Genomic DNA, 55,768 nt, shown 5'->3' with positions numbered 1-55,768 from the left:
CCGTGCCGCCGCGGCACGCCCGCGCCGAGAAGTCCGCAACCGCCGCGGAGCCCGCCACCACGGACGCGGAGCCGGCCACGGAGGCGGAGCCCGCCCCCGCCGCCGCGGAGCCGGCCACCGTCGTCCCGGAACCCGCCGGCGACGCACCGGCACCGGTCGACCCGCGCGGCTGGCGAGACTATCCGGCCGGGCCGGCGCTGCTGCGCGCGCTCGCCGACGGTCGCGCGCCGCGCGCGGTGTGGTCCGCGCTGCCGGGGGAGGACTGGGCCGACCGGTACGCCGACGCGGTGGCCGCGACCGTGGCCGGTGGCCGGGGCGCGGTGGTGGTGGTGGCCGACGGTCGGGACCTGGACCGCCTCGACGCCGCCCTGACCGCGGTGCTCGGCCCGGGGCGGCACGCCTGCCTGGCCGCCGCCGCCGGGCCGGCCCGGCGCTACCGGGCGTTCCTGGCCGCCAGGCGCGGCGAGGTGCCGGTGGTGATCGGCACCCGGGCGGCCATGTTCGCCCCGGTCGAGCGGCTCGGCTTGGTGGCGGTCTGGGACGACGGGGACGACCTGCACGCCGAACCCCGCGCGCCCTACCCGCACGCCCGTGACGTGCTGCTCACCCGGGCGCAGCTCACCGGCGCGGCCGCCCTGGTCGGCGGCTACGCCCGGACCGCCGAGGCGCAACTGCTGGTGGAGACCGGCTGGGCGCGGGAGGTGGTCGCCGACCGGGCCACGGTGCGGGAGCGGATGCCGGCGATGGCGCCCACCGGCGACGACCCGCAGTTGGCCCGGGACCCGGGCGCGGCCTCGGCCCGGCTGCCCAGCCTGGCCTGGACCACCGCCCGCGACGCGCTCCGCGCCGACCTGCCGGTGCTGGTGCAGGTGCCCCGCCGCGGCTACCTGCCCTCGGTCGCCTGCGCCGACTGCCGGACCCCGGCCCGCTGCCCGCACTGCGCCGGCCCGCTCGGCCTGCCGTCGGCCCAGGGGACGCCCGCCTGCCGCTGGTGCGGCCGGGTCGCCGCCGCGTACGCCTGCCCGCAGTGCGGTGGGCGGCGGCTGCGCGCCTCGGTCACCGGCGCCCGGCGTACCGCCGAGGAGCTGGGCCGGGCCTTCCCGGGGGTGCCGGTGCGGACGTCCGGGCGCGAGGAGGTGCTGGCCGGCGTGCCCGGCGGCGCCGGCCTGGTGATCGCCACCCCGGGGGCCGAGCCGGTCGCCGAGGGCGGCTACGGCGCGGTGCTGCTGCTCGACTCGTGGGCGCTGCTCACCCGGGCCGACCTGCGGGCCGGGGAGGAGGCGTTGCGGCGCTGGCTGGCCGGGGCCGCGCTGGCCCGACCCGGCGCGGCCGGCGGCCGGGTGGTGGTGGTCGCCGACGGCGCGCTGGCCCCGGTGCAGGCGCTGCTGCGCTGGGACGCGGCCTGGTTCGCGGCCCGGGAGCTGGCCGAGCGCCGCGAGCTGGGCTTCCCGCCGGCGGTACGGATGGCGAGCGTCACCGGCGTGGCCGAGGCGGTGGCCGACCTGCTGGCCGGCGCCCGGCTGCCCGACGACGCGGAGGTGCTCGGCCCGGTGCCGGCCGACGAGGGCCGGGAGCGGATGCTGGTCCGGGTGCCGCGCGCCCGGGCCGCCGCGCTCGCGGACGCGTTGCACGCCGCGGCCGGGCAGCGCAGCGCCCGTAAGGCCGTCGATCCGGTCCGGCTCCAGGTGGATCCGCTCAGCCTGTTCTGATCGGGTCCGGAGATCGTGACCCAGCGCACCCGGGCCCTCGCGCACGGTCGTGACCTGGGGTTTGACGCACACCTGGTCCGGCAATTGGGTAGCGCGCGGTGATAGCATCGCCCGTCATGCCCAGGCGTGCGGGAATTCCGCGCGGGATGCGGCGCGACGGGTGCTCCGGGCACGTCGGGCCACACGGATTCGATGTCGTCAGTCAGCCGGTGAGCAGGGGTGGACCAGTCGTGACCGTTCGTCAGTCGATCGTCTTCAACGGTGACCTCGGCAGCGGCAAGAGCACCGTTTCCGTCGAGATCGCCAAGCGGCTCGGGCTGCGCCGGGTCAGCGTCGGCGACCTCTATCGCCAGATGGCCCAGGAGCGGCAGATGACCGCGCTCCAGCTCAACCTGCACGCCGAGCTGGACCAGGCCGTCGACGGCTACGTCGACCAGCTCCAGCGGGACATCGCCGCCTCCGGCGAGTCGCTGGTGATGGACTCCCGCCTGGCCTGGCACTTCTTCACCGACGCGCTCAAGGTGCACATGATCACCGAGCCGACCGAGGCGGCCCGGCGGGTGCTCGCCCGCCCGTCCGGCCCGGCCGAGAGCTACACCTCGCTGGAGGAGGCCCGCGCCAAGCTGCGCGAGCGCAGCGAGAGCGAGCGCAGCCGCTTCATCGTCCGCTACGGCGTCGACAAGGCCCGGCTGCGCAACTACGACCTGATCTGCGACACCACCCGGGCCACCCCCCAGCAGGTGATCGAGCACGTGGTCGACGTCTACGAGGGCCGCCTCGGCGCCGACGTGCTGCGCGCCGGCCAGCCGCTGCTGCTGCTCGACCCGACCCGGGTCTACCCGACCGAGGACGTCGCCACGCTGCGCGGGTCCTGGGACGCGGAGCCCGCCGGCGACGAGGCGGCGGAGCCGCTGAGCATCGGCTACACCGGCGAGTACTTCTTCGTGGTGGACGGGCACCGGCGACTCAGCGCGGCGGTGCGCCGCGGGGTCCCGATGGTCGCCGCCCGGCTGGTCGCCGAGGTCGACGAGCCGGTGGTCGGCGGCATGAGCGCGGTGGACCTCTTCGCCGCCCAGGCCCGGCCCGGCCTGATCCACGACTGGGAGGACGCCCACGGGATCGCGCTGCCGCTGCCCGAGCACGCCCTGCTCGGCGGCGGCGCGGTGCTCGCCGGGGAGCCCGGCGCCGGCGCCTGAGCGACATCCGCACGCGGGGACGGGATCGCCCGATCCGGCACGGCGGCGCATGATGGGGGTCTCCGATGCCTGGGGAGGCCGACCGTGGATCCTGCCGACGCCCTCGCGCTGCTGATGTCCCCGGCGGGTCGGGTCGATCCCTACCCGACCTACGAGCGGCTGCGGGCGCACGGCCCGGTGGTCCAGGCCGGTCCGGTCTTCTACGCGGTGACCGGCCACGCGGAGGCCGACGCCATCCTGCGTGACGCCCGGTTCGGGGTGATGGACGACGGGCTGCGCGACCAGTTCATGCCCGGCTGGCGGGAGAGCCCGGCGGTGCTGTCGATCTCCCGGTCGATGCTGCGCACCAACCCGCCCGACCACAGCCGGATGCGTCGGCTGGCCGCCGGCGCGTTCACCCCGCGCCGGATCGCCGCCATGCGGGGCGTGGTCGAGGCGCAGGCCGACGAGCTGGTCGACGCGATGCTGGCCGCCGGCCGGGGCGGGTCGCCGGTCGACTTCATGGCCGCGTTCGCCTATCCGCTGCCGGTCGGGGTGATCTGCGCGCTGCTCGGCGTGCCGGCGGCCGACCGGCCGCTGTTCCGGCGCTGGGCCACCGACCTGACCGGCGTGCTGGAGCCGGAGATCACCATGGACGAGCTGGCCGTGGCCGACCGGGGCGCGGGCGAGCTGCGGGCCTACTTCACCGAGCTGGTGGCGGCCCGCCGCCGCGCGCCGGCCGACGACCTGACCACCGCGCTGGTGCAGGCCCACGACTCCGACGGCGGGCGGCTGTCCGGCGACGAGCTGCTGGCCAACCTGATCGTGCTGCTGGTGGCCGGCTTCGAGACCACCACCAACCTGCTCGGCAACGGCCTGGTGGCGCTGCTCGACCACCCCCGGGCGGCGGCGACGCTGCGCGAGCACCCGGAGTTCGCCCCCGGCTACACCGACGAGCTGCTGCGCTACGACTCGCCGGTGCAGCTCACCTCGCGGATGAGCACCGCGCCGTCGACGTACGGCGGTGTCGACCTGCCGGCGGAGAGCTGGATCATCGTGATGCTCGGCGCGGCCAACCGGGATCCCCGCCGCTACCCGAAGCCGGCCCGCCTCGATCCCTGGCGTCCGCAGATCCACCCGCTGTCCTTCGGCGCCGGGCCGCACTACTGCCTCGGCGCGGCGCTGGCCCGGCTGGAGGCCCAGGTGGCGTTCCCGCTCCTGCTGCGCCGGCTGCCCGAGCTGGCGGTGGCCGGCACGCCCGAGCGACGGGTCCGGCTCACCCTGCGTGGTTACGCCACGCTGCCGGTCACGCCCGGGCGCGAGGCGGCCCCGGTCACCGTTGCGGGCACGCCACCGGGAGCGGCCGGCGGCACTCCGTAGACTGGGGGCGCACCACTCGTCCCAGACAAGGAGCCACGCCGCGTGACCGTCCAGCCCATCCGTCTGTTCGGCGATCCGGTGCTGCGCACGCCGGCCGACCCGGTGGTCGACTTCGACGCCGAGCTGCGCAAGCTGATCGCCGACCTGACCGACACGATGCGTGAGCAGAACGGCGCCGGCCTGGCCGCGCCGCAGCTCGGAGTGGGCCTGCGGGTGTTCACCTTCGACGTCGACGACATGCTCGGCCACCTGGTCAACCCGGTGCTGGAGTTCCCCGACGAGGAGGAACAGGACGGCCCGGAGGGCTGCCTGTCCATCCCCGGGCTCTACTTCGACACCAAGCGCCGGCAGAACGTGATCGCCAAGGGCTTCAGTGCCCACGGCGACCCGATGCAGATCGTCGGCACCGGCCTGATGGCCCGCTGCGTGCAGCACGAGACCGACCACCTCGACGGGGTGCTCTTCGTCGACCGGCTCGACCCGGCCGGCCGCAAGGCGGCGATGAAGGCGATCCGTCAGGCCGACTGGTACGACCAGGGCGCCCCGCCCACGGTCAAGCTGAGCCCGCACCCGGTCAGCAACCCGTTCGGCCTGGGGCGGTGACCCGGATGCGCCTGGTCTTCGCCGGCACGCCGGCGGTCGCCGTACCGGCCCTGGACGCGATCGCCGCCTCCGGCCACGAGCTGCTCGCCGTGGTCACCCGTCCCGACGCGCCGGCCGGTCGCGGTCGGGGGCTGGCCCGCTCGCCGGTCGGGGCGTGGGCCGACGCGCACGGCGTCGAGGTGCTCACCCCGGCCCGGCCGCGCGAGCCGGAGTTCCTCGACCGGCTGCGCGCGCTCGCGCCGGACTGCGTGCCGGTGGTCGCCTACGGCGCGCTGGTGCCGCCGGTGGCGCTGGAGATCCCCCGGCACGGCTGGATCAACCTGCACTTCTCGCTGCTGCCCGCCTGGCGGGGCGCGGCGCCGGTGCAGCACGCCGTGCTGCACGGCGACGAGCTGACCGGCGCCAGCATCTTCCACCTGGAGGAGGGGCTGGACACCGGCCCGGTCTTCGGCACGGTCACCGACGAGATCCGACCCGCCGACACCTCCGGCGACCTGCTGGAGCGGCTGGCCCACTCGGGCGCCGGGCTGCTGGTCGCGGTGCTCGACGCGATCGGCGACGGCTCCGCCCGGGCCGAGCCGCAGCCGGCCGACGGGGTCTCCCTGGCGCCGAAGCTGACCGTGGAGGACGCCCGGGTGCGCTGGGGTGATCCGGCGTTCGCGGTGGACCGGCGGATCCGGGCCTGCACGCCCGCGCCCGGCCCGTGGACCACGTTCCGCGACGACCGGGTCAAGCTCGGCCCGGTCAGCCCGCTGGCCAACGGCCCCGAGCTGAAGCCGGGCGAGCTGCTGGTGGAGAAGTCGCAGGTGCTGGTGGGCACGGCCACCGGGCCGGTGCGGCTCGGCGAGGTGCGCGCGGCCGGCAAGAAGGCCATGTCGGCGGGCGACTGGGCGCGCGGCGCCCGGGTCGCCGCCGGGGAGAACTTCTCATGACGGGCCCGGAGCGGCCCGTCGAGGGCGAGCGTTCCCGGGGGTACGCGCGTGAGCACGGCGACCGCCAGCGGTCCGACCGGCGCGGCGGCGACCGCTTCGGCGGGGACCGTCAGCGTGGCGACCGGCCCGGCGCGGACCGGCGCGGTGGCGACCGGTTCGGCGGCGACCGGCGGGGCGGGCCGCGTCCGGCGCGCCCGGCGGTGGACCTGCCCCGGCACGTCGCCTACGAGGCGCTCGCGGCGGTGCACCGCGACGACGCGTACGCCAACCTGGTGCTGCCGGCGATGCTGCGCGAGGCGGGGCTGAGCGGCCGGGACGCCGCGTTCGCCACCGAGCTGACCTACGGCACGCTGCGGCACACCGGCACCCTGGACGCGATCGTCACCGACGCGGCGGGCCGGGACGTGCAGCGGATCGACCCGCCGGTGCGCGACGCGCTGCGGCTGGGCGCCTACCAGTTGCTGCACACCCGGGTGCCGGCGCACGCCGCGGTGTCGTCCACGGTGGATCTGGTCCGCTCGGTGGGCCCGGGCGCGACCGGGTTCGCCAACGCGGTGCTGCGGGAGATCGCCGGCCGGGACCTGGACGCCTGGGTGGCGAAGCTCGCCCCGGCCGAGGAGACCGACCCGATCGGCCGGCTCGCGTTGGCGTTCAGCCATCCGCAGTGGATCGTGCGGGCGTTCGCCGAGGCGCTCGGCGGCGACCTGGGGGAGACCACCCGGCTGCTCATCGAGGACAACGAGCGCCCGCCGGTGCACCTGTGCGCCCGTCCCGGCCTGGCCGACGCGGTGGCGCTGGCCGACGAGGTGGGTGGCGCGCCCGGCGCGTTCTCGCCGTACGCGGTCTACCTGCCCGGGGGCGCGCCGGGTGAGCTGGCGGCGGTGGCCGACGGCCGGGCGCACGTGCAGGACGAGGGTTCGCAACTGGTGGCGGACGCGCTGGCGGGCGCGCCGCTGGACGGTCAGGACGGCCGGTGGCTGGACCTGTGCGCCGGTCCGGGCGGCAAGGCCGGCCTGCTCGGCGCGCTGGCCGCGACGCGGGGGGCGCGGCTGACCGCGGTCGAGGTGGCCGAGCATCGGGCCCGGCTGGTCGCGCAGGCCACCCGTGGCCTGCCGGTGACGGTGGTGAACGCGGACGGGCGCGGCGTCGGCGACGAGCCGAAGCTGCCGGAGGGGCACTTCGACCGGGTGCTCGTCGACGCGCCGTGCACCGGTCTGGGTTCGCTGCGCCGGCGGCCGGAGTCGCGTTGGCGGCGCCAGCCGTCGGATCTGCCGCCGCTGACCCGGTTGCAGCGGGAGCTGTTGACCGCCGGGTTGCGGGCGGCCCGCCCGGGTGGCCTGGTCGCGTACGTGACCTGCTCGCCGCACGTGGTGGAGACGCACGTGACGGTGACCGAGGCGTCCCGGCGGTGTGGCTTCCCGGTGGACTTCGTGGACGCCCGCCCGCTGCTGCCGGCCGGCATGCCGGGTCTGGGCGACGGCCCGACGGTGCAGCTCTGGCCGCACCGGCACGGCACCGACGCGATGTTCCTGGCGGTGCTGCGCCGGGGCTGATTCGGCCGGTTGGGTGCATCCCTCGCGGGGGAGGGGGTTCGCGGGATGTGACACCCCGTTGACTGCGCGATCGATACATGTAACTGTTCCGATCACCGGTCCCACGGTACGTCACCCCCGCGTTCCCCCGAGGAGTCTCCATGAGACGCAGCACGCCGACCACGGGCCTCGCGCTCGCCCTCGTCGCCACCCTGACGACGGCGAGCCTGGCCGGCACCGCCTCCGCCGCTCCCGCCCCCGCGCCGGCCGCCCCCGCCCCGGCCGCCGCGCTCGCCGCCCCGGACGTCTCCCTGACCAACGTCCAGGCCCACCTCACCCAGCTCAACTCCATCGCCAGCAGCAACGGCGGCAACCGGCGGGCCGGCTCGGCCGGCTACGCCGCGTCGGTCAGCTACGTGAAGGGCAAGCTCCAGGCCGCCGGCTACACGGTCACCGAGCAGAACTGCACCACCTGCACCTACCCGGGCAGCAACCTGATCGCCGAGTGGCCGCAGGGCCCCGCCGACCAGGTGGTCATGTTCGGCGCCCACCTGGACAGCGTCTCCGCCGGTCCGGGCATCAACGACAACGGCTCCGGCTCGGCCACCCTGCTGGAGAACGCGCTGGTGCTGGCCGGGCAGAACCCGACCATGACCAAGCGGGTCCGGTTCGCCTGGTGGAACGGCGAGGAGCAGGGCCTGCAGGGCTCCAAGCACTACGTCAACCAGCTCAGCGCCACCCAGCGGGGCTACATCAAGGGCTACTACAACTTCGACATGGTGGGCTCGCCCAACGGCGGCTACTTCATCAACCGGATCACCTCGGCGACCGCCGCGCCGCTCAAGGCGTACTGGGACACGTTCGGCATCCAGCCGGAGGAGAACACCGAGGGCCAGGGCCGCTCCGACGACTACTCGTTCGCCAACGCCGGCATCCAGACCTCCGGCTACGCCGCCGGCGCCAGCTACACCAAGACCGCGGCGCAGGCCGCCAAGTGGGGCGGCACCTCGGGCGCGGCGTACGACGGCTGCTACCACCGCTCCTGCGACACCACCAGCAACATCAACACGACCGTGCTCAACCGCAGCGCGGACGGCGTGGCGTACGCGATCTGGGCGCTCGCGGTCGGCGGCGGCACCCCGACCAACGACTTCTCGGTCGCGGTGAGCCCCACCTCCGGCAGCGTCGCGCGGGGCGGCTCCACCACCGCCACGGTCAGCACCGCCACCACCGCCGGCAGCGCCCAGACGGTCACGCTGTCGGCCAGCGGCGCCCCGAGCGGGGTCACGGTCGGCTTCAGCCCGTCGTCGGTCACCTCGGGCGGCTCCGCCACCATGACGGTCAGCGCGTCGTCCACGGCGACCACCGGCACGTTCACGATCACCGTCACCGGCACCGGCTCGGCCACCCGCACCGCCAGCTACACGCTGACCGTGACCGGCGGCAGCGGCGGCTGCACCGGCGGGCAGCTCGTCGCCAACGGCGGCTTCGAGTCCGGCGCCACGTCGTGGACCGCCAGCTCCGGGGTCATCACCAACGACTCCGGCCAGGCCGCCCGCACCGGCACCTACAAGGCCTGGATGGACGGCTACGGCTCGTCGCACACCGACACGCTGTCCCAGTCGGTGACCCTGCCGGCCGGCTGCACCAGCTACACGCTGTCGTTCTGGCTGCACATCGACTCGGCCGAGACCACCACCACGACCGCGTACGACAAGCTGACCGTGCAGGTCGGGTCGACCACGCTGGCGACGTACTCGAACCTGAACAAGGCCACCGGCTACACCCAGCGCACCTTCAACCTCGCCGGCTACGCCGGCCAGACGGTCACGCTCAAGTGGACCGGCGTCGAGGACGCCTCGCTGCAGACCAGCTTCGTCGTGGACGACGTGACGCTGCAGGTCGGCTGAGCACACCCGGGCGGGGCGGGCGTCGACCCGCCCCGCCCGGGCTCAGGTGATCGGCAGCGCCCTGCCGCCCGCGCCGCGGACCGAGCGGGTGAGCGTCCGCTCGGACACCCAGAGGAAGCACTGCACACCCCGGTCGCCGTCGCGCCACTGCTGCTCGAACGGGTGGTAGATGATCGTCCCGGCGCGGTACTGCATGTTGCCGTCGTTCGGCACCTTGGCGTACGTCGCGATCAGGCCCCGGCACGCCTTGTGCGCGCGCAGCGAGGTGCGCTGGAACTCGGCGTAGCTGATGTCGGGCGCCTGGTAGATCCCGACGAACTCGGCGTGGTGCTTCGCGGAGCAGGCGACCGGCCGCATCGCCTGCACCTCGTCCTTGCTCAGCTTCGGGTTGAAGCAGGCCAACGCCAGCGGCGAGCCCGGCTTGAGGGCGCCGCGCAGGCTGCCGGTGCGGGCGGTGACGTTCCCCTCGTCCAGGCCGTTGACCTCGGCGACGTCGCAGCGGTACCAGCGGGCGCCGCCGGACCAGGCCAGCGCCGAGGGGAAGACCACGGAGAGCTGCAACCGCCCGGAGCGCCAGTCCGCGCCGACCGCGCGGGTCACCTGGCGGGCGCACTCGGCGTGCGCGCTGCGGATGCCGGCCGAGCCGGCCCGCGGCGGCGCCGAGCGCCCCGCGTCCGGGCCGGTCAGCGTGCCCACGTGCAGCGTCTCGACCCGGTGCGACGTGGCGCAGTCGACCGGCTGGTAGCCGCTGAGATAGCCCACGTCGGCGACGGTCGGGTGGCAGACGTCGGCCTCGGGCACGAAGCCCGCCGGGGCGGCGAGGGCCGGCCACTCGTCGGTCAGGTCGCGGTCGACCCCGGCCGGCGCGCTGCAAGCGCCGAGCGCCAGCACCGTCACCGCGCCCGCGGCGACCGCCGCCCACCATCGCCGCATCGCGACCGACCTCCTGCCGTCCGGAGCCGCCCGGCCGACCGGTACGCCTCGGCGACGCAGCATACGGCACCGGGGGCGGGACGCGGTCCCACGTCGGCGGGCGGCCGGGTCAGATGACGGGCAGCCCCTCAGGGCCGGCGCCGCGCATCGAGCGGGTCAGTTTGCGGTCGTCGCTCCACAGGAAACACCGCACCCCCCGGTCGCCCTCCTCCCACTCCCGCTGCGACGGTGGATAGAAGATGGACCCGGCCCGGTAGGGCAGCTCGGCGTTGTCCGGCACGCCGGCGAACGCGGCGATCAGCGTCATGCACCGCCGGTGCGCGGCCGGCGCGGCCCGGGCGAACGCCGCCCAGCTCATGTCGCGTTCGGCGTAGACGCCGACGAACTCGGCCCGGTGCGGCTCGGTGCACAGCACCGGGGCCATGTAGTTGAGGTTCGCGCCGATCAGTTTCGGGTCGAAGCAGCGGTGCACCAGCGGGTTGTCGCCGACCAGCGCGCCGCGCAGGCTGCCCACCCGGTTGACCGGCCGGGTGTTGTCGATGCTGCCGGTCTCGGCCAGGTCGCACCGGAACCAGCGGGCGCCGGACAGCCAGGCGGTCGCCGGCGGCAGCGCGATGTTCAGGGTGAGCCGGGCGGCGTGCCAGTCCCCGCCGATCATCTCCCGGGCCCGCTGGTCGCACTCGGCCCGGGCGGTACGCAGCTCCGGCGAGCCCGGCTCGGGGCGGGCGCCGAGCGCCGCCGGCCCGGTGAACGTGCCGACGTGCACCGCCTCGGCGAGGTGGCTGCGCGCGCAGTCCACCGTCTCGTACGTGGCCGCCTGCACCACCGCGGTCAGCCGCGGCAGGCACGCGTCGGTGGCCGGGACGAAGAGCCGGGGCGCCGGCAGCGCCGCCCAGTCGTCGACGAGGTCACCGTCGGCCCGGTGCGTCTGCACGCAGCCGGCGAGCACCGCCGTCACCGTGCCGGCCAGCGCGAGCGCGTGGAGCCACCGTCGCATCGTCCGCTCCTTCGCCGGAGAGATGGCAGCCGGTCGCCGCGAGCCCGAACGGCGTCCCCCGCGCCCGGGCGTGCAGCATATGTGACCGTCCTGGTAGGAGTTTCGTCATCTTTCAGTCGATCGGCCAGTGCCGGACGACTATTCGTGTCGATTTATTGTCCGGACGGGCCGATGCTGCACCCGGGGTGACGGCAGGGTCACCACCCGTGCCGTGTGGTGCCGCGCCGCGTCCGGGTGCGACCGCGTTCGTACACTGGCCCCGTGACCGTACCGCCGCCCGTCGTCGCGCCCAGCATCCTGGCCGCCGATTTCGCCCGCCTCGCCGACGAGGTCCGCGCCGTGGAGTCCGCCGCCGACTGGCTGCACGTGGACGTCATGGACAACCACTTCGTGCCCAACCTGACCATCGGCCTGCCGGTGGTGCAGAGCCTGCTCGCGGCCACCGAGCTGCCGTTCGACGTGCACCTGATGATCGAGGATCCGCGCCGCTGGGCCCCCGGCTACGCCGACGCGGGGGCGTACAACGTGACGTTCCACGCCGAGGCGTGCGACGACCCGGTGGCGCTGGCGAAGGACCTGCGCTCGGCCGGGGCGAAGGCCGGGCTGGCGATCGACCGGGACACCCCGATCGAGCCCTACCTGGAGCTGCTGCCCAGCTTCGACACGCTGCTGATCATGACGATCAAGGCCGGCTTCGGCGGCCAGCGGTTCCTGCCGTCGCTGCTGGACAAGGTGCGGGCCGCCCGCCGGCACGTGGACAGCGGCCACCTCGAGCTGCGCATCGAGGTCGACGGCGGCATCGCCGCCGACACCATCGAGCAGGCCGCCGCCGCCGGCGCCGACGCGTTCGTCGCCGGCACCGCCGTCTACGGCGCCCACGACCCGGCCGAGGCGGTACGCCGCCTGCGCGGCCTGGCGGAACGTGCGATGACCGGGGCCTGAGATGGACCCGGCCGGCGACCGACCCGACGTCATCCTGGTCGTCGACGACGACGAGGACATCGCCCGCTTCGTCGAGTTCAACCTGCGCCTGCACGGCTTCGAGGTGCTGCACGCCACCGACGGCCAGGAGGCCCTCGAGGTGATCGAGCGGCAACGGCCGGACCTGGCCGTGGTCGACCTGATGATGCCCCGGGTGGACGGCCTGGAGCTGACCCGCCGACTGCGCGCCGACCCGATGACCTCGGCGCTGCCGGTGATCATGCTGACCGCCAAGGGGATGACCTCCGACAAGGTCAACGGCCTCAGCGCGGGCGCCGACGACTACCTGGTCAAGCCGTTCGACACCGCCGAGCTGGTCGCCCGGGTCAGCTCCACGCTGCGCCGCAACAAGGAGTTCCGGGAGGTCTCCCCGCTGACCGGCCTGCCCGGCAACAGCCGCATCCGGCGGGAGATCAGCGACCGGGTGCGCAGCGGCGTCGACTACGCCGTCGGCTACGTCGACATCGACCGGTTCAAGAGCGTCAACGACCGCTACGGCTTCGTCCGCGGCGACGAGTTCATCTCGGCGCTGGCCCGCAGCCTGCACCGGGCGGTGGTGTCGATCGGGCTGCCGCCGGCCTTCCTCGGCCACGTCGGCGGCGACGACTTCGTCATCGTCTGCGCGCCGGTCCAGGTCCGGCCGCTGACCAGCCGCGCGGTGATCGACTTCGAGAAGGCCGCGGACGCGCTCTACGACGCCAACGACCGGGAGCGCGGCTTCGTCGAGCTGAAGGACCGGCGGGGCAACATCCGCCGCGCCGCGCTGGTCACCCTCTCCATCGGGGTGTCGCTGTCGGACAGCGGCAAGCGGTTCACCGACCCGCTGGAGGCGATCGCCGTGGCCTCCGAGATGAAGACGGTGGCCAAGAGCCAACCCGGGTCGTACGTGGCGGTCGACCGCCGCCGCGGCGTCACCTGATCCACCGCCGGTGGCTGTGAGGTAGCTCGCCTCTGTGGCGCGCGTCGCCGCGGAACGTGTAAGACTTCCGGGGTACCCACCACGCGCTGGCGGGGCTCGGTGAAATTCCGAACCGGCGGTGATCCACGGTCCGACCGTGGTAAGCCCGCGACCCGGACGGCTTCGGCCGGACGGTGGACCTGGTGAGAATCCGGGGCCGACGGTTGGGGTGCGGCTCGTCCGCCCCCAGAAAGTCCGGATGGGAGACAGCGCGCGGAACGGGGGAGGCCCCTGCCGGCCGCTGAGCACCCTCAGCCGCGCCCGTGGGCTCCCCGGGGCCGGCTGTGCCGTCCCCGGGTCTCCGCCGCCGCGTGTCCGCGGCCTCCGTGCCGCTGCTTCCCGACCCGCCCGCGCGTGACCGGCGAGCGGGAGGGCAGGGCAGGTCATGGCGAGCGTCTCCGTCGACGAGGCGATGCGTCGCGCCGTCGAACTGGCCGCCCGCGGCCTCGGCGCCACCAGCCCCAACCCGGTCGTCGGCTGCCTGCTGCTCGACGCCGACGGCGAGGTCGTCGGCGAGGGCTTCCACGCGTACGCCGGCGGGCCGCACGCCGAGATCGTCGCGCTGGCGCAGGCCGGCACGCGCGCCCGCGGCGGCACGGCGGTGGTCACGCTGGAACCCTGCGACCACACCGGCCGCACCGGCCCCTGCAGTCACGCGCTCATCGCCGCCGGGGTGGCCCACGTGGTGGTCGCCGTGCCCGACCCCAACCCGGTCGCCTCCGGTGGCGCGGCCACGCTGCGCGCCGCCGGGGTCCAGGTCACCCTCGGGGTACGCGGCGCGGAGGCCGAGGCCGGCAACATCGCCTGGCTCACCTCGATGCGCCGGGGCTGGCCGTACGTGATCTGGAAGTATGCGGCCACGCTCGACGGGCGCTCCGCCGCTGCCGACGGCACCAGCATGTGGATCACCTCGGAGGCGGCCCGGACCGACGTGCACGCGCTGCGCGGCACCGTCGACGCGGTCGTCGCCGGGGTGGGCACCGTGCTCGCCGACGACCCCCGGCTCACCGCCCGCAACCTGCGCGACGGCACGCTCGCCATCCGGCAGCCGCTGCGGGTGGTGGTGGACAGCTCGGGGCGTACCCCGGCCGACGCCCGGGTCCGCGACGGCGCGGCGCGCACCTGGGTGGCGACCGCCGCGGAGGTCGGCGCCGGCCCGGACGGCCGGGTCGACCTGGTGGCGCTGCTGGCCGAACTGCACCACCGCGGCGTGCGGGCCGCGCTGCTGGAGGGCGGCCCCACGCTGGCCGGCGCGTTCCTCGCCGCCGGCCTGGTCGACCGGATCGTCGGCTACGTCGCGCCGAGACTGCTCGGCGCCGGCCCCACCGCCCTGCTCGACGCGGGCGTGACGACCATCGCCGACGCCATCGACCTGGAGATCACCGACGTTACGCAGGTCGGCCCCGACCTGCGGATCACCGCGCTGCCCCGGAAGAGGGAGGCCTGAACATGTTCACCGGCATCGTCGAGGAGCTGGGCGAGATCGTCCGGAGCACCGAGACCGGGGACGACTCGGCGCTGGTCGCCATCCGCGGCCCGCTGGTCACCTCGGACGCCCGCCACGGCGACTCCATCGCGGTCAACGGGGTCTGCCTGACCGTGGTCGACGTCGACGGCGGCGTCTTCACCGCCGACGTGATGGGCGAGACGCTGCGCCGCACCGCGCTCGGGGCGCTGCGCCCCGGCGACCCGGTCAACCTGGAGCGGGCCGCCGCGCTGAACAGCCGCCTCGGCGGGCACCTGGTGCAGGGGCACGTCGACGGCGTCGGCGAGGTCGTCGCCCGGGAACCGGCCGCCCGGTGGGAGACGGTCCGGTTCCGGCTGCCGGCCGAGCTGGCCCGCTACGTGGTGGAGAAGGGCTCGATCACCGTCGACGGCGTGTCGCTGACCGTCGCCGAGGTGGGCGACGACTGGTTCTCGGTCGGGCTCATTCCGACCACGCTGAAGCTCACCGTGCTCGGCACGAAGCAGGTCGGCGACCCGGTCAACCTGGAGGTCGACGTGCTGGCCAAGTACGTCGAGCGGCTGATGGGCGGCGCGCGGTGACCGGCCCGCTCGGCTGGCTGCTCGACGCCCAGGTGCACGTCGCCGGCTCGCCGGTGCTGGTCCGGGAGATCGTCGGCAACGTCTTCGGGCTCGCCTCGGCGCTGCTCGGGCTGCGCCGGGTGGTCTGGGCCTGGCCGGTCGGCATGATCGGCAACGGGCTGCTGTTCACCGTGTTCCTCGGCGGCGTCTTCGCCACCCCGCAGGCGCACGACCTCTACGGCCAGGCCGGCCGGCAGGTCTTCTTCTTCGCGGTGAGCGTCTACGGCTGGTGGCGCTGGTCGCGCAACCGCCGCTCCGGCGGGGCCGGTGAGCCGGCCGTGGTGCCGCGCTGGGCCACCTGGCGGGAGCGGCTGGGCCTGCTCGTCGCCGCGGTCGCCGGCACGGCCGCGGCCTATCCCGTGCTGGCCGCGCTGGGCTCGTGGGGCCCGCTGCCGGACGCCTGGATCCTGGTCGGCAGCCTGCTCGCCACCTACGGCATGGCCCGGGGCTGGGTGGAGTTCTGGCTGGTCTGGATCGCCGTCGACGCGGTCGGCGTACCGCTGCTGCTGCGCGGCGGCTTCTACCCCTCGGCCGCCATGTACCTGGTCTACGGCGCGTTCTGCGCGGCCGGCTTCCTCACCTGGTGGCGCACCTCCCGGGCGGCGGCCGACCGCACCCGGATCCCGGCGACGTACTCGGAGGTCGTGGCATGACCAGTTTCGGTTCGATCGAGCAGGCGGTGGCGGACATCGCCGCCGGCCGGGCCGTCGTCGTGGTCGACGACGAGGACCGGGAGAACGAGGGCGACCTGATCTTCGCGGCCGAGCTGGCCACCCCGGAGCTGGTGGCGTTCATGGTCCGCTACACCTCCGGCTACATCTGCGTGCCGCTGACCGAGGACGAGTGCGACCGGCTGGACCTGCCGCCGATGCACCACACCAACCAGGACCGGCGCGGCACCGCGTACACGGTGACCGTGGACGCCCGCGAGGGGGTCGGCACCGGCATCTCGGCCGCCGACCGGTCGCACACCATCCGGCTGCTCGCCGACGCCGGCACCGACCCGACCGACCTGGCCCGCCCGGGTCACGTGGTGCCGTTGCGCGCCCGTGCCGGCGGGGTGCTGCGCCGGGCCGGGCACACCGAGGCGGCGGTGGACCTGACCCGGCTGGCCGGGTTGCGCCCGGCCGGCGTGCTCTGCGAGATGGTCAACGACGACGGCACCATGATGCGCCTGCCGGACCTGGAGAAGTTCTGCGCCGAGCACGGCCTCACGCTGATCACCATCGCCGACCTGATCGCCTACCGGCGGCGCACCGAGAAGCAGGTGGAGCTGGCCGCCGAGGCGCGGATGCCCACCCCGTACGGCGTGTTCCGGGCGTACGGCTACCGCGCCGAGCACGACTCGGCCGAGCACGTCGCGCTGGTCTTCGGCGACCTCGGCGACGGGCGGGACGTGCTGGTGCGGGTGCACTCCGAGTGCCTCACCGGGGACGTGTTCGGCTCGCTGCGCTGCGACTGCGGCCCCCAGTTGCAGGCCGCGCTGGCCCGGGTCGCCGAGGAGGGGCGCGGGGTGGTGCTCTACGTACGCGGGCACGAGGGTCGCGGCATCGGCCTGCTGCACAAGCTGCAGGCGTACCAGTTGCAGGACCAGGGGCGCGACACCGTGGACGCGAACCTCGACCTGGGCCTGCCGGCCGACGCGCGCGACTACGGCACCGGCGCGCAGATCCTGTACGACCTCGGCGTCCGCTCGATGCGGCTGCTGACCAACAACCCGGCCAAGCGGGCCGGCCTGGAGGGGTACGGCCTCACCGTGACCGGCCGGGAGGGGCTGCCCGTGCGGTCCAACCCGGAGAACGTGCGCTACCTGCGCACCAAGCGGGACCGGATGGGTCACCTCCTGGAAGGACTGGACGAGGTGACCGAGGCGCCGATGGGGCGTCCGGTCGCCGGTGACGAGATCGGAGCGTAGGACGATGGCGGGTTTCGGGGAGCCGGGCGCACCCGCGGTGGACGCGGCCGGGCTGACCGTCGGCGTGGTGGCCGCGCGCTGGCACGGCGAGCTGACCGACCACATGGCCGAGCGCGCGGTGGCCGCCGCGCAGGCGTGCGGGGCGCGGGCCGTGGTGGCCCGGGTGGCCGGCTCGGTGGAGCTCCCGGTGGTGGCGCAGGCGATGGCCCGGCGCTTCGACGTGGTGGTCGCGCTCGGCGTCGTGGTACGCGGCGCGACCGCGCACTTCGACTACGTGTGCCAGTCGGTGACCGAGGGGCTGACCCGGGTGGCGCTGGACGAGGGCAAGCCGGTGGCGCACGGCGTGCTCACCGTGGACACCATCGAGCAGGCCCGGGACCGGGCCGGGCTGCCCGGCTCGGCCGAGGACAAGGGCTGGGCGGCCACCGTGGCGGCCCTGGAGGCCGCGCTGGCGATCCGCGGCCTGGACGCCGCCAACGCCCACCGCGTCGGCTTCGCCTGACCGCCCCCGCCCCGGCCCCCGCCCGCGTCTGCCCGCGCCCGTTCGTGTCCGCCCGCACCCGCCCGCGCCCGACGGTTCTGCCCGCGCTCCACCGCGTCTGCCCGCGCTCGACCGTGTCTGCCCGCGCTCGACCGCGTCTGCCCGCCCCTGCCCGCGCCGGAATAATCGCAGACCGGCGACCGCCCACCGGCGGCACTCCTGTCCCCGCCTTTGGAGCTGACAGCGCAAACGACTCACCCCTCACCCCTCACCCGTGTCACCCCCTCCAGCTCCCAACGACTCGGCGCCCCCCGTCCAGCAGCCACCGGGTGGACACCGGCGGGTGATCAAGGAGTTCGTGCCGGAGTTGATCTCCCCGGCGACGCGAACTCCTTGATCACGCCCCCGACGCGCGGGTTCGGGCGTTGATCATGAAGTTGGCGGTGACAATTCGGACGCGGAGTGCCGCTAACTTCATGATCGACGGGGTTGGGTCGGGTGAGTCGGTGGTGATATCAGCTCCATAGGCGCGGTGAGGGACAGGAGTGCCGTCGGTGCGGGGGCGGGGTCGCCTGCCGACCTGTCCGGCGCGGGACAGGCGGGGAGCGGACGGGGTCAGGAGCGTGGGCAGGAGGGCGGCTGGTCGGCGCCGGGACGGGGGCGTCTGTGGGCGGTGGTGGGGTCCGCCTGCGCCCGTCTCGTCGGCCGGTGGAAGCCGCTCGGCGCCACGCTCGGCCTCCTGGTCGGCATGGCGGTGGTGGCGGGCGGTGGTGGGGGTGGCGGGTGGCGACGGTGGGTGGCGACGGTGGGGTGGCGGTGGCGGGTGGCGTGGTCAGGGGCTGTCGACGACCGGGTGGGCGGTGACTGCGGTGCGCACGGCGTCCTCGCCGGGGCCGATCGATGAGGACGGGTGGTGAGGTGGGCGACGGGGGCGGACCCGGTCGACGGGGTCACCCGGGGCGGCTGGAAGAATCGCCTTCCGTGAAGACGTTCGAGGAGTTGTTCGCCGAGCTGCAGGCCAAGGCCGCCGCCGGCACCCCGGGCTCGGGCACGGTCGACGCGCTCGCCAAGGGCGTGCACTTCATCGGCAAGAAGGTCGTCGAGGAGGCGGCCGAGTCGTGGATGGCCGCCGAGCACGAGGGCCCGGAGCGGGCCGCCGAGGAGATCTCCCAACTGCTCTACCAGGCGCAGGTGCTGATGCTGGCCACCGGTCTCGACCTGAAGGACGTCTACCGACATCTGTGAGTGCCCGTCCGCTGATCATCCGATCGAACGAAGGAGCACTTCCATGCTGCGCGTCGCCGTACCCAACAAGGGCGCCCTGGCCGAGTCGGCCGCCGGGATGCTGCGCGAGGCGGGCTACCGCCAGCGCACCGACCCGAAGGACCTGGTCTGCCGGGACGAGCCCAACGACATCGAGTTCTTCTACCTGCGTCCCAAGGACATCGCCACCTACGTCGGTTCCGGCGACCTGGACGTCGGCATCACCGGGCGGGACCTGCTGATCGACTCCGGCGCGCCAGCCGAGGAGATGGTGGACCTCGCCTTCGCCCGGGCCACCTTCCGCTTCGCCGCCCGCCCGCAGGACGTCGACGACGTACGGGCGCTGGGCGGACACCGGATCGCCACCGCGTACCCGGGGCTGGTCGAGCGGCACCTGGCCGAGCTGGACGTCAAGGCCGAGGTGATCCGGCTCGACGGCGCGGTCGAGAACGCCATCCGGCTCGGCGTGGCCGACGTGGTCGCCGACGTGGTGGAGACCGGCGCCACGCTGCGCCAGGCCGGCCTGGTGGTCTTCGGCGAGCCGCTGCTGCGGTCCTCGGCGGTGCTGGTGCGCCGCGCCGGCGCGCCCGGCGGGGCCCAGCAGGAGCAGCTCCAGCGCCGGCTGCACGGCGTGCTGGTGGCCCGCCGTTACGTGATGCTCGCCTACGACGTGCCGGCCGGGCTGCTCGACCGGGCCAGCGCGCTCACCCCGGGCATCGAGTCGCCCACCGTCTCGCCGCTGCACCGGGAGGGCTGGGTCGCGGTGCAGGCCATGGTGTTGCGCGACGACGTGCACCGGATCATGGACGAGCTGTACGAGCTGGGCGCCCGGGCGATCCTGGTCACCAACATCCACGCCTGCCGGCTGTGAGGCCGCTGCCGCTCCCGGCCGCGCTGACCGTCGTCGTCCTGGGTGGTGTCGCCTCGGCCGCCCAGGGCGTGGTCAACGCGGAGCTGGGGGAGCGGACCGGCGATCCGGTGCTCGGCGCGGTGGTCAACAACCTTGGCGGCTGCCTGATCGTGCTGGCCGGGCTGGCCGTGGTCCCGGCGATGCGGGCCGGGCTGGCCGGGCTGCGCCGCGCCGGCCTGCCCTGGTGGTCCTACCTCGGCGGGTTCGGCGGCGCGGTGATCGTGCTGACCGCCCCGGTGGCGGTGCCGGTGCTCGGGGTGGCGGTGTTCACCATCGCCCAGGTGGCCGGCGGCAGCCTCGGCGGCCTGGCCGTCGACCGGGCCGGGCTGGCCGCCCGCGGGCGGCTGCCGCTCACCGTGCCCCGGGTGGCCGGCGCGGCGCTCGGCGTCGGCGCGGTGGCCCTCGCGCAGCTCGGCCGGCCGGTCGGCGACCTGGCGGTCGGGCTGGTGCTGCTCTCGGTCGTGGCCGGGCTGGCGGTGTCCCTGCAGTCCGCGCTCAACGGCCGGGTCGCGGCCGGCATCGGGCCGGCCGCCGGGCTGGCGGTGAACTTCGTGGTCAGCACGACGGTGATCGGCGCGGTGGCGGTGCTGGCCGGGTCGCTGGCCGGCCAGCCGCGCTGGCCCACCGAGTGGTGGCTCTACGTCGGCGGCGTGTTCGGCGTCGGCATCGTGCTCGCCCTGCTGGTCGGCGTGCGCGCCGCCGGGGTGCTGCGGACCGGCCTGGCGCTGGTGGCCGGGCAGCTCGGTGGCGCGCTGCTGCTGGACCTGGTGCTGCCCGGCGGTGCCGGCGTCCGGCTGCCGGTGCTGGCCGGCGCCGTGCTGACGCTGCTGGCGGTGCTGGTGGCCGGCGTGCGGCGGCGGGCGCCGGCCCGTGTGGCGGTGGAACCTGGGCACGAACCGGATGGCAGACTGGTCGGGTGAGCGATTCCGTGGTGACCGTGCGGCCCCGCCGCATCCGGGTGGTCTGCTGGGCGTCGGCGATCACGCTGGTGGTCGTGTTCAGCCTGGTCGCGACGTCGCTGACCGGCGCCACCGGTGACGGCTACGGCTCGTTCCAGCGTGGCGACCAGTTCGCCATGGTCGGGCTGGGCGTCTTCGGCGCGCTCGGGTTCCTGCTGTTCACCCGCCCCCGCGTGGTCGCCGACGCTCGGGGCGTGCGGGTGCGCAACGTGATCGGCTCCTACGAGCTGCCCTGGGAGGTGATCCGCGGGGTCCGGTTCGATCGCGGCGCCCCGTGGGCGAGCCTGGAGCTGCACGACGACGACCTGCTGCCGATGGTCGCGTTGCAGGCGGCCGACAAGGAGAGCGCGGTCGAGGCGGTCCGCGCCCTGCGCCGCCTGCACCAGGCGCACCTGGCCGCGCTGGCCGCCGGCCACCCGACGTCCCGCTGACCTGCGGGCCCGGTTTGGGTCGACCTGGGCCGGGGGTGTAGTGTTGCGGAGTCGACCAGACTGCCCCCGTCCCTGACGAGCGGGCGGTCGCGAAGCGGAGCGCCCGCTCCCACCCGAGTCGCCGTCCAGGTGTCCGGGTCCGGTCCCCGGTTTCGGGCACGTCCCGAGGCCGGATGCGCGATCCTGTGATCGTGCCGACCGGTCGAGTGGGCCCTGGCATACGCCGGGGCCTTCTGCTTTCCGGGTCGGCTCCCGCCCGGGAGCCCACGGAGTCGGCACCGTAGGACACTCGACTCGAGGAGGCCACATCAGCGTCGAACCACGCGTGAACGAGCAGATCCGGGCACGTGAGGTCCGACTGGTCGGCCCTGAGGGTGAGCAGGTGGGCATCGTCCCGCTGGAGCGCGCCCTGCAGCTGGCCGCGGACGTCGACCTGGACCTGGTCGAGGTTGCGCCGATGGCGCGCCCGCCGGTGTGCAAGCTCATGGACTTCGGCAAGTTCAAGTACGAGAGCGCACTCAAGGCGCGCGAAGCGCGGCGTAACCAGCAGCAGACCGTCATCAAGGAGATGAAGCTCCGGCCGAAGATCGACCCGCACGACTACGAGACCAAGAAGGGTCACGTGGTGCGGTTCCTCAAGGCGGGCGACAAGGTCAAGGTGACGATCATGTTCCGCGGTCGCGAGCAGAGCCGCCCGGAGCTGGGTTACCGGCTCCTGCGCCGGCTCGAGTCCGAGATCACGGACCTGGGATACGTCGAGGCCGCTCCGAAGCAGGACGGTCGAAACATGATCATGGTTCTCGCTCCGCACCGGGCCGTCAAGGCCTCCGCGGTCGCCGCCACGGCGTCGCGCGGTGGTCCTCGGGACCGTGCCGCGGAGGAGCCCGGAGCCGCGGCGGGTGGCGAGGCCCCGGCGGCCGGCGAGACCGCAGCAGCCGGTGAGACCGGCCCGACCGCTGACACCAGCGGCCAGTAACAGGGAGAGACGTTCCACATGCCGAAGATGAAGAGCCACACGGGTATGGGCAAGCGGGTCAAGGTGACCGGCAAGGGCAAGATCGTTGCCCAGCAGGCCGGCCTCCGCCACAACCTGGAGAAGAAGCCCTCCACCCAGACCCGGCGGCTGACCGGCACGGTCGAGCTGGCCAAGGCCGACACCAAGCGCATCAAGAAGCTGCTCGGCCGCTGACGCGAGCCACCTGAACCGAAGAAGGAGTTGAGATGGCACGCGTCAAGCGGGCTGTTAACGCCCAGAAGAAGCGTCGTACCCTGCTGGAGACCGCGAGCGGTTACCGCGGTCAGCGCTCCCGGCTCTACCGCAAGGCCAAGGAGCAGGTGCTGCACTCGATGCAGTACGCCTACCGGGACCGTCGCGACCGCAAGGGCGACTTCCGGCAGCTCTGGATCCAGCGGATCAACGCCGGGGCCCGGGCCAACGGCATGACCTACAACCGGCTGATCCAGGGCCTGCGCCTGGCCGGCATCGAGGTCGACCGCAAGATCCTGGCCGACCTGGCCGTCAACGACGCCGCCGCGTTCGCGGCGATCGTCGAGCTGGCCCGCGCCGCCGTGGCGGCCGAGGGCACCGGTGGCGCCGCGGCCCAGGCCGCCTGACCCACCACCCGTACGGCAGATCGAGGCGTCTCCCATGCAGTCACCGTCGCAGGGGAGGCGCCTCGACGCTGTTCCCGGCCCGTTCACCCCGCGTACCCCGAGGGTGGTGGCGGCCCGCCGGCTGCACCGCCGGCGCGACCGTGAGCAGGCCGGCCGGTTCCTGGCCGAGGGTCCGCAGGCGGTCCGCGAGGCGCTCGCCCGCGACGCCACGGTGGTCGAGCTGTTCGGCACCCCGGCCGCGCTGGACCGGTACGCCGACCTCGCGGCCACCGCCGCCCGCGCCGACGTGCCGGTCTCCGAGGTCACCGACGACGCCCTGGCCGCGCTCACCGAGACGGTGGCCCCGCAGGGCCTGGTGGCGGTCTGCCGGCACCTCGACGTACCCCTGGCCGACGCCCTGGCGCGCGGGCCGCGCCTGGTCGCGGTGCTCGCCGGGATCCGCGACCCGGGCAACGCCGGGACCGTGCTGCGCACCGCCGACGCGGCCGGCGCGGGCGCGGTGGTCCTCGCCGGCGAGGCCGTCGACCCCTACAACGGCAAGTGCGTGCGCGCCTCCGCCGGCAGCCTGTTCCACGTCGACGTGGTTCGCGCCGACGACCCGCTCCGGGTGGTCGAGGCGCTGCGGGCCGCCGGGCTGTCCGTGCTGGCCACCACCGGGTACGGCGACAGCGACCTGGACGACCTCGCCGACGCCGGCCGGCTCGCCGCCCCCACCGCCTGGCTGTTCGGCTCGGAGGCGCACGGCCTGCCGGACGAGCTGACCGCCGCGGCCGACGCCCGGGTCCGGGTGCCGCTGCACGGGCGCGCCGAGAGCCTTAATCTGGCTGCGGCGGCGGCCGTCTGCCTGTATTCTTCGGCCAGAGCACTGCGTCGTTCCACGATGACGCAGCACACAGCAGGGGAGTCCGCCTCGTGATGAACGCGCCACGGCGTTCGTTTAGCCAGCCCGCCGGTGTCGGCGGGCGGCAGGCCTGACCCTTCCTCCCTGCACGACTCCCACCGGCGGGCTGCGGCGAAGCCGCGCGTCCGTAGACTCGCCTGGCCGCCCTGTGGAAGGGCCGGCGCCGCCGTGAGGGAGTGCCCGTTCACCATGAGCTACCGCAACGATCCGTACGACCCGAAGCAGGTCGCCCTGCTCGACCCGGACGCCCTGGCCGCGGCCGTGGCCGACGCCGAGAAGGCGTTCGCCGCCGCCGCCGACCCGGACGCGCTGAGCGCGCTGCGCCCGGCCCACCTGGGGGACCGGTCCCCGGTGTCGCTGGCCCGCCGGGAGATCGGCGCGTTGCCGCCGGCCGCGAAGTCCGACGCCGGCAAGCGGGTCAACGAGGCCCGCCGCGCCGTCGAGTCCGCGTACGCCGCCCGGCAGGAGATCCTGGACCGGGAGCAGGCCGAGCGGGTGCTGGTGGAGGAGCGGGTCGACGTGACCCTGCCCTTCGACCGCCGGCCGCGCGGCGCCCGCCACCCGCTGACCGTGCTGATGGAGCAGATCAGCGACCTGTTCATCGGCATGGGCTACGAGGTGGCCGAGGGGCCCGAGGTCGAGCTGGAGTGGACCAACTTCGACGCGCTCAACATCCCGGCCGACCACCCGGCGCGCGGGCTGATGGACACGTTCCACATCGCCCCCGAAGGCTCGGGCCTGGTGCTGCGGACCCACACCTCGCCGGTGCAGGCGCGCACCATGCTCAGCCGCACGCCGCCGATCTACGTGGTGGTGCCCGGCCGGGTCTACCGCACCGACGAGCTGGACGCGACCCACGCGCCGGTCTTCCACCAGGTCGAGGGCCTGGTGGTGGACAAGGGCATCACCATGGCGCACCTGCGCGGCACGCTGGACCACTTCGCCCGGGCGATGTTCGGCGAGGGCGCGAAGACTCGCTGGCGGCCGCACTACTTCCCGTTCACCGAGCCGTCGGCGGAGTTCGACGTCTGGTTCCCGGAGCACCGGGATGGGCCGCAGTGGGTCGAGTGGGGTGGCTGCGGCATGGTCAACCCGCGGGTGCTGCGCGCCTGCGGCATCGACCCGGAGGTCTACTCCGGATTCGCGTTCGGGATGGGCATCGACCGGACCGTGATGGTCCGGCACGGGGTCAGCGACATGCGGGACATGGCCGAGGGCGACGTGCGGTTCACCCGCGCGTTCGGCGCCTGAGCTACGGGAAACGGCGGTAGAACAGTCATGCGAGTTTCTGTCAGTTGGTTGCGGGAGTACGTCGACCTCCCGGCCGACCTGCCCACCGGCGACCTGGAGCAGGCGCTGGTCGACCTCGGCATCGAGGTCGAGTCGATCGTGGACCTGCGGGAGACGGTCACCGGTCCGCTGGTCGTCGGCGAGGTCCTGGACATCGAGGAGCTGACCGGCTTCAAGAAGCCGATCCGCTTCTGCCGGGTGGACGTGGGCGCCGCGAACGGCACCGGCGAGCCGCAGGAGATCGTCTGCGGGGCGCGCAACTTCGCCCCGGGCGACAAGGTCGTGGTGATCCTGCCCGGCGGCGTGCTGCCCGGTAACTTCGCCATCGGCGCGCGCAAGACGTACGGGCGCAACTCCCACGGGATGATCTGCTCGGCGCAGGAGTTGGGCCTGGGCGACGACCACTCGGGCATCATCGTGCTGCCCGCGGACGTCAAGGCCCAGCCCGGCGACGACGCGCGTCCGATCGTCGGCCTGGACGACGTGGTGGTCGAGATGGAGATCACCCCGGACCGGGGGTACGCGCTCAGTGTCCGCGGCATCGCCCGGGAGCTGTCGCACGCGCTCGGCGTGCCGTTCCGCGACCCGGCCGACGCGCCGGCCACCGGCGGCACCGCCGAGCCGGCGTACCCGGTCGAGGTGCGCGACACGGTCGGCTGCGACCGGTTCGCCGCCCGGATGGTGCGCGGCGTCGACCCGACCGTCTCCACACCCGGGTGGATGCGGCAGCGGCTCACCGCGGCCGGCGTGCGCAGCATCTCGCTGCCGGTCGACATCACCAACTACCTGATGCTCGAACTGGGCCAGCCGATGCACGCCTTCGACGCCGACCGGATCGCCGGGCCGCTGGTGGTGCGCCGCGCCGAGCCGGGGGAGAAGCTGACCACGCTCGACGGGGTGAGCCGCAGCCTGGTCGCCGAAGACATGGTCATCTGCGACGAGACGGGGCCGATCTCGCTGGCCGCGGTGATGGGTGGCGAGACGAGCGAGGTGCTCGCCTCCACCACGGACGTGCTGTTCGAGGCCGCGCACTGGGACCCGGCGATGGTCGGGCGCACCGCGCGGCGGCACAAGCTGTTCAGCGAGGCCGCGAAGCGCTGGGAGCGGGGCGTCGACCCGGCCCTGCCGCTGGTCGCGCTGGAGAAGGCGGTCCGGCTGCTCACCGACCTGGCGGGCGGCACGGCCGGCGCCGAGGTGCTCGACCTCGACCACGTCCGTCCGCTTTCGCCGGTGACGCTGCCGGCGGACCTGCCGTCGCGGCGGGTCGGCGTGTCCTACCCGGCGGACCGGGTGGTGGAGCTGCTGGAGCAGGTCGGCTGCGCGGTCACCCGCGGCGGCGACCGGCTCGGCGAGGACCCCGGCGCGGCCGGGGTGGCCGCCGAGGGCGCCGGCGAGGTGCTGACCGTGACGCCGCCGAGCTGGCGGCCCGACCTGACCGACCCGGCCGACCTGGTGGAGGAGGTGGTCCGCCTCGACGGGTACGACCGGGTGCCGTCGGTGCTGCCCACCGCGCGCCCCGGCCGGGGCCTCACCGCGGCGCAGCAGCGCCGCCGTGCGGTGGCCCGCTCGCTCGCCGAGCGCGGCTGGGTCGAGGTGCTGTCCCAGCCGTTCGTCGCGCCGGAGCTGGTCGACCAGCTCGGCCTGCCGGCCGACGACCCGCGCCGTCCCGCGGTGCGGGTGGCCAACCCGCTGTCCGAGGAGGAGCCGCTGCTGCGCACCACGCTGCTCGGCCCGCTGCTCGGCATCGTCCGGCGCAACGTCGGGCGGGGTCAGCGGGACGTGGCGATCTACGAGATCGGCGCGGTCTTCCACCCGCGTCCGGGCGCCGGCTCCCCGCCGGCCATGGGGGTGGACCGGCGTCCCACCGACGAGGAGTTCGCCGCCGCCGACGCGGTGGTGCCGGCGCAGCCGCGGCACGTCGCGGTGGCGGTGTGCGGCGAGATCGAGCCGGCCGGCTGGTGGGGCGCGGGCCGCCCGGCCGGCTGGGCGGACGCGGTCGAGGCGGGCCGGGCGGTGCTCGACGCGGCCGGCATCCCCGCCGACCGGGTCACCGTCCGGGCCGGCGAGCGCGCGCCCTGGCACCCGGGGCGGTGCGCCGAGCTGCTGGTCGACGACGTCGTCGTCGGGCACGCCGGTGAGCTGCACCCGGCGGTGGTGGCGACGCTGGAGCTGCCCCGTCGCACCAGCGTCATGGAGCTGGACCTGGACGCGCTGCCCGCCGCGCCGCTGGCGGCCGGTCCGGCGATCTCCACGTTCCCGCCGGCGCTGATCGACGTGGCGCTCGTGGTGGACGAGGCGGTGCCGGCGGCCGAGGTGCGGGCGGCCCTGGTCGAGGGCGCGGGCGAGCTGCTGGAGGACGTGCGGCTGTTCGACGTCTACGCCTCGGAGCAGCTCGGGGCCGGGCGCAGGTCGCTGGCGTACAAGCTGACGTTCCGCGCCCCGGACCGGACGCTGGCCGGCGAGGAGGCGGTGGCCGCCCGCGACGCCGCGGTGGCGCTCGCCGCCAAGCGCTTCGGCGCCACCCTCCGCGGCGCCTGAGGTGTTAAGGAGGGGCCCCCGCTTAACGCATACGGTAGAGGCGGGGCCCCCTCTTAACACCTGTTCGGCCCGGCGGGATCTCCCGCCGGGCCGTCGTCGTCTCAGCCGGCGTACGGCAGGGTGAGCTGCGACCCGTCGCCCACGCCGAGGCTGCTCGGGGCCCCGCCGATGGCGTTCCACACCTCCACCCGCACGCTGCCGTCCCGCAGGTCGCCGAGGGCGCCGGTGGCCGAGGCCAGCCCCCGGTCCCGGGTGTAGTCCTCCCAGCCGGGGAGCGGGTCCGTGGCGTAGTAGTGGTAGGTCTCCACCCGGTCCCAGGTGCCGTCGCCGGTGAGGTCGTACGAGACCCGGAGCTGGGTGCCGTTGCCGACCGCGGTGCCGGCGTCGACGAGCAGGCGGAACGAGGTGGCGCCGCCGGTCCACCGCGCGGTCAGGTGATCCGCCCGGTAGACCCGCGGCGTGTGCGGGGTGCCGACCCAGGTGCCGCCGGCCGCCGCGATGGTCGCCTGGGCGGCGCCCGTCGGGCGTTGCCGGAGCTGGTCGGGCTCCCCGAGGTAGAGCTGCGGCGAGAAGGGGCTCATGGTCGGGTCCGGCGACGGGCTGTCGGACACCGAGGGGCTGGGGTCCGGCGAGGTCGGCGTGGGGGTGGGGCTCGGCGGCGGGTCGGTCGGGCCGCCGCCCGGCCCGAACGGGCTGAGGTCGATCCCGGCGGCGCGCGGGTCGCCGTCGTGCACCAGCGACTCCTGGTTGAGCACGTCGTCGAAGGCGAACCCGTACGCCTTCCCGTCGACCATGGTGGCGTGCACGATGCGGGAGTAGTGGTTGGTGAGCGTGCCCCGGTAGAAGTCGCCCGGCCCGCCCGAGGGCTGGATGTCGCGGTCGGCCAGGGTGGAGCGGTGCAGCGCGGCGCAGAGGGTGCGGGCGATCGGCCCGACCACGAGGTCGTTGGGGGCGGCGAGCGCGCCGTCGCAGTCCCACACGTCGGAGCTGGACGGCTTGGCGAACGACGCCACCTGTCGGCCGGAGCCGTCGGTGAAGGTCATGACGTCGCCGCTGGTCCGGCCGAAGTACCTGACGTCGGGCTGCTCGACGAAGGGCGCCACGGTGAGCGTCCTGGTCGCGTACGCCTGCCAGGCCGAGGCGATGTACGGGTCGAGGTAAGTGGCGCTGAACAGGCCGGCGTCGGCGGCCTTGCCGGGGGAGAGGACGCGCAGCACGGTGCCGTCGGCGCGGGTCTGCACCGCGCCGGCCCAGCCGGGCTGGGCGCGGACCGCGTCGACGACCCGGTTCCGCCCGTCGTCGACCAGCCGGCCGGTGTGCCGGGTGGTCCCGTCCGCGCCGGTCACGCTGACCACGTGCGGGACGGCGAACATGTCGACCTGTGAGCTGTTCAGCCAGAGCCCGGCGTCGTTGTAGGTGAACTCGGACCAGTCGAACAGGACGTCGCGGTTGGGGTCGCCGGGCGCCCAGGGCGCGGGCTGGACCAGGCCGTCCGGGGTGAGCAGGAACCGCAGTTTCTCGCCGAAGGCGACGTACACCCGGCCGGAGATGTTGCGCGGCACCTTCAGCACGGTGGCGCCGCCGTTCGCCGGGCCGGGGATGGCCACGTCGGGGGCGGGGGTGGGGGCAGGCCGCCGGCCGGCCAGGGGGTGAACGAGCCGGCGGCGTCGACGTGGCCGAGCCGGCCGGAGGTCAGGTCGGTGCCGAGCACGTAGAGCCAGGTGGCGTCGGCGCGGCCGGTGTGGTTGGTGACGGTGAAGGGCAGCAGGTTCGGACCGGTGGCGTGGGCCAGGGAGGCGGCGGCCACGATCGAGGAGGCGGTGGTGACCAGGAGCGCGAGCAGGGCGCGCAGGATCTTGGTACGGGTGGGCACGGGCGACTCCGGGGTGTGGTGAGGCACGGGAACGGGGCCGTGAGAGCGCTCTCTCAGCATCGGCGCGAGATGGCCGACTGTCAATGCGTCGAAGCCCGTTGCAGTTTCATGCGCCACACTGCATGACCTTGCAGTGACCCCGCGCGACTGCTAGCCTTCTCTGCATAGTCATGCGGAGGTAGGTATGGGCATTCGGGTAGCGGTGGCCGGGGCGAGCGGCTACGCGGGCGGGGAACTGCTCCGCCTGCTCGCCGGTCACCCCGAGTTCGACCTCGTGGCCGCCACCGCGCACAGCCGGGCCGGCCAGCCCGTCGCCGGCGTACACCCGCAGCTCACCGGCCTGGACCTGGTGCTCGGGGCGACCGAACCGGCGGCCCTGGCCGACGCGGACCTGATCTTCCTGGCGCTGCCGCACGGCCAGTCGGCGGCCCTCGCCGCGGCCCTGCCCGACGATGCCATGGTGGTCGACCTCGGCGCCGACCACCGGCTGCGCGACGCCAACGCCTGGGCCCGCTACTACGGCGGCGCGCACGCCGGCGCCTGGACCTACGGGCTGCCCGAGCTGCCCGGCGGGCGGGACGAGATCGCGGCCGCCCGGCGGGTGGCCAGCACCGGCTGCTACGCGGTCGCCACCACGCTCGCGCTGGCCCCGCTGATCGCCGCCGGCGCGGTACGCCCCGACGACGTGGTGGTGGTCGCCGCCTCCGGCACCTCCGGCGCCGGCCGGGCCGCCAAGGTCCACCTGCTCGGCAGTGAGGTGATGGGCGACCTGTCCCCCTACAAGGTGGGCGCGCACCAGCACGTGCCGGAGATCAAGCAGGCCACCGGCGCGACCGGCCTGTCGTTCACGCCGGTGCTCGCCCCGATGCCGCGCGGCATCCTGGCCACCGTCACCGCCGTGCCCACCGGCGACGCCGACCCGCGGGCGGTGCTGGCCGCCGCCTACGCCGACGCGCCCTTCGTGCACCTGCTGCCCAAGGGCGCCTGGCCGCACACCGCCGCGACCGCCGGCTCGAACTCCTGTCACCTCCAGGCGACCGTGGACGTCGACTCGGGACGGGTGATCGTGGTCAGCGCGGTCGACAACCTGGGCAAGGGCGCGGCCGGCCAGGCCGTGCAGAACGCCAACCTGATGGTCGGTCTTCCCGAGACCACCGGACTGTCCGTCTACGGAGTCTCCCCATGAGTGTCACCACCCCCCGTGGCTTCCGTGCCGCCGGTGTCGCCGCCGGCCTGAAGACCTCCGGCGCCGCCGACGTGGCGCTGGTGGTCAACGACGGCCCGGACGCCGGTGTCGCCGGTGTCTTCACCGCCAACCGGGTGAAGGCCGCCCCGGTGCTCTGGACCCAGCAGGTCGTCCACGGCGGCGTGGTCCGCGCCGTGGTGCTCAACTCCGGCGGCGCGAACGCGTGCACCGGCCCGGCCGGCTTCCAGGACACCCACGCCACCGCCGAACACACCGCCGCCGCGCTCACCGGCAGCAGCGCCCGGTTGATCGTCGGCGCCGGCGAGGTCGCGGTCTGCTCGACCGGCCTGATCGGCGAGCGGTTGCCGATGCCGAAGCTGCTGCCGGGCGTGCGGGACGCGGTGCGCCGGCTGTCCCGCGACGGCGGGCAGCCGGCCGCCGAGGCGATCATGACCACCGACACCCGGCCGAAGACCACGGTGGCCCGGGGCAGCGGCTGGACGGTCGGCGGGATGGCCAAGGGCGCCGGCATGCTCGCGCCGGCCATGGCCACCATGCTCTGCGTGCTCACCACCGACGCGGTGGCCGGGCCGGGCACGTTGGACGCGGCGCTGCGCGCCGCCACCCGGGTCACCTTCGACCGGGTCGACTCCGACGGGTGCATGTCCACCAACGACACCGTGCTGCTGCTGGCCAGCGGCGCCTCCGGCATCGAGCCGACCGCCGCCGAGCTGACCGCCGCGGTGACCGCCGCCTGCGACGACCTGGCCCAGCAGCTCCTCGCCGACGCGGAGGGCGCGACCAAACAGATCGCCATCGAGGTGGTCGGCGCGGCCGGCGAGGACGACGCGGTCGAGGTGGGTCGCGCGGTGGCCCGCAACAACCTGGTCAAGACCGCGCTGTTCGGCAACGACCCGAACTGGGGTCGGATCCTCGCCGCGGTCGGCACCACCGCCGCCGCGTTCGAGCCGGACGGCGTGGACGTCGCGGTCAACGGCGTCTGGGTGTGCCGGGGCGGGGCCGCCGCCGAGGACCGCGCCAAGGTGGACCTCACCGGCCGGGCCGTCACCATCCGGATCGACCTGCACGCCGGCGCCGACGCCGCGACGATCTGGACCAACGACCTGTCGCACGCGTACGTCCACGAGAACTCGGCCTACTCCACATGAACGCTGATCTCACCCGGGCCCAGGCCAAGGCCGCCACGCTGATCGAGGCGCTGCCGTGGCTGGCCCGCTTCGCCGGCGCCACCGTCGTGGTCAAGTACGGCGGCAACGCCATGGTCGACGACGAGCTGCGGCGGGCCTTCGCCGCGGACATGGTCTTCCTCCGGTACGCCGGCCTCAAGCCGGTCGTGGTGCACGGCGGCGGCCCGCAGATCTCCGCCATGCTGGGCCGGCTCGGCATTGCCAGCGAGTTCCGCGGCGGCCTGCGGGTCACCACCCCCGAGGCGATGGACGTGGTCCGGATGGTCCTCGTGGGTCAGGTCGGCCGGGAACTGGTCGGGCTGGTCAACGCGCACGGCCCGTTCGCGGTGGGCCTCTCCGGCGAGGACGCCGGGCTGTTCACCGCGGTGCGTCGCCCGGCGTACGTGGACGGGGAACCGGTCGACGTGGGGCAGGTCGGGGACGTGGAGTCGGTGAACGCCTCGGCGGTCACCGACCTGATCGCGGCCGGCCGGATCCCGGTCGTGTCCACGGTCGCGCCGGACGCCGACGGGGTGCTGCACAACCTCAACGCGGACACCGCCGCCGCCGCGCTCGCGGTCGCCCTGGACGCGCGCAAGCTGGTGGTGCTCACCGACGTGTCGGGCCTCTACGCCGACTGGCCGGACACGTCCAGCCTGGTCAGCGAGATCACCGCGGACGACCTGGCGAAGCTGCTGCCGTCGCTGGAGTCCGGCATGGTCCCGAAGATGGAGGCCTGCCTGCGGGCGGTGCGCGGGGGAGTGCCCGCCGCGCACGTCGTCGACGGCCGGGTCGCCCACTCCACGCTGCTCGAGGTGTTCACGTCGGAAGGGTTCGGCACGATGGTCGTGAGCGCGAGGAGCGAGCTTGCGAGCCCCGCAGTCGCGAACAGGGAAGGCACGGTCGGTTCATGAGCACGCTGCTGCGGCGCTGGAGCGCCACCATGATGGACAACTACGGCACGCCGCCGCTGGCGCTCGTCTCCGGCTCCGGCGCCGTCGTGGTCGACGACACCGGCCGGGAGTACGTGGACCTGCTCGGCGGCATCGCCGTCAACGCGCTCGGGCACGCCCACCCGGCGGTGGTGGCCGCCGTGTCGAAGCAGGTCGCCACGCTGGGGCACGTGTCGAACCTGTTCGTCGCCGAGCCGCCGGTCGCGCTCGCCGAGCTGCTGCTGGCGCTGGCCGGCCGGCCCGGCCGGGTCTTCTTCGCCAACTCCGGCGCGGAGGCCAACGAGGCCGCGTTCAAGCTGTCCCGGCTCACCGGTCGCCGGCACGTGGTGGCCACCCGGGGCGGCTTCCACGGCCGGACCATGGGCGCGCTGGCGCTCACCGGCCAGCCGGCCAAGGCCGACCCGTTCCGCCCGCTGCCCGGCGACGTCACCCACGTGCCCTACGGCGACGTGGACGCGCTCGCCGACGCGGTCACCGACGCCACCGCCATGGTGATCGTCGAGCCGATCCAGGGCGAGAACGGCGTGGTCGTCCCGCCGCCCGGCTACCTCACCGCGGCCCGGCGGATCACCGCCGCGCACGGCGCGCTGCTGGTGCTCGACGAGGTGCAGACCGGCGTCGGGCGCACCGGGCACTGGTTCGCCCACCAGGCCGAGGGCGTCGAGCCGGACGTGGTCACGCTGGCCAAGGGCCTCGGCGGCGGCCTGCCGCTCGGCGCCTGCCTGGCCTTCGGCCGCGCCGCCGACCTGCTCGGTCCCGGCTCGCACGGCACCACGTTCGGCGGCAACCCGGTCAGTTGCGCCGCCGCGCTCGCGGTGATCGCCACGATCGCCAACGAGGGCCTGCTCGACCACGTCAAGCGGGTCGGCGAGCGGCTGCGGCGCGGCGTGGAGGCGCTCGGGCACCCGCTGGTGCGCGAGGTGCGCGGCGCCGGCCTGCTGCTCGGCATCGCGCTGGACCGGCCGGTCGCCGGCGCGGTGACGACCGCGCTGCGGGAGGCGGGTTTCCTGGTCAACCCGGTGCAGCCCGACGTGGTCCGGCTCGCCCCGCCGCTGATCCTCACCCCGGCGCAGGTCGACGCGTTCCTCGCCGCCCTGCCCGCCGCCCTCGCCGCCCCGCCCGCCGAGACCGCGCCGCCCGCCGAGACCGCCGCGCCGACCGAGACCGCCGCGCCCGCCGCGCCGGCGCCCACCCCCGCGAGCCGCACGGAGGCCCCCGCATGATCCGCCACTTCCTGCGCGACGACGACCTCACCCCCGCCGAGCAGGCGGCCGTGCTCGACCTCGCCGCCCGGATGAAGGCCGACCGGTACGCGCACCGGCCGCTCGCCGGCCCCCGGTCGGTGGCGGTGCTGTTCGACAAGCAGAGCCTGCGTACCCGGATCTCGTTCGACGCCGGCATCGCCGAGCTGGGCGGCCACCCGCTGGTGGTGGACACCCAGGTCACCCACTTCGGTCGCGGGGAGACGCTCGGCGACGCCGGGCGGGTGCTGTCGCGCTACGTGGCCGCGATCGTGCTGCGTACCCACGGCGACGACCGGATCGCCGAGGTGGCCGAGCACGCGACCGTGCCGGTGGTCAACGCGCTCACCGACACCTACCACCCCTGCCAGTTGCTCGCCGACCTGCTCACCGTGCGGGAGCGGTTCGGCGCCCCCGCCGGGCGGATCCTCGCGTACGTCGGCGACGCGGCGAACAACATGGCCCACTCGTACCTGCTGGCCGGCGCGACCGCCGGGATGCACGTCCGGGTCGCGGGCCCGGCCGGGTTCGGCCCGGACCCGGCGATCGTGGCCCGCGCGGCGAAGATCGCCGCCGGCACCGGCGGTTCGGTCGAGGCGCTCACCGACCCGGTCGAGGCGGTACGCGGCGCGCACGTGGTCGCCACCGACACCTGGACGTCGATGGGCCAGGAGGAGGACGGGCTGGACCGGATCACCCCGTTCCGGCCCTACCAGGTGAGCGACGCGCTGCTGGGGCACGCCGCGGCCGACGCGATCGTGCTGCACTGCCTGCCCGCGCACCGGGGCGAGGAGATCACCAGCGAGGTGCTGGACGGCCCGCGCAGCGCGGTGTTCGACCAGGCGGAGAATCGCCTGCACGCCCAGAAGGCGCTGCTGACCTTTCTCCTGGAGGCCTCCTCATGACCGCCCCGCTGACCCGCGCCGCGCGGCACGCCCGCATCGTCGAGCTGATCCGCGACACCGCCATCCACTCGCAGACCGAGCTGGCCGACCTGCTCGCCGGCGACGGCATCCAGGTCACCCAGGCCACCCTCTCGCGTGACCTCAAGGAACTCGGGGCGGTCACCGCGCGCGGCGGCGACGGGCGCGGCGTCTACCTGATCCCGGAGGACGGCCACCGGCCGCTGCGCGACGCCGAGGGCGCGCCCGCCCGACTGGTCCGGCTGCTGCACGAGCTGCTCAACGGCGTCGACGCCAGCGGCAACATCGCCGTGCTGCGCACCCCGCCCGGCGCGGCGCACTACCTGGCCAGCGCGTTGGACCGGGCCGGCCTGTCCGAGATCGTCGGCACCATCGCCGGCGACGACACCATCCTCGTCGTCGCCCGCGAGGCCGACGGCGGCGCCGCGTTGGGTGACCGGCTCGCCGGGTGGGCCCGCCGGGGCGAGCACGTCGAAGGGAACAGCACACCATGAGCGAACGGGTCGTCCTGGCGTACTCCGGGGGTCTGGACACCTCCGTCGCCATTCCCTACCTGGCCGAGCGGACCGGCGCCGAGGTGATCGCGGTCGCGGTCGACGTCGGTCAGGGCGGCGAGGACATGGAGGTGATCCGGCGGCGGGCGCTGGACTGCGGCGCCGTGGAGTCCGAGGTGGTCGACGCGCGCGACGAGTTCGCCGCCGACTACTGCCTGCCGGCGATCCGGGCCAACGCGCTCTACATGAACCGGTACCCGCTGGTCTCCGCGCTGTCCCGGCCGCTGATCGTCACCCACCTGGTGGCCGCCGCCCGGCGGCACGGCGGCACGATCGTGTCGCACGGCTGCACCGGCAAGGGCAACGACCAGGTCCGCTTCGAGGTGGGCCTGCACGCGCTCGCACCGGACCTGACCGTCGTCGCGCCGGCCCGCGACTTCGCCTGGACCCGGGACAAGGCGATCGCGTTCGCCGAGGAGAAGGGCCTGCCGATCGACGTGACGGCCCGGTCGCCCTACTCGGTCGACCAGAACCTGTGGGGCCGGGCGGTGGAGACCGGCTTCCTGGAGGACATCTGGACCGCGCCGGTGGAGGACCTCTACGCGTACACCGAGGACCCGGCGGAGCAGCGCGACGCCGACGAGCTGGTCCTCACGTTCGACGCCGGCGTCCCGGTCGCGATCGACGGCGAGACGGTCACCCCGTACGAGGCGGTCCGGGAGCTGAACCGGCGCGCCGGCGCGCAGGGCGTGGGTCGGCTCGACATGGTCGAGGACCGGCTGGTCGGCATCAAGAGCCGCGAGGTGTACGAGGCGCCCGGCGCGCTCGCCCTGATCACCGCGCATCAGGAGCTGGAGGCGGTGACGGTGGAGCGGGACCTGGCCCGGTTCAAGCGCGGCGTCGAACAGCGCTGGGGCGAGCTGGTCTACGACGGTCTCTGGTTCAGCCCGCTGAAGCGCTCGCTGGACGCGTTCATCGACGACGCCCAGCGGCACGTCAGCGGCGAGGTGCGGCTGACCCTGCACGGCGGCCGGGCGGTGGTGACCGGGCGGCGTTCCGAGGCCAGCCTCTACGACTTCGGTCTGGCCACCTACGACACCGGTGACACGTTCGACCAGACGCTGGCGAAGGGCTTCGTGCAGCTCTGGGGCCTGCCCAGCACGATGGCCGCGGCGCGGGACGCCCGGTGGGAAGGGGTGCGGTCGTGACCAGCACAATGGGTGGGGTGGACGACAAGAGCCTGACCGAGAACAGCGCCGCCACCAACCGGACGAGTCTCTGGGGAGGCCGGTTCGCCGGTGGGCCCGCCGAGGCGCTCGCGCGGCTGTCGGTGAGCGTCCAGTTCGACTGGCGCCTCGCCCCGTACGACATCGCCGGATCCCGCGCGCACGCCCGGGTCCTCGCGGGCGCCGGCCTGCTCGACCCGGACGAGCTGGGGCGGATGCTGGCCGCGCTGGACGACCTGGAGGCCGCCTGCGCCTCCGGCGCGTTCCGTCCCACCGTCGACGACGAGGACGTGCACACCGCCCTGGAGCGCGGCCTGCTGGAGCGGCTGGGCAGCCTCGGTGGCAAGCTGCGCGCCGGCCGGTCCCGCAACGACCAGGTCGCCACCGACCTGCGGCTCTACCTGCGCGACCACGCCCGGGGCGTGGCCGCCCGGCTGGTCGAGCTGGCCGAGGCGCTGGTGGAGCAGGCGGAGCGGCACGTGGACACCGCCGCGCCGGGCATGACGCACCTGCAGCACGCCCAGCCGGTGACGTTCGGGCACTGGCTGCTGGCGCACGTGCAGCCGCTGCTGCGGGACCTGGAGCGGCTGCGCGACTGGGACGAGCGGACCGCGATCAGCCCGCTCGGCGCCGGCGCGCTGGCCGGCTCGGGGCTGCCGCTGGACCCGGTGGCGGTCGCCAAGGAGCTGGGCTTCCGCACCTCGTTCGCCAACTCGATGGACGCGGTGGCCGATCGGGACTTCGTCGCCGAGTTCCTGTTCGTCACCGCGCTGACCGGCGTGCACCTGTCCCGCCTCGGCGAGGAGGTGGTGCTCTGGACGTCGCAGGAGTTCGGCTGGGTGGAGCTGGACGACTCGTTCGCCACCGGCTCGTCGATCATGCCGCAGAAGAAGAACGCGGACATCGCCGAGCTGGCCCGGGGCAAGTCCGGCCGGTTGGTCGGCGGCCTGATGAGCGTGCTCACCATGCTCAAGGGCCTGCCGATGACCTACGACCGGGACATGCAGGAGGACAAGGAGCCGGCGTTCGACGCGGTCGACACGCTGGAGCTGCTGCTGCCCGCGCTGGCCGGCATGATCTCCACGATGACGGTCCGGGTGGACCGGCTCGCGGCCACCGCGCCGTCGGGCTTCTCGCTGGCCACCGAGGTCGCCGACTGGCTGGTCCGGCGCAACGTGCCGTTCCGCGACGCGCACGAGATCACCGGCAGGCTGGTGGCGCTCTGCGCGGCCCGCGACTGCGCGCTGGACGAGGTCTCCGACGCCGACCTGGCCGCGGTGAGCGAGCACCTGGACCCGTCGGTGCGCGACGTGCTCTCGGTGCGCTCGGCGCTCGCCGCCCGCACCACCCCCGGCTCGACCGGGCCCGGGCCGGTCGCCGACCAGCTCGCCGCCGCCGCGGACAAGCTGGCCGGCTGGCGGGACTGGGCCGCCGAGCAGGTCGTGCCCCGCTGACCCGCACGCCCCGCGCGGTGGCCCGGCCGCCGCGCGGGGCTCAGGCCGTCGGCCGCTCCCGCTTGGGCAGCTTGGCCACCACCGCGTCGTACGACCCGTCGAGCGCGTCGACCAGCTCGTCGTCGGGGATGCCGCCGGTCAGGCGCAACGTGTTCCACCCCGATCGGCCGATGTAGGGCGAGGGGCGGGCGTCGTCCGGGAACCGGTGCAGCCACTCGTCGGCGACCTCGCGCGACGGCCCGCACTTGACCCCGAGCCGCGCCTCACCGTCGGGGGACCCGAGGAACGCGAAGATCCGGCTGCCCACCTTCACCACCTCGTCGCCCTCCCACGGGCGGTCCAGCCAGGCGCCCGGTTTCGCCAGGCAGTAGGCCAACATCTCGTCGCGCGTCATCGCGTCCTCCCGTGCCGTCGTCGTCCGGCACAGTCTCGACCGCGGCTGTGACAGGGGTGGGCGGGCTCAGTCGCCGGTGCCGGTGCGCACGGTGAGTCGCTCGAAGCGCTGCCGGGCCGCCTGGGCGCTGCCCAGCCCCAGCCCGAACGCGATCGCCTGCCAGGTCATGCCCCGGCCGCGGGCCACCTGGAGCAGCCCGGCCTCCAGCGCGTCCACCTCGGCCCGCACGTGCGGGATCAGGGTCAGCGCGGCCATCAGGTCGGCCTGGTCGACCGGTTCCTCGCCCGCGTCCAGCTCCGCCCCGCCGGCGAGCGCCATCACCAGCGTGGCCGCCTCGTAGGCGTCGGGCACGTCGGGGTGCGCGTAGCGCCGGCGGCGGGAGGTGGTGCCGGCGTGCCGCTCGGCGATCCGCAGCAGCGCCGCGTAGTTGCGATGGGCCCGGGCCTGGGCAGCATCCGGAGCGGTGAACGGGTCGTTGTCCACGGTGACCATGCCGTCCATCCCACACCCAAGAACGGCATGTTGTCAACACCTCGTTGAAAGTCATTCGTACGCCGAAGCCTGGGCCTCTCCCGGTGAGACGCGCCGGAGGGGCCCTCGGGTTGCGGGACGATCAGCGCGGCGCGGGCCGGCGACGCGGGCTGTGCCGGCGGTACACGCTCACGCTCGGCTCGTCAGCCAGCCAGAAGCGCCACGGCAGGTCGTGCGCCGCGGCGACCCCGACCCGGGGCCCGGCGACGACCCGCGCCGGGTCGACCGCCTCGACCGGCGGAGTCAGGAGCAGCGGGCCGGTCCCGTCGACCGCCGAGGTGCCGTTCGCGTCGCGGTCGAGGCCGAGCGCGGTGACCAGCCGGGCGGGCCCCCGGGCCAGATCCCGGTCCGAGGCGTGCGGGCGCCGGTCCCGGGCGATCCCGATCCCGTCGACCACCTCGCCGGCGCGCAGCAGCACGGCCGCCGCCTCGCCGTCGCGCCCGCAGACGATGTTCGCGCACCAGTGCATGCCGAACACGAAGTACACGTAGACGTGCCCGGCCGGCCCGAACATCACCCGGTTGCGCGGCGTCGGCCCGCGGTGGGCGTGCGACGCCGGATCCGCCCCGGTCCCGGCGTACGCCTCGACCTCGGTCAGCCGGACGCGCACCCCGTTCCCCGACACGTCCCAGCCGAGCAAAGTCCGCGCGGTCGCCGCAACGTCCGCCGCCGGCGCGTCGAGCCAGGTGTACGTCATGGCCGGCAAGGCTAGTCGCCGCCCGGCCCCTCCCCCCGCGATCTTGCACTTTCGGCCCTCCGATAACGGAACAAAAGAGACTTTCCGGGGGCAGTAACTGCAAGATCGGCGCCGGGGGGGGGAGGGGGTTGGTGGAATAGTTGACTCGTCAAATAGGTTGTGCGGTGCGATGCCGGATCTCAGCCGAGGAGCTGGTCATGCAGTTCGGAATCTTCACCGTCGGTGACGTCACCGTCGACCCGATCACCGGACGGTCGACGTCCGAGCGTGACCGGATCAAGGCCATGACCACCATCGCGCTCAAGGCCGAAGAGGTCGGCCTGGACGTCTTCGCCACCGGCGAGCACCACAACCCGCCGTTCGTACCGTCGTCGCCGACCACCATGCTCGGCTGGATCGCCGCGCGCACCGAGCGCCTGCTGCTGTCCACCTCGACCACGCTGATCACCACCAACGACCCGGTGAAGATCGCCGAGGACTACGCGATGCTCCAGCACCTCGCCGACGGCCGGGTGGACCTGATGATGGGTCGCGGCAACACCGGCCCGGTCTACCCGTGGTTCGGGCAGGACATCCGCAACGGCATCCCGCTCGCGATCGAGAACTACGACCTGCTGCACCGGCTGTGGCGCGAGGACGTGGTCGACTGGAAGGGCCGGTTCCGCACCCCGCTTCAGTCGTTCACCTCGACGCCGCGCCCGCTCGACGGCGTGCCGCCGTTCGTCTGGCACGGCTCGATCCGCAGCCCGGAGATCGCCGAGCAGGCCGCGTACTACGGCGACGGCTTCTTCGCCAACCACATCTTCTGGCCCAAGGGGCACACCCAGCGGATGGTCGGCCTCTACCGCCAGCGCTGGGCGCACTACGGCCACGGCACCCCCGAACAGGCCATCGTCGGCCTGGGCGGGCAGGTGTTCATGCGCCGCAACTCGCAGGACGCGGTACGCGAGTTCCGGCCCTACTTCGACAACGCCCCGGTCTACGGCCACGGCCCGTCGCTGGAGGAGTTCACCCGGGAGACGCCACTGACCGTGGGCAGCCCGCAGCAGGTCATCGACCGCACGCTGGGCTTCCGCGAGTACGTCGGCGACTACCAGCGGCAGCTCTTCCTGATGGACCACGCCGGCCTGCCGCTGAAGACGGTGCTGGAGCAGCTCGACCTGCTCGGCGAGGAGGTGGTGCCGGTGCTGCGCAAGGAGTTCGACTCGATGCGCCCCGCGCACGTGCCCGAGGCGCCCACCCACGCCAGCCTGCTGGCCGCCCGTGAGGCCGCCACGACCACGGAGGAGGAGAAGCGATGACCCGGCGTACCCTCGCGGTCGTCTCGGCGGGTCTCGGCCAGCCCTCGTCCACCCGCCTGCTGGCCGACCAGCTCGCCGCGGCCGCCCGCGACGCGCTGGCCGGCCGCGGCGCGGCCGTCGACCTGCGCCCGGTGGACCTGCGCGAGCACGCCCACGACGTGGTCAACCACCTGCTCACCGGCTTCGCGCCGGCCGCCCTGCGCGAGACGCTCGACACCGTCGCGGGGGCCGACGGGCTGATCGCGGTCACGCCGATCTTCAACGCGTCCTACAACGGGTTGTTCAAGTCCTTCTTCGACGTGGTGGACCGGGACGCGCTGGCCGGCACGCCGGTGCTGATCGGGGCGACCGGCGGCACCGCCCGGCACTCGCTCGCGTTGGAGCACGCGGTCCGGCCGATGTTCACGTACCTGCGGGCGGTGACGCTGCCGACGGCGGTGTTCGCCGCGCCGGAGGACTGGGCCGGCGACGACGGCGACAGCGCGCTGCGGGCCCGGATCCGCCGGGCCGCCGCCGAACTGGCCGAGCAGGTGGACCGACGGTCGCCGTCCACCGGTCCGGCCGACCCGTTCGCCCTGACCACCGACTTCGCCGACCTGCTCGCCGGCCGCGACCCGGTCTGACCCGGGCGTCGGCCTCAGTCGTCGGCCGGCTCCGGCCGGTGGGCGATCAGCACCGGGCAGTGGGCGTGCTGCACCAGGGCCTGGCTGACCGAGCCGAGCAGCAGCCCGGTGAAGCCGCCCCGGCCGCGTGAACCGGCCACCACCAGCGACGCCTCCCCGCTCGCCTCCCGCAGCGCCGTCTCCGGGGAGGCGGCGACCACGGCACGCTCGGTCACCCGCAGGTCGGGGTGCGCCGCCCGGACGTGCGCGGCGGCGGAGCCCAGCAGCTCGGCCGCCTCGGCCCGCTCGGCGGTGGTCGCCTCGGCCGCCACCTCCGGTGCCGGCGCGCCGCGCTCCGGCGCGCGCACGTGCATCAGCACCAGCTCGGCGTCTCGGCGGGCGGCCTCGTCCGCGGCCAGTTCGACCGCGTACGCCGCGGACTCGGAGCCGTCGACGCCGACCACCACCGGGCCGTCGACCGGGATCGGCTGCTCGGCGGGGCGGACGACGAGCACCGGGCAGTGCCCGTGCTGCGCGAGCTGCCCGCCCACCGAACCGAGCAGCAGCCCGGTGAAGCCGCCCACGCCCCGGCTGCCGACCACCACCAGCTCGGCCCGCCGCGACTCCTCGACCAGGGCCGCGCCCGGGCCGCCGGCGACCTGCCGGACCGCCACCCGCAGCCCGGGATGCCGCTCGGCCAGGTCGGCGGCGACCCGTTCGAGCATCTTCTCCGCCTCCTCGGTGGGCGCCGGCACCCCGAGGTCGTACGGGTTGAGCGGGACGCCGTAGCCGAGCGGGTGCAGGTAGCCGTGCACCAGCAGCAGCGGCCGGGATCGGGCCACGGCTGTCGCGGCGGCCTGGTCGGCGGCGGTCAGGCTGGACGGCGATCCGTCCACCCCCGCCACGACGGGTCGGTTCATCGGGTGTCCCCTCCGGTCGGCTCGCCCCATTGTGGCCGCTGCCGTCCCCACCCCGCGCCGCCGCCACGCGTGAGCCCCCGGTTAGCAGGGGCCCCTTCCTATCGCCCAGGCGATAGGAAGGGGCCCCTGCCATCACCGCGGCCCGGGACCATCGGCCCTGCCGCGCCGGCTCGGGACCGGGTGGGATGGAACCACGGCTTCCTGCCGCCGATCCGTGGAGGCGTGATGACCCCGCTGGAGATGCTGCGTGTGCACCCGTTCCTGGCCGGGCTGCCCGACGAGTGGTTGCCCCGGCTCACCGGCTACGCCCGCCCGGTGGCCTGGCACCCCGGGCACCGGCTGTTCCGCGCCGGGCAGCCGGCCGAGCGGTTCTGGCTGGTCCGCGGCGGCCAGGTGGCGCTGGACTTCCCGGTGCCCGGCCGTGGCGACGTGGGCATCGAGACGGTCGGGGCGGGCGGCGTGCTCGGCTGGTCCTGGCTCTTCCCGCCCTACCGCTGGCAGTTCGGGGCGGTGGCCACCCTGCGCAGCACCGCGGTCGAGTTCGACGCGGAGGGGGTACGCCGGCTGATGGAGTCCGACGACACGCTGGGCCGGCTGCTCACCGCCCGGTTCATGAGCGTGGTGGTGGACCGTCTCCAGGCGTCCCGGGTGCGGCTGCTGGACCTGTACGGCTATCCGACGAGCGCGGCGAGCTGACTCACCCGTCGATCGACTCGCTCCGGTGGCGGACGACCAGCTCGTCCACCTCGAGCCGGCCGATGCGCAGCTCGCGGACCGCCGCGCGACGCACCACCAGCCGGCCGATCACCAGCGCGCCCACCGACACCGCGCCGAGCGCGAACGCGCCCACCGCCAGCGCGCCCACGGCGGTGGCGCCGAGCGCCCGCGCCCCGGTGGCCTGCGCCCCGGTCGCGCCCGCGATCCACCCCCGGACGGTCGACACACCCCTCACCCTAACCCCCGAACCGTCCCACCCGACCCCCAGCCAACGGCCGACCCCGGCTCCGCGCACCCCCGCCCGCGTCGATCATGGAGTTGGCGGCACGAATGGAGATCCATATCGCCGTCAACCTCATGATCAACGCGGGTGGGTGGGGTGGGTGGGTGGGTGGGGGTGGGGGGTCAGCGGGGAGGGGTGGGCGCGCAGGAGGCGGGCCCACCAGGGGCGGTGGTCGGGGTGGGGGTCGGTAGGCCGCGCAGGCTCAGCCAGCCGCCGGGACCCATGGTGACCGTGTGCACCGCAGGCGGGCGGCGGCGGGACCACAGCGCCACCGCGGCGGTGAGCGCGGCCACCGCGAACGCGCCGGTCGCGGCCGCGACGAGCTGGTCCGGGTCGGTCACCCGGCGGTAGCGGACCCGGTCGCCGGTCACCACGAACGCGCCCACCGGGCGACCGGCGTGGGCGACCGGCACCAGCGTGGCGCCGGGCAGCTCCAGCACCGGGCCCACCGGCCCGCGCTCCGCCGGGGCCGGGGCCGGCTCGGCGGCCGGCGTCGGGGGCCGGGGCACCGGGGGTACGGTGTTCAGCCCGGTCGGGTTGAAGATGGCGGTCATGGTGCTGCCCTCCTAACGGGAGTCGGACGTGTCGGTGCCGGACTCGACCGCGGCCCGGCCGGCGGCGAGCCGCGCCACCGGCACCCGGTACGGCGAGCAGGAGACGTAGTCGAGTCCGGCGGCGGCGAAGAACGCGATCGAGTCGGGGTCGCCGCCGTGCTCGCCGCACACGCCGACGGTCAGCTCGGGCCGGGTGGCCCGCCCCTCGGCCACGGCGAGCCGGACCAGCCGGCCCACCCCGGTCACGTCGAGGCTCTCGAACGGCGACACCGGGAAGATCCCCCGGGCCAGGTACGCGGGGAAGAACGAGCCCTCCACGTCGTCTCGGGAGAACGCCCAGGTGGTCTGCGTCAGGTCGTTGGTGCCCAGGGAGAAGAACCGCGCCTCGGCGGCGATCTCCCCGGCGGTCAGCGCCGCCCGGGGCGTCTCGATCATGGTGCCGACCGGGATCTCCGGTGCGCCGTCCACCTCGGCCAGCACGCGCCGTGCCTCGTCGGCCACGGCGGCGAGTTCCCGCACGTCGCCGACCAGCGGCACCATGATCTCCGGGCGCGGGTCGCCGCCGCTGCGCACCCGCTGCGCGGCCGCCTCGGCCAGCGCCCGCACCTGCATGGCGAACAGCCCCGGCACCAGCAGTCCGAGCCGTACCCCGCGCAGCCCCAGCATCGGGTTCGCCTCGTGCGTTCGGCGTACCGCGGCCAGCAGCGTGGCGTCGCGGCCCGGGTCCTCGCCGCGCGCCCGCGCGACGGCCACCCGGGCGGTCAGCTCCGCCAGCGGGGGCAGGAACTCGTGCAGCGGCGGGTCGAGCAGCCGCACGGTGACCGGGAGCCCGTCCATGGCGGCGAGCAGCTCGACGAAGTCCGCCCGCTGCAACGGCAGCAGCGCGTCCAGCGCGGCGGCGACCTCGGCCGGCCGGTCGGCCAGGATCAGCCGCTCGACCAGGGCCCGGCGCTCGCCGAGGAACATGTGCTCGGTGCGGCACAGGCCGATGCCGGTGGCGCCGAGCCGGCGGGCCCGGCGGGCGTCGGCCGGGGTGTCCGCGTTGGCCCGCACGCCGAGCCTGCGCACCAGGTCGGCGTGGGCGAGCAGCCGGTGCACGGCGGCGACCAGCGGGTCGGCCTCGGGGCGCAGCTCGCCGGCCAGGTAGCGGGCCACCGGGGACGGTTGCGCCGGCACCTCGCCGAGCCAGATCCGCCCGGAGGTGCCGTCGATCGAGATCAGCTCGCCGGCGCGCACCACCCGGTCGCCGACGGTGAACTCGCCGCGCTCGACGTCGATGCGCAGCGCGTCGGCCCCGCACACGCAGGTCCGGCCCATGCCCCGAGCCACCACGGCGGCGTGCGACGTCTTCCCGCCGCGCGAGGTGAGCACGCCGGCCGCCGCGATCATGCCGGGCAGGTCGTCCGGGTTGGTCTCCGGGCGGACCAGGATCACCGGCCCGTCGGCCGTGGTGGCGGCGGCGGAGTCGAAGACCACCCGGCCCACCGCCGCGCCGGGGGAGGCGCCCACCCCGACGGCGAGCGGCGCGGGCGCGACGGCGGTGTCGAACGCGGGGAACATGAGGTGGGCGAGCTGCGCGCCGGTGACCCGGGTCAGCGCCTCGTCGGCGGTGACCAGACCCTCCTCGGCGAGCTGCGCGGCGATCACGAACGCGGCGGCGGCGGTCCGCTTGCCGACCCGGGTCTGCAACATCCACAGCCGGCCCCGCTCGATGGTGAACTCGACGTCGCACAGGTCGCGGTAGTGCCGCTCCAGCGTCGCCATGATCTGCCGCAGCCGGTGGTAGCTGGCCGGGTCCAGCCGTTCCAGCTCGGTCAGCGGCACCGTGTTGCGGATGCCGGCCACCACGTCCTCGCCCTGCGCGTCGGTCAGGTAGTCGCCGTAGACCCCGGGCGCGCCGGTGGCCGGGTCGCGGGTGAACGCCACCCCGGTCCCGGAGTCCGGGCCGAGGTTGCCGAACACCATCGCCATCACGGTGACCGCCGTGCCCAGGTCGTCCGGGATCCGCTCCTGCCGCCGGTAGACCCGGGCCCGCTCGGAGTGCCAGGAGGAGAAGACCGCGCGGACGGCGAGGAAGAGCTGCTCGTGCGGCGCCTGCGGGAAGTCGTGCCCGACGTGCCGGGCGAAGATCTTCTTGTACGTGTCGACCAGGTCGCGGAGCTGCTCCGCGCTCGGCCCGCCCGGCCCGGCGGTGGCCCGCACCGCGGCCAGCTCGTGTTCGAACTCCTCGGCCGGGACGCCGTGCACGGTGCGGCCGAACATCTGGATCAACCGCCGGTACGAGTCCCAGGCGAACCGCTCGTCGCCGGAGTGGGCGGCCAGCCCGGCCACCGTGGCGTCGTTGAGCCCGATGTCGAGGATCGTCTCCATCATCCCCGGCATCGAGTACCGGCCGCCGGAGCGCACGGCCAGCAGCAGCGGGTCGGCCGGGTCGCCGAGCCACCGGTCCAGCCGCGCCTCGATCTGGCGCAGGTGCGCGTTGATCTCCTCGTAGAGGCCGTCCGGTGGCGCGCCGGTGGCCAGGAAGGCGCGGCACGCGTCGGTGGTCACGGTGAACCCGGGTGGCACCGGCAGCCCGAGCCGGGTCATCTCGGCCAGGTTGGCGCCCTTGCCGCCGAGCAGGTCGGCCCGGCTCCGGTCACCCTCGATGAAGTCGTACACGTACTTCGGCATGGTCCGGCCTCCTCGACTGCGTCGCTCCTCCTCCTTGGTATCGGTGCGGCGGGTCGCGCCGGCAGGGCCGGACGGGACCCGGAACGGGCCGGAGGTCCCGACCGGTGTCGGTGGGTCCGCGTAACCTCCGGGCCGTGACCTCTGAGGTGCAACTCCGTCCGGTGCGCGACGACGACCTGCCCGCGTTCTTCGCCCACGAGCAGGACCCGCAGGCCAACTGGATGGCCGCGTTCGGCCCGAAGGACCCGTCGGACCGGGCCGCGTTCGACGCGCACTGGGCGCGGATCCGCGCCGACGAGCGCATCGTCAACCGCACGATCGTGGCCGGCGGCGAGGTGGTCGGCCACGTGGCGGCGTTCCCGGTCGACGACGAGACCGAGGTCAGCTACTGGATCAACCCGGAGCGCTGGGGGCGCGGCCACGCCACCGCCGGGCTCGCCGCGCTGCTGCGCGAGCTGCCGCAGCGGCCGGTGCGCGCCCGCGCCGCGAAGGACAACGCCGCCTCGCTCGCGGTGCTGCGCAAGTGCGGCTTCGTGGTGGTCGGCGAGGACTCGGGATACGCCCCCGGCCGCGGCGCCGAGGTCGAGGAGTGGGTGCTGGAGCTGCCCGCCGAGGCGGCTGACCAGGGCGACCACTAGTCTCCCCGGGGTGAACTGGCTGGAACTCGTCGGCTGGGCCGGCTCCGCGCTGCTGGTCTGGTCCCTGCTGCAGACGCGCATCCTGCGGCTGCGCGCGCTCAACCTGGTCGGCTGTCTGATCCTGATCGGCTACAACGCCGCCGTGCACGTCTGGCCGATGGTCGGGCTGAACGTGGTGCTCGCCGTGATCAACGTGTGGTATCTGCGCAAGCTGCTGGCCACCCGGCACGACGAGGAGACCTACCAGGTGGTGGAGGTGGGCACCGGCGACGCGTTCCTGGCGCACACGCTGCGGGTGCACGCCGCCGACATCGCCCGGTTCAACCCGGCGTTCCGCTGGGACCCGGCCGCCGCCGACCGGTCGGCGTTCCTGGTGGTGCGCTCCGACGAGGTGGTCGGCGTGATGGTGTCGCACGCCGAGGCCGACGGGGTGGCCCAGATCGACCTGGACTACGTGACGCCGCCGTTCCGCGACTTCACCCCCGGCGAGTTCGTCTACCGGCGCAGCCGGCTCTTCACCGACCGGGGCTTCCGCCGGGTGGTCAGCCCGCCGGGCATGGTCGCCCCCTACTACCACCGGCTCGGGTTCCGCCCGGAGGGCGCGGCGTACGTCCTCGACCTGCCCGACCCGGCCTGACGCCCGGTCAGGCCGGTTCCGCCGCGAGGTCGCGGGGCCGGCCGAACCAGCGGGTGAGCGCCGCGCGCAGCCCGGTCCGGTCCGGTGCCGCCTCGGCCGACGCCCAGGCCAGGTAGCAGTCCGGCCGCAGCAGCAGCGCGGTCGAGGAGGTCCCGGTCAGCCGCCCGTCGACCACGTCCACCCGGTCGTGCCAGGGCGCGCACGCCGCGGCGAGGGTGCCGGTGCCGTCGAGCAGCAGCGGCCGGCCGCTCCGGGTCAGCGCGGCCAGCCGCACCGGCCCGTCGTCGCCGTGCACCACCAGGTCCGGCGCCCAGGTGCCGACCGGCGGTCCGTCCGGTCCCGGGTCGTAGCGGACGTCCGCGCCGGCCATCAGCGCGGCCACGTGCGCGGCGTTCCCCGGCCGGGCGAGCAGTTCGCCGACGAGTTCCCGCAGCGCGGTGACCTCGCTTCCGGGGGCGATCAGGGCGGACTGGGCCTGCGTCGACATGGTGACCCTTCGGGCCGCCGGGCGGCGCTCGGCCTCGTACGTGTCGAGCAGCCCGTCCGGGGCCCGGCCGTGCAGCGTCGCGGCCAGCTTCCAGCCGAGGTTGACCGCGTCCTGCAGCCCGAGGTTCAACCCGGGGCCGCCGATCGCGGAGTGCACGTGGGCGGCGTCGCCGAGCAGCAGCACCCGGCCGTCGCGGTAGCGCTCGGCCAGCCGGGTGTTGCCGCCGACCACCCTGCGCAGCACGTGCGGCCCGGCGCCGGCCGGCGGGTCGAGCGGCACCTCGGCGCCGAGCACCCGGGCCACGCTGGCCCGCATCTCGGCGAGCGTCATCGGCGCGTCCGGCTCGGGCCGCTGCGGCCACTCGGTGGTGCTGAGCAGGGGCGGCCGGTCCGGGAAGGGCGCCCAGACGACCAGCCCGCGCTCGGTGCGGGTGTGCCGGAACGGCGGGACGATCCCGTAGCCGGGCGCCGCCAGGCCGCCGGTGGCCGGGTCGATCGCCGCCGCCGGCACCCGCACCTGGGCGGTACGGGAGACGGACCGGTCCGTGGTCACGCCCGGGAAGCCGATCCCGGCGAGCTTGCGTACCGTGCTGCGCCCGCCGTCCGCGCCGACCAGGTAGCGGCAGGTGAGCGTGGTCCGGTCGGCGAACTCGACCTCCACCGCGTCGGCGCGTTGGCGCAGCCCGGTCACCTCGCAGCCGCGGCGTACCGGCACGCCCAGCTCGGCGGCGCGCTCGGCGAGCACCCGCTCGATCTGCCGCTGCGGCACCGGCAGCCCGTGCAGCGGGTTGTCCGTCACCCCGGTCAGGTCCAGCGGCAGCGCACCGAACACGAACGCGGGCGCCGGTCGCGGCGGCGCGGCGTCGCCGGTGAGGCGCTGGTGCAGGCCGCGCCGGTCGAGCATCCGCACCACCTGGCCGACCAGGCCGTTGGCGCGGTTCTCGGTGGTCGGCTCGACCAGTCGGTCGCACACCACCGGCCGGATCCCGGCCAGCGCCAGCTCGGCGGCGAGCATCAGCCCGTTCGGCCCCGCCCCCACCACAAGCACGTCGATCACAGCACACTCCTTGAAGGCGGGGCCCCCGGTTAACGCCTGCGGTAGAGAAGGGGCCCCTTCTCACGGCGGGTCGGGTCAGGCCGGCGGCGGCAGGCCGGCGGCGATCTGGGCCAGCGCCTCGGAGAGCAGCCGGTCGACCGGCTCCGGGCGGTCGGCGCGCAGGAAGTGCCGGGTCGCCGCGCCGGCGGCCACGCCGACCGCGCCGGCCACCAGGTGCGGGTAGAGGTCACGGGCGGGGTCGGTGCCGGTGCGCTCGGCGACCGCCTCGGCCAGCTCGGCCTCGGCGATCGCGCCGGCCCGCAGCATCTCGCCCCGCAGCGCCGGCTCGGCGAGCATCACCCGCAGCCCGGCGGCCCACTCGTCGTGGGCGGCCGGGGGTGACTGCTCGACCTCGGGGCCGGGCGCCCACGCCGAGCGGACCGCCGCCTCGATCGCGGTCCAGAGCGGCTCGCCGGCCGGGCGGGCCCGCAGCGCGTCCGCGACCCGGCGGCTGCGGTCCAGGTGCCGGGCGGCGATCGCCTCGGCCTTGCTGGCGAAGTAGTTGTTGAACGTGCGGGGCGACACTCCCGCGGCGTGGGCGATGTCCTCCACCAGCACGGCGTCGTAGCCCCGGGCCACGGTCAACCGGATGGCCGCCCAGCTCAGCGCCGCCCGGGTCTCGGCCTTCTTGCGCTCCCGAAGTCCGCTCACCCGACCACCGTAGCAAAACTGCGTGACACGCAAAGATGCGGGACGCGCACTTTTTTGCCGGACTCAGTGTGTACACAGGATTCAGGCGCGCGCCCGCGGGGCACAGAGGGGCCACGCCGACCGGACCTGCCGGCCGGCGAGTCGGCCATCCGCCGACCCGGATCGGGTCCGAGGGAGAGAACCGCTCGTGCAGAGCTACTGGAGCCAGCTGGCCCTGGTCGGTGTGCTGGTGATCGTCAACGCGGCGTTCGCCGGAAGCGAGATGGCCCTCGTCTCGCTGCGGGACAGCCAACTGCAACGGCTGGAGCGCAGCAGCCGCGGCGGCCGGACGCTGGCCCGACTGGCCAAGGACCCGAACCGCTTCCTGGCCACCATCCAGATCGGCATCACCCTCGCCGGCTTCCTCGCCTCCGCCGCGGCGGCCGTGTCGCTGGCCCGACCGCTCGTGCCGCTGCTCGGCGTCTTCGGCAACGCCGCCGAGACCGTCGCCATCGTCGCGGTCACCCTGGTGCTCACGTTCGTCACGCTCGTCTTCGGCGAGCTGGCGCCCAAGCGCATCGCGATGCAGTCCGCCGAGCGGTGGGCGCTCGTCGTGGCCCGGCCGCTCGACGTGCTGGCCAGCGTGACCCGGCCGGCGGTCTGGCTGCTCGGCGCCACCAGCGACATGGTGGTCCGCCTCGTCGGCCTCGACCCGAAGCACGAGCCGGACGAGATCGGTCCCGACGAGCTGCGCGACATCGTGGCCGGCAACCACGGCTTCACCAAGGAGCAGCGCACCATCATCGCCGGCGCGGTGGAGATCGCCGACCGGCAGTTGCGCGCCGTCCTCGTACCCCGGTTGCAGGTCTTCACGCTCGACAGCGGCACCACCGCGGACGCCGCGCGGCTCGTCCTCGCGGCGACCGGTCACTCCCGGGCCCCGGTGGTCCGGCACGGCGGCCTGGACGACGCGGTCGGCGTGATCCACCTGCGCGACCTGGTCGGCGTGCCGGACGACCGGCCGGTCGACGAGATCGCCCGGCCGCCCATGCTGCTGCCCGACTCGCTGCCCGTGGTCGACGCGCTGCGCCAGTTCAAGGCCGAGCGGCAGCACATCGCCCTGGTGGTGGACGAGCGCGGCGCGGTCGACGGGATCGTGACGCTGGAGGACATCCTCGAGGAGATCGTCGGCGAGATCTACGACGAGACCGACCGGGACCTGCAGGCGGTCCGCACCGAGGCGGACGGCACGCTGGTGCTGCCCGGCACCTTCCCGGTGCACGACCTCACCGACCTCGGGGTGGAGCTGCCCAACCGGCCGGCCGGCGACTACACCACGGTCGCCGGGCTGGTGCTGATCTGCCTCGGGCACATCCCGACCGTGGCGGGGGAGCAGGTCACCGTCGACGGCTGGGATCTGGCGGTCGCCGGCGTCGACCAGCGCGCCATCACCGAGGTGCACATCCGGCGGCGGCCCCGCCGGGAGCGGGGCGACGACGACGCAGCCGACGCGATCGACGACGCCGACGCGGCGGACACCCCGGAACTCGACGAGGCACGCCGCTGACGACGCCGCGCCGGCCGGCTCACCGCCGGTCGGCCGGCGGGCCGAACGGGAAACCGGGCACCGGCGGCCGGAGCTGCACCGCGTCTGCGGGCACCTGCCGGGTGCTGCGCCCGATCAGCCGGGCGACCGCCCGCAACAGCCACGGGCCGGCCGGATGCAGCTCCGGCCCGATCAACCGGCTGGTCACCCGGGTCCACCAGTGACCGGCCACGATCACGTCGGTGATCCGCAGCCGCTCCGGCGGCCAACCCCCGCGCACCACCACGTCCACCACCCGGCCCAACCGCCGCCCGTGCAGGTCGTACGCGGTGCGCCCGAGCAGCTCACCCGCTCGCACGGTTCGACCCCGGGATCCGCTCGATCAGGTGCCGCCGCAACCACGTCTCCACCGGCGACGGCGGCAGGTCCGCCGCCCGGCACCGCAGCCGCACCGCGCTGTCCACCCGGGCCACCGCCGCCAGCGGTACGCGCAGCGGCGGCACCGGCGGATCGTCGGTGAACCGGTCGGCCACCGCCACCAGCAGCCGCCCGACCCGGCCGCCGATCCGCTGCCCGAGCGCGCCCTGACCGGTGAGCAGCACGTCCACGTACGGGTAGCCCTCGTCGTCCACCGCGAACGCGACGTCGTCGACCCGCCCGACGAGCCGGCCGTCCACGTCGACGATCTGCCGGTCGAGCAACTGCCTGGCGAGCTGGACCCTCATCGCCCCATCCCCGTCACGATCGCCAGTGGGATCGCCGCCACCGAAGCGGCGACGATGAGCAGCAGGAACACCGCGCCGAGCAGGTTCGTCCACCAGCCGTTGACGCGGTCGCCGAGGTAGGTGCGGTCGTTGGCCACCACCAGGATCGGCAAGTAGGTCAGCGGCAGCACCACCGCGCTCAGCACCAGCATGTACTCGGTCAACCGCACCGGGTCCACGGTCGTCATCAGCATCACCACCCCGAGCAGCAACCCGACCAGCAGGACGCTGTGGAACCGGGCCGCCTCGCGCGGGCTGACCCGCTTGCCCCACTGCCAGCCGAAGTACTGCGCCGCCGCGTACGCCGCCGACAGCCCGGTCTCCAGCGCCGCGCCGAACGTCACCGCGAAGAACGCCAGCACCGCGGCGGCCAGCCCGGCGCCGCCCAGCGCGGTCGCCACGGGCCGGGCCACCTCGTCCAGCGAGCCCAGCGAGGCGCCGGACGGGTGGTAGGCCACCGTCGCCACGGCGATCAGCGACAACGCCAGGAACCCGCCGACCGGGAAGCCGATCAGCACGTTCGACCGGGCCCGCGCCAGGTCCGCCGCGCCCCACCGCTCCTCCACCCCGCCGGAGGAGAAGAAGAAGACCTCGTACGGGCTGACCGTCGAGGCGAACAGCGCCACCGCCACGAACCAGTACAGCGGCCAGCCGTGCCCGGCGGAGCTGATCTGCCAGGCGCCCTGCCCGAGCTGCGCCCAGTCGGTCGGCAACGCCACCAGCGCCACCGCGAAGACCAACAGCGCCAACCCGGCCAGCCCGAAGATCCGCTCCATCAGCTCGAAGCGCATCCGCCACAGCACCAACCACACCGCCAACGCGGCCAGCGGCACCCACAGCAGGTGGCTCACGCCGGTGGCCAGGTGCAGCGCCAGCGCCACCCCGCCCAGCTCCGCGGCGAGCGTGACCACCGTGACCAGCCACGACGCGACCAGGTTGAGCAACGCCACCCGGGGGCCGAGCCGCTCCCGGACCAGGTCGAACACCGCCCGGCCGCTCACCGCCGCGATCCGTCCGGCCATGTCGGCGTACGCGCAGATGCCCACCACGCCGACCAGCAGCACCCAGGCGTGGGCCATGCCGAACAGCGCCCCGGCCTGGCTGGCCGCCACCAGGTCGCCGATGTCGACGAACCCGCCGATGGCCGACAGCACGCCCAGGGTGGCGGCGAGGAGCTTCCTCACGTCGGGTCGGGAACGGGTGGTCTCATCGACGCGACGATATCGGCGACAGCGCCCGGTTTCGGGCGAATGGGTCAGCCGGCGGTGAGGTTCTGCAACCGCACCTGCCCGCGGGCCACCAGCCGGGCGTCGCCGTCGGTGATCTCCACCAGCCACAACTGCTGGCTGCGGCCCCGGTGCACCGGGGTGCCGACCGCGGTCAGCTCGCCGTCGCGTACCGCGCGCAGGAAGTCGGTCTGGTTCGACACCCCGACCACGGTGCCCTTGTCACCCAGCCAGATCGCGCCGCCGATGCTAGCCGCCGTCTCCACCACCGAGCAGTAGACCCCGCCGTGCTGGATCCCGTACGGCTGGTGCAGCTCCGGGCGGACCTGCCAGCGGATCACCACCCGGTCGCCGCCGACCTCGTCGAACTTCAGCCCCAACAGGGACACGAAGCCCCCGGTCAGCTCCGGCATCTCCACCGTGGTTCCTCCTCGTGCTCGGCGGCGCCGCCAGCCTAGTCCGCGGCGTCGCCGGCAAACCCGGTACGGCCGCGCACCGGGGATGGGGGAGAATCGGGACCGTGACCGACAGCAACCTCCCGCAGGGGCGGGACTCCCTGACCGAAGACCTGCAGTGGCGGGGCCTGATCCAGGACTCGACCGGCCCCGACGAGCTGCGCGCGCTGCTCGACGGCCCGAGCGCCACGTTCTATGTGGGCTTCGACCCGACCGCCCCCAGCCTGCACGTCGGCAACCTCATGCAGGTCGTCATGGCCCGCCGGCTCCAGCTCGCCGGACACCGGCCGCTCCTGCTGGTCGGCGGCGCCACCGGCCAGATCGGCGACCCCAAGGAGAGCGCCGAACGCACGCTCAACCCGCCGGAGGTCATCGCCGGCTGGGTCCAGCGCATCCGGGACCAGCTCTCGCCGTTCGTCACCTACGCCGGCGACAACGCGGCCCAACTGGTCAACAACCTGGAGTGGACCGGCCAGATGTCGGTCGTGGAGTTCCTCCGCGACGTGGGCAAGCACTTCCCGGTGAACAAGATGCTGGCCCGCGAGGTGGTCAAGGCGCGGCTGGAGAGCGGGATCAGCTACACCGAGTTCAGCTACCAGCTCCTGCAGGCCAACGACTTCTTCGAGCTGCACCGCCGGCACGGCTGCCATCTCCAGTACGGCGGCTCCGACCAGTGGGGCAACATCACCGCCGGGGTGGACTACGTGCGCCGGCGCGGCGCCGGCCCGGTGCAGGCGTTCACCACGCCGCTGGTCACCAAGTCCGACGGCACGAAGTTCGGCAAGAGCGAGACCGGTGCGGTCTGGCTCGACCCGGAGATGACCAGCCCGTACGCGTTCTACCAGTTCTGGCTCAACGCGGACGACCGGGACGTCACCCGCTACCTGCGCTTCTTCAGCTTCCGCACCCGCGAGGAGTTGGAGGAGCTGGAGAAGGCCACGGCCGAGCGCCCGCAGGCGCGGTCTGCCCAGCGGGCCCTGGCCGAGGAACTGACCGCGCTGGTGCACGGCGAACGCGAGATGGCGCAGGCGGTGGCGGCCAGCCAGGCGCTGTTCGGCCGGGGCGCGCTGGACGAGCTGTCCCCGGAGACGCTGCGGGCGGCGCTCGCCGAGGCCGGCCTGGTCGGTCTCGACGAGTTGCCCGACGTCGCCGGTCTGCTCAAGGAGTCCGGCCTGGTGCCGAGCATGAAGGAGGCGCGGCGGGTGATCGCCGAGGGCGGCGCCTACGTCAACAACACGCGCGTCGCCGAGGTGGACGCAACGGTCTCCCGGGACGACCTGCTGCACGGCCGCTACCTCGTGCTGCGCCGGGGCAAGCGGTCATTCGCGGGGGTTGAGCTGCGCGGATAGTCGGCGGTCGACGATGTGACGCGGGACGCGCCCGGTGGATTTGACGATCAAACCACCGGGCGCGTAACTTTTTCTCTGCCAGCGCGGAACGGACGAACAGGGCGAAAGACCTGGGAGGTCGGAGCGCAGGACCTGAGAACGCGGGCGGTGCCCCGGATCGGCCGGAAGGCGGATTTGGCGAGGCGGAACCGACCGGGTAAGGTTATCGGCCGGCAGGGAAACGGACGGGCCAGCG

The 55,768-nt window shown here is 74.7% G+C and carries 56 protein-coding genes and 1 riboswitch (1 of these 57 cut by a window edge); of the genes, 39 read left to right on the top strand and 17 right to left on the bottom strand.

Features of this window, described 5'->3' with window-relative positions; all coding sequences use genetic code 11:
• From H1D33_RS13175 to H1D33_RS13145, 7 genes are all read left to right on the top strand, one after another.
• Positions 1–1,709, top strand: partial view of a primosomal protein N' gene (locus tag H1D33_RS13175; protein WP_246411398.1) — the 3' portion only. It extends 280 nt beyond the left edge of the window; the window shows 1,709 of its 1,989 coding nt (coding positions 281–1,989); its start codon lies off the left edge, out of view; the stop codon is at positions 1,707–1,709.
• A 230-nt stretch (positions 1,710–1,939) separates the two neighbouring features.
• On the top strand, positions 1,940–2,905 hold the full coding sequence (locus H1D33_RS13170) for an AAA family ATPase (protein WP_181567792.1): 966 nt from the start codon (positions 1,940–1,942) through the stop codon (positions 2,903–2,905).
• 114 nt (positions 2,906–3,019) lie between these two features.
• On the top strand, positions 3,020–4,264 hold the full coding sequence (locus H1D33_RS13165; protein WP_414685540.1) for a cytochrome P450: 1,245 nt from the start codon (positions 3,020–3,022) through the stop codon (positions 4,262–4,264).
• A 42-nt stretch (positions 4,265–4,306) separates the two neighbouring features.
• Entirely contained in the window at positions 4,307–4,867 is a 561-nt protein-coding gene (def, locus tag H1D33_RS13160) for a peptide deformylase (RefSeq protein WP_181567794.1), read from the top strand.
• Between the two features lie 5 nt (positions 4,868–4,872).
• Positions 4,873–5,799 carry a methionyl-tRNA formyltransferase gene (gene fmt, locus H1D33_RS13155; RefSeq protein ID WP_181572761.1) on the top strand — a complete coding sequence of 309 codons (927 nt, stop codon included), beginning with the start codon at positions 4,873–4,875 and terminating at the stop codon, positions 5,797–5,799.
• The gene (locus H1D33_RS13150) at positions 5,796–7,352 is read left to right on the top strand and encodes an RsmB/NOP family class I SAM-dependent RNA methyltransferase (RefSeq protein WP_181567795.1); all 1,557 of its coding nucleotides are present in this window, start codon (positions 5,796–5,798) and stop codon (positions 7,350–7,352) included. The genes fmt and H1D33_RS13150 overlap by 4 nt, the downstream gene beginning before the upstream one ends.
• Before the next feature lie 140 nt (positions 7,353–7,492).
• Positions 7,493–9,241 carry a M28 family peptidase gene (locus H1D33_RS13145; RefSeq protein WP_307755407.1) on the top strand — a complete coding sequence of 583 codons (1,749 nt, stop codon included), beginning with the start codon at positions 7,493–7,495 and terminating at the stop codon, positions 9,239–9,241.
• 42 nt (positions 9,242–9,283) lie between these two features.
• On the opposite strand, the gene H1D33_RS13140 is transcribed toward H1D33_RS13145, so the two are convergent.
• Both H1D33_RS13140 and H1D33_RS13135 read right to left on the bottom strand, forming a co-directional pair.
• On the bottom strand, positions 9,284–10,174 hold the full coding sequence (locus tag H1D33_RS13140) for a septum formation family protein (RefSeq protein ID WP_181567796.1): 891 nt from the start codon (positions 10,172–10,174) through the stop codon (positions 9,284–9,286).
• A 109-nt stretch (positions 10,175–10,283) separates the two neighbouring features.
• Positions 10,284–11,171, bottom strand: a complete 888-nt coding sequence (locus H1D33_RS13135) for a septum formation family protein (RefSeq protein ID WP_181567797.1) — start codon at positions 11,169–11,171, stop codon at positions 10,284–10,286.
• A 261-nt stretch (positions 11,172–11,432) separates the two neighbouring features.
• On the opposite strand from H1D33_RS13135, the gene rpe reads away from it, so the two are divergent.
• The 17 genes from rpe (at position 11,433) to pheT (ending at position 27,497) form a co-directional block, all read left to right on the top strand.
• Positions 11,433–12,113: a ribulose-phosphate 3-epimerase gene (rpe, locus tag H1D33_RS13130; protein ID WP_181567798.1), complete on the top strand. Its 681-nt coding sequence runs from the start codon at positions 11,433–11,435 to the stop codon at positions 12,111–12,113.
• Between the two features lies 1 nt (position 12,114).
• Positions 12,115–13,071 carry a response regulator gene (locus H1D33_RS13125; RefSeq protein ID WP_181567799.1) on the top strand — a complete coding sequence of 319 codons (957 nt, stop codon included), beginning with the start codon at positions 12,115–12,117 and terminating at the stop codon, positions 13,069–13,071.
• A gap of 81 nt (positions 13,072–13,152) precedes the next feature.
• Positions 13,153–13,325: riboswitch (FMN riboswitch) on the top strand.
• Between the two features lie 170 nt (positions 13,326–13,495).
• The gene (ribD, locus tag H1D33_RS13120) at positions 13,496–14,557 is read left to right on the top strand and encodes a bifunctional diaminohydroxyphosphoribosylaminopyrimidine deaminase/5-amino-6-(5-phosphoribosylamino)uracil reductase RibD (protein WP_181567800.1); all 1,062 of its coding nucleotides are present in this window, start codon (positions 13,496–13,498) and stop codon (positions 14,555–14,557) included.
• Positions 14,558–14,559: 2 nt separating this feature from the next.
• Positions 14,560–15,156 (top strand): riboflavin synthase, encoded by a 597-nt coding sequence (locus H1D33_RS13115; RefSeq protein WP_181567801.1) that lies wholly within the window; start codon positions 14,560–14,562, stop codon positions 15,154–15,156.
• Positions 15,153–15,848, top strand: a complete 696-nt coding sequence (pnuC, locus tag H1D33_RS13110) for a nicotinamide riboside transporter PnuC (RefSeq protein WP_181567802.1) — start codon at positions 15,153–15,155, stop codon at positions 15,846–15,848. The genes H1D33_RS13115 and pnuC overlap by 4 nt, the downstream gene beginning before the upstream one ends.
• Entirely contained in the window at positions 15,845–17,110 is a 1,266-nt protein-coding gene (locus H1D33_RS13105) for a bifunctional 3,4-dihydroxy-2-butanone-4-phosphate synthase/GTP cyclohydrolase II (protein ID WP_181567803.1), read from the top strand. The genes pnuC and H1D33_RS13105 overlap by 4 nt, the downstream gene beginning before the upstream one ends.
• 4 nt (positions 17,111–17,114) lie before the next feature.
• The gene (gene ribH / locus H1D33_RS13100; protein ID WP_181567804.1) at positions 17,115–17,612 is read left to right on the top strand and encodes a 6,7-dimethyl-8-ribityllumazine synthase; all 498 of its coding nucleotides are present in this window, start codon (positions 17,115–17,117) and stop codon (positions 17,610–17,612) included.
• Between the two features lie 960 nt (positions 17,613–18,572).
• Positions 18,573–18,836: a phosphoribosyl-ATP diphosphatase gene (locus tag H1D33_RS13095; protein ID WP_091577978.1), complete on the top strand. Its 264-nt coding sequence runs from the start codon at positions 18,573–18,575 to the stop codon at positions 18,834–18,836.
• Positions 18,837–18,879: 43 nt separating this feature from the next.
• Positions 18,880–19,725 (top strand): ATP phosphoribosyltransferase, encoded by an 846-nt coding sequence (gene hisG / locus H1D33_RS13090; protein WP_181567805.1) that lies wholly within the window; start codon positions 18,880–18,882, stop codon positions 19,723–19,725.
• Positions 19,722–20,684 carry a DMT family transporter gene (locus H1D33_RS13085; protein ID WP_181567806.1) on the top strand — a complete coding sequence of 321 codons (963 nt, stop codon included), beginning with the start codon at positions 19,722–19,724 and terminating at the stop codon, positions 20,682–20,684. The genes hisG and H1D33_RS13085 overlap by 4 nt, the downstream gene beginning before the upstream one ends.
• Complete coding sequence (locus H1D33_RS13080) at positions 20,681–21,154, top strand: PH domain-containing protein (protein WP_181567807.1); 474 nt, start codon at positions 20,681–20,683, stop codon at positions 21,152–21,154. The genes H1D33_RS13085 and H1D33_RS13080 overlap by 4 nt, the downstream gene beginning before the upstream one ends.
• Positions 21,155–21,479: 325 nt before the next feature.
• Positions 21,480–22,130: a translation initiation factor IF-3 gene (infC, locus tag H1D33_RS13075; RefSeq protein ID WP_181567808.1), complete on the top strand. Its 651-nt coding sequence runs from the start codon at positions 21,480–21,482 to the stop codon at positions 22,128–22,130.
• Between the two features lie 18 nt (positions 22,131–22,148).
• Positions 22,149–22,343, top strand: coding sequence for a 50S ribosomal protein L35 (gene rpmI / locus H1D33_RS13070; RefSeq protein WP_007075851.1), 195 nt, complete (start codon positions 22,149–22,151; stop codon positions 22,341–22,343).
• A 32-nt stretch (positions 22,344–22,375) separates the two neighbouring features.
• A complete protein-coding gene (rplT, locus tag H1D33_RS13065) occupies positions 22,376–22,768 on the top strand; it encodes a 50S ribosomal protein L20 (RefSeq protein WP_030335718.1) in 393 nt (130 codons plus the stop codon).
• A 34-nt stretch (positions 22,769–22,802) separates the two neighbouring features.
• Positions 22,803–23,684: a TrmH family RNA methyltransferase gene (locus H1D33_RS13060; RefSeq protein ID WP_181567809.1), complete on the top strand. Its 882-nt coding sequence runs from the start codon at positions 22,803–22,805 to the stop codon at positions 23,682–23,684.
• Between the two features lie 174 nt (positions 23,685–23,858).
• Positions 23,859–24,920, top strand: coding sequence for a phenylalanine--tRNA ligase subunit alpha (gene pheS, locus H1D33_RS13055; RefSeq protein ID WP_181567810.1), 1,062 nt, complete (start codon positions 23,859–23,861; stop codon positions 24,918–24,920).
• Between the two features lie 27 nt (positions 24,921–24,947).
• The gene (gene pheT / locus H1D33_RS13050; protein WP_181567811.1) at positions 24,948–27,497 is read left to right on the top strand and encodes a phenylalanine--tRNA ligase subunit beta; all 2,550 of its coding nucleotides are present in this window, start codon (positions 24,948–24,950) and stop codon (positions 27,495–27,497) included.
• 101 nt (positions 27,498–27,598) lie between these two features.
• On the opposite strand, the gene H1D33_RS13045 is transcribed toward pheT, so the two are convergent.
• The gene (locus tag H1D33_RS13045) at positions 27,599–29,104 is read right to left on the bottom strand and encodes a beta-1,3-glucanase family protein (protein WP_307755406.1); all 1,506 of its coding nucleotides are present in this window, start codon (positions 29,102–29,104) and stop codon (positions 27,599–27,601) included.
• On the bottom strand, positions 29,062–29,370 hold the full coding sequence (locus tag H1D33_RS13040) for a hypothetical protein (RefSeq protein WP_307755405.1): 309 nt from the start codon (positions 29,368–29,370) through the stop codon (positions 29,062–29,064). Before H1D33_RS13040 ends, H1D33_RS13045 begins: the two co-directional genes overlap by 43 nt.
• 184 nt (positions 29,371–29,554) lie before the next feature.
• Here H1D33_RS13040 and argC point away from each other — a divergent pair, with 184 nt between their 5' ends.
• Genes argC through argH form a run of 8 tightly spaced genes read left to right on the top strand, consistent with a single transcriptional unit; the run spans position 29,555 to position 38,034 of the window.
• Positions 29,555–30,556: an N-acetyl-gamma-glutamyl-phosphate reductase gene (gene argC, locus H1D33_RS13035; RefSeq protein ID WP_181567812.1), complete on the top strand. Its 1,002-nt coding sequence runs from the start codon at positions 29,555–29,557 to the stop codon at positions 30,554–30,556.
• Complete coding sequence (gene argJ / locus H1D33_RS13030) at positions 30,553–31,725, top strand: bifunctional glutamate N-acetyltransferase/amino-acid acetyltransferase ArgJ (protein WP_181567813.1); 1,173 nt, start codon at positions 30,553–30,555, stop codon at positions 31,723–31,725. The genes argC and argJ overlap by 4 nt, the downstream gene beginning before the upstream one ends.
• Entirely contained in the window at positions 31,722–32,657 is a 936-nt protein-coding gene (gene argB / locus H1D33_RS13025) for an acetylglutamate kinase (protein ID WP_181567814.1), read from the top strand. Before argJ ends, argB begins: the two co-directional genes overlap by 4 nt.
• Positions 32,654–33,919, top strand: coding sequence for an acetylornithine transaminase (locus H1D33_RS13020; protein ID WP_181567815.1), 1,266 nt, complete (start codon positions 32,654–32,656; stop codon positions 33,917–33,919). The genes argB and H1D33_RS13020 overlap by 4 nt, the downstream gene beginning before the upstream one ends.
• Complete coding sequence (gene argF / locus H1D33_RS13015) at positions 33,916–34,842, top strand: ornithine carbamoyltransferase (protein ID WP_181567816.1); 927 nt, start codon at positions 33,916–33,918, stop codon at positions 34,840–34,842. The genes H1D33_RS13020 and argF overlap by 4 nt, the downstream gene beginning before the upstream one ends.
• A complete protein-coding gene (locus tag H1D33_RS13010; RefSeq protein WP_181567817.1) occupies positions 34,839–35,354 on the top strand; it encodes an arginine repressor in 516 nt (171 codons plus the stop codon). Before argF ends, H1D33_RS13010 begins: the two co-directional genes overlap by 4 nt.
• A complete protein-coding gene (locus tag H1D33_RS13005; protein ID WP_181567818.1) occupies positions 35,351–36,562 on the top strand; it encodes an argininosuccinate synthase in 1,212 nt (403 codons plus the stop codon). The genes H1D33_RS13010 and H1D33_RS13005 overlap by 4 nt, the downstream gene beginning before the upstream one ends.
• A gap of 8 nt (positions 36,563–36,570) precedes the next feature.
• A complete protein-coding gene (argH, locus tag H1D33_RS13000; protein ID WP_181572762.1) occupies positions 36,571–38,034 on the top strand; it encodes an argininosuccinate lyase in 1,464 nt (487 codons plus the stop codon).
• Positions 38,035–38,074: 40 nt separating this feature from the next.
• Here argH and H1D33_RS12995 read toward each other — a convergent pair whose 3' ends face one another.
• The 3 genes from H1D33_RS12995 to H1D33_RS12985 all read right to left on the bottom strand — a co-directional run bounded on the left by H1D33_RS12995 (position 38,075) and on the right by H1D33_RS12985 (position 39,656).
• Complete coding sequence (locus tag H1D33_RS12995; protein WP_181567819.1) at positions 38,075–38,428, bottom strand: MmcQ/YjbR family DNA-binding protein; 354 nt, start codon at positions 38,426–38,428, stop codon at positions 38,075–38,077.
• A gap of 66 nt (positions 38,429–38,494) precedes the next feature.
• Positions 38,495–38,920, bottom strand: a complete 426-nt coding sequence (locus H1D33_RS12990; protein WP_181567820.1) for a DNA-binding protein — start codon at positions 38,918–38,920, stop codon at positions 38,495–38,497.
• Positions 38,921–39,041: 121 nt separating this feature from the next.
• Positions 39,042–39,656, bottom strand: a complete 615-nt coding sequence (locus tag H1D33_RS12985; protein ID WP_181567821.1) for a DNA-3-methyladenine glycosylase — start codon at positions 39,654–39,656, stop codon at positions 39,042–39,044.
• 197 nt (positions 39,657–39,853) lie between these two features.
• On the opposite strand from H1D33_RS12985, the gene H1D33_RS12980 reads away from it, so the two are divergent.
• Together H1D33_RS12980 and H1D33_RS12975 are read left to right on the top strand one after the other, a co-directional pair.
• Positions 39,854–40,957, top strand: a complete 1,104-nt coding sequence (locus H1D33_RS12980; protein WP_181567822.1) for an LLM class flavin-dependent oxidoreductase — start codon at positions 39,854–39,856, stop codon at positions 40,955–40,957.
• A complete protein-coding gene (locus H1D33_RS12975; protein WP_181567823.1) occupies positions 40,954–41,580 on the top strand; it encodes a CE1759 family FMN reductase in 627 nt (208 codons plus the stop codon). Before H1D33_RS12980 ends, H1D33_RS12975 begins: the two co-directional genes overlap by 4 nt.
• Positions 41,581–41,594: 14 nt before the next feature.
• Here H1D33_RS12975 and H1D33_RS12970 read toward each other — a convergent pair whose 3' ends face one another.
• Entirely contained in the window at positions 41,595–42,479 is an 885-nt protein-coding gene (locus H1D33_RS12970; RefSeq protein ID WP_181567824.1) for a universal stress protein, read from the bottom strand.
• A gap of 225 nt (positions 42,480–42,704) precedes the next feature.
• Between H1D33_RS12970 and H1D33_RS12965 the strand changes: the two genes are divergently transcribed.
• On the top strand, positions 42,705–43,175 hold the full coding sequence (locus H1D33_RS12965; protein WP_181567825.1) for a cyclic nucleotide-binding domain-containing protein: 471 nt from the start codon (positions 42,705–42,707) through the stop codon (positions 43,173–43,175).
• A gap of 1 nt (position 43,176) precedes the next feature.
• Here H1D33_RS12965 and H1D33_RS12960 read toward each other — a convergent pair whose 3' ends face one another.
• The 3 genes from H1D33_RS12960 to ppdK form a co-directional block, all read right to left on the bottom strand.
• Positions 43,177–43,422: a hypothetical protein gene (locus H1D33_RS12960; protein ID WP_307755404.1), complete on the bottom strand. Its 246-nt coding sequence runs from the start codon at positions 43,420–43,422 to the stop codon at positions 43,177–43,179.
• A gap of 179 nt (positions 43,423–43,601) precedes the next feature.
• Positions 43,602–44,033 carry a hypothetical protein gene (locus H1D33_RS12955; protein WP_307755403.1) on the bottom strand — a complete coding sequence of 144 codons (432 nt, stop codon included), beginning with the start codon at positions 44,031–44,033 and terminating at the stop codon, positions 43,602–43,604.
• Positions 44,034–44,045: 12 nt separating this feature from the next.
• Positions 44,046–46,706, bottom strand: a complete 2,661-nt coding sequence (gene ppdK, locus H1D33_RS12950; protein ID WP_181567826.1) for a pyruvate, phosphate dikinase — start codon at positions 46,704–46,706, stop codon at positions 44,046–44,048.
• 134 nt (positions 46,707–46,840) lie between these two features.
• Between ppdK and H1D33_RS12945 the strand changes: the two genes are divergently transcribed.
• Positions 46,841–47,344: a GNAT family N-acetyltransferase gene (locus H1D33_RS12945; RefSeq protein WP_181567827.1), complete on the top strand. Its 504-nt coding sequence runs from the start codon at positions 46,841–46,843 to the stop codon at positions 47,342–47,344.
• Between the two features lie 10 nt (positions 47,345–47,354).
• Entirely contained in the window at positions 47,355–47,981 is a 627-nt protein-coding gene (locus H1D33_RS12940; protein WP_181567828.1) for a YgjV family protein, read from the top strand.
• Between the two features lie 7 nt (positions 47,982–47,988).
• On the opposite strand, the gene H1D33_RS12935 is transcribed toward H1D33_RS12940, so the two are convergent.
• Positions 47,989–49,524, bottom strand: a complete 1,536-nt coding sequence (locus tag H1D33_RS12935) for an FAD-dependent monooxygenase (RefSeq protein ID WP_181567829.1) — start codon at positions 49,522–49,524, stop codon at positions 47,989–47,991.
• 75 nt (positions 49,525–49,599) lie between these two features.
• Positions 49,600–50,214, bottom strand: coding sequence for a TetR/AcrR family transcriptional regulator (locus H1D33_RS12930; protein WP_181567830.1), 615 nt, complete (start codon positions 50,212–50,214; stop codon positions 49,600–49,602).
• 187 nt (positions 50,215–50,401) lie between these two features.
• On the opposite strand from H1D33_RS12930, the gene H1D33_RS12925 reads away from it, so the two are divergent.
• Complete coding sequence (locus H1D33_RS12925) at positions 50,402–51,760, top strand: hemolysin family protein (RefSeq protein ID WP_181567831.1); 1,359 nt, start codon at positions 50,402–50,404, stop codon at positions 51,758–51,760.
• Positions 51,761–51,779: 19 nt separating this feature from the next.
• On the opposite strand, the gene H1D33_RS12920 is transcribed toward H1D33_RS12925, so the two are convergent.
• The 4 genes from H1D33_RS12920 to H1D33_RS12905 all read right to left on the bottom strand — a co-directional run bounded on the left by H1D33_RS12920 (position 51,780) and on the right by H1D33_RS12905 (position 54,142).
• On the bottom strand, positions 51,780–52,097 hold the full coding sequence (locus tag H1D33_RS12920; protein ID WP_181567832.1) for a PRC-barrel domain containing protein: 318 nt from the start codon (positions 52,095–52,097) through the stop codon (positions 51,780–51,782).
• Complete coding sequence (locus H1D33_RS12915; RefSeq protein ID WP_181567833.1) at positions 52,084–52,464, bottom strand: hypothetical protein; 381 nt, start codon at positions 52,462–52,464, stop codon at positions 52,084–52,086. The genes H1D33_RS12920 and H1D33_RS12915 overlap by 14 nt, the downstream gene beginning before the upstream one ends.
• A complete protein-coding gene (locus H1D33_RS12910; RefSeq protein WP_181567834.1) occupies positions 52,461–53,687 on the bottom strand; it encodes an NRAMP family divalent metal transporter in 1,227 nt (408 codons plus the stop codon). The genes H1D33_RS12915 and H1D33_RS12910 overlap by 4 nt, the downstream gene beginning before the upstream one ends.
• Positions 53,688–53,758: 71 nt before the next feature.
• Positions 53,759–54,142 carry a PaaI family thioesterase gene (locus H1D33_RS12905; protein WP_181572764.1) on the bottom strand — a complete coding sequence of 128 codons (384 nt, stop codon included), beginning with the start codon at positions 54,140–54,142 and terminating at the stop codon, positions 53,759–53,761.
• Between the two features lie 107 nt (positions 54,143–54,249).
• On the opposite strand from H1D33_RS12905, the gene tyrS reads away from it, so the two are divergent.
• A complete protein-coding gene (tyrS, locus tag H1D33_RS12900) occupies positions 54,250–55,533 on the top strand; it encodes a tyrosine--tRNA ligase (protein ID WP_181567835.1) in 1,284 nt (427 codons plus the stop codon).
• Positions 55,534–55,768: the final 235 nt, after the last annotated feature.

Origin of the sequence: Micromonospora ferruginea (assembly GCF_013694245.2) — a bacterium.
Taxonomy (GTDB): Bacteria; Actinomycetota; Actinomycetes; order Mycobacteriales; family Micromonosporaceae; genus Micromonospora; species Micromonospora robiginosa.
This window is presented reverse-complemented; position numbering and strand designations above follow the sequence as displayed.

Excerpts from the sequence above, each read along its gene's own strand:
- H1D33_RS13145 (WP_307755407.1), top strand. The coding sequence starts at position 7,493 with ATGAGACGCAGCACGCCGACCACGGGCCTCGCGCTCGCCCTCGTCGCC.
- argH (WP_181572762.1), top strand. The coding sequence starts at position 36,571 with ATGGGTGGGGTGGACGACAAGAGCCTGACCGAGAACAGCGCCGCCACC.
- rpmI (WP_007075851.1), top strand. The coding sequence starts at position 22,149 with ATGCCGAAGATGAAGAGCCACACGGGTATGGGCAAGCGGGTCAAGGTG.
- H1D33_RS12980 (WP_181567822.1), top strand. The coding sequence starts at position 39,854 with ATGCAGTTCGGAATCTTCACCGTCGGTGACGTCACCGTCGACCCGATC.
- argC (WP_181567812.1), top strand. The coding sequence starts at position 29,555 with ATGGGCATTCGGGTAGCGGTGGCCGGGGCGAGCGGCTACGCGGGCGGG.
- H1D33_RS13115 (WP_181567801.1), top strand. The coding sequence starts at position 14,560 with ATGTTCACCGGCATCGTCGAGGAGCTGGGCGAGATCGTCCGGAGCACC.
- H1D33_RS13140 (WP_181567796.1), bottom strand. The coding sequence starts at position 10,174 with ATGCGGCGATGGTGGGCGGCGGTCGCCGCGGGCGCGGTGACGGTGCTG.
- argF (WP_181567816.1), top strand. The coding sequence starts at position 33,916 with ATGATCCGCCACTTCCTGCGCGACGACGACCTCACCCCCGCCGAGCAG.
- H1D33_RS12915 (WP_181567833.1), bottom strand. The coding sequence starts at position 52,464 with ATGAGGGTCCAGCTCGCCAGGCAGTTGCTCGACCGGCAGATCGTCGAC.
- H1D33_RS13020 (WP_181567815.1), top strand. The coding sequence starts at position 32,654 with ATGAGCACGCTGCTGCGGCGCTGGAGCGCCACCATGATGGACAACTAC.
- H1D33_RS12995 (WP_181567819.1), bottom strand. The coding sequence starts at position 38,428 with ATGACGCGCGACGAGATGTTGGCCTACTGCCTGGCGAAACCGGGCGCC.
- H1D33_RS12970 (WP_181567824.1), bottom strand. The coding sequence starts at position 42,479 with ATGAACCGACCCGTCGTGGCGGGGGTGGACGGATCGCCGTCCAGCCTG.
- ribH (WP_181567804.1), top strand. The coding sequence starts at position 17,115 with ATGGCGGGTTTCGGGGAGCCGGGCGCACCCGCGGTGGACGCGGCCGGG.
- H1D33_RS13135 (WP_181567797.1), bottom strand. The coding sequence starts at position 11,171 with ATGCGACGGTGGCTCCACGCGCTCGCGCTGGCCGGCACGGTGACGGCG.
- argJ (WP_181567813.1), top strand. The coding sequence starts at position 30,553 with ATGAGTGTCACCACCCCCCGTGGCTTCCGTGCCGCCGGTGTCGCCGCC.
- H1D33_RS13105 (WP_181567803.1), top strand. The coding sequence starts at position 15,845 with ATGACCAGTTTCGGTTCGATCGAGCAGGCGGTGGCGGACATCGCCGCC.
- rplT (WP_030335718.1), top strand. The coding sequence starts at position 22,376 with ATGGCACGCGTCAAGCGGGCTGTTAACGCCCAGAAGAAGCGTCGTACC.
- H1D33_RS12975 (WP_181567823.1), top strand. The coding sequence starts at position 40,954 with ATGACCCGGCGTACCCTCGCGGTCGTCTCGGCGGGTCTCGGCCAGCCC.
- hisG (WP_181567805.1), top strand. The coding sequence starts at position 18,880 with ATGCTGCGCGTCGCCGTACCCAACAAGGGCGCCCTGGCCGAGTCGGCC.
- H1D33_RS12955 (WP_307755403.1), bottom strand. The coding sequence starts at position 44,033 with ATGACCGCCATCTTCAACCCGACCGGGCTGAACACCGTACCCCCGGTG.
- H1D33_RS13150 (WP_181567795.1), top strand. The coding sequence starts at position 5,796 with ATGACGGGCCCGGAGCGGCCCGTCGAGGGCGAGCGTTCCCGGGGGTAC.
- H1D33_RS12905 (WP_181572764.1), bottom strand. The coding sequence starts at position 54,142 with ATGCCGGAGCTGACCGGGGGCTTCGTGTCCCTGTTGGGGCTGAAGTTC.
- argB (WP_181567814.1), top strand. The coding sequence starts at position 31,722 with ATGAACGCTGATCTCACCCGGGCCCAGGCCAAGGCCGCCACGCTGATC.
- H1D33_RS12990 (WP_181567820.1), bottom strand. The coding sequence starts at position 38,920 with ATGGTCACCGTGGACAACGACCCGTTCACCGCTCCGGATGCTGCCCAG.
- H1D33_RS12965 (WP_181567825.1), top strand. The coding sequence starts at position 42,705 with ATGACCCCGCTGGAGATGCTGCGTGTGCACCCGTTCCTGGCCGGGCTG.
- H1D33_RS12985 (WP_181567821.1), bottom strand. The coding sequence starts at position 39,656 with ATGACGTACACCTGGCTCGACGCGCCGGCGGCGGACGTTGCGGCGACC.
- H1D33_RS13010 (WP_181567817.1), top strand. The coding sequence starts at position 34,839 with ATGACCGCCCCGCTGACCCGCGCCGCGCGGCACGCCCGCATCGTCGAG.
- H1D33_RS13005 (WP_181567818.1), top strand. The coding sequence starts at position 35,351 with ATGAGCGAACGGGTCGTCCTGGCGTACTCCGGGGGTCTGGACACCTCC.
- ribD (WP_181567800.1), top strand. The coding sequence starts at position 13,496 with ATGGCGAGCGTCTCCGTCGACGAGGCGATGCGTCGCGCCGTCGAACTG.
- ppdK (WP_181567826.1), bottom strand. The coding sequence starts at position 46,706 with ATGCCGAAGTACGTGTACGACTTCATCGAGGGTGACCGGAGCCGGGCC.
- pheS (WP_181567810.1), top strand. The coding sequence starts at position 23,859 with ATGAGCTACCGCAACGATCCGTACGACCCGAAGCAGGTCGCCCTGCTC.
- H1D33_RS13165 (WP_414685540.1), top strand. The coding sequence starts at position 3,020 with ATGTCCCCGGCGGGTCGGGTCGATCCCTACCCGACCTACGAGCGGCTG.
- fmt (WP_181572761.1), top strand. The coding sequence starts at position 4,873 with ATGCGCCTGGTCTTCGCCGGCACGCCGGCGGTCGCCGTACCGGCCCTG.
- pheT (WP_181567811.1), top strand. The coding sequence starts at position 24,948 with ATGCGAGTTTCTGTCAGTTGGTTGCGGGAGTACGTCGACCTCCCGGCC.
- H1D33_RS13125 (WP_181567799.1), top strand. The coding sequence starts at position 12,115 with ATGGACCCGGCCGGCGACCGACCCGACGTCATCCTGGTCGTCGACGAC.
- H1D33_RS13060 (WP_181567809.1), top strand. The coding sequence starts at position 22,803 with ATGCAGTCACCGTCGCAGGGGAGGCGCCTCGACGCTGTTCCCGGCCCG.